We start from the raw sequence: 56,298 nt of genomic DNA on the forward strand, positions 1-56,298 counted from the left end.
TTTAATTCGCTTAACTTTCATTCAGTTTTCAAAGGGCAATTGTTTTGCTTGTTTTGCGTTGCTGTCGTTGTGACAGCGACTTTATTATCTTATCACTTTCTGGCGTTTCGTGTCAACAACTTTTTTGAAAAGTTTTTTGTGACCGTTTCGCTTTTCTTAGCGACAAGGAATATCTTACCATCAGGCTTAGCTCTTCGTCAATAACTTTTTTTGAAAAGTTTTTGTGAGCTCTTTTTATTGTTGCTTTCCTGACTGTCGGATATTTAATTTATCATTATCCCCCATATTATGCAAGGGTTTTTGAAGTTTTTTTTAGAATTTCTTAGATTTATATCTTCTTATCTCTTCTTTTGTCGCCATACGCTGATACAACTCTTCAATAATCCTCCTCTTTTCCTCAATACTCTTTCCGATACCCCCTTCTGCTTTTGCTTGCTCCTCTTTCTTCCTTACTCGATGTAATTCTTCTTTTAACAAATCTCTTAACTCCATCTCTTCTATATCTGTAATTAATAAACCAATCATCTGGCGCCTCCTTTTTAGTTATATCTTGTCCGCTTTCTCATATAGATAACCTAAGGAATGCTTTGTACAAGGAGGGGTTGTCAATGGCTCAGTTTTACGTCGTTAATCGTCGGGGAGGGAAAAAGTATTTATTTATCGCAATGGTTGCGTTTTGTACCGCTTGTATTCTTCTAATGGATCGACCATTCTTAGCCGTATTCTCAGGTCAAGATGGTTCAGTTGCATTCTCTAGTGCTGATATTGATGATGAGAAAACAAGTTTGACGTTTAATGTAAGTTGGGGGGAAGCGAATGTTGAACCGATCTTAGATATACTTGAAGATAAAAATGTAGATGCTACGTTCTTCGTGTCTGGTGTCTGGTCGGAGCGCCATTTAGAAACACTTCAGCGAATGATTGATGACGGACATGAGGTCGGGAACTACGGCTACCGATTCAAGCCTTACCCTGACCAAGAAATTGAGGAGATGCGTAGAGATATGTTGCAAGGACACGAAAGCATAAAAGATGCGATTGGTGAAGCACCTGTGTTCTTCCGACCTCCTGCAGGTATTTTTAATCAAGACGTTCTCGATGCAGCTGAAAACCTCGGTTATTCTGTCATTCACTGGGCTACTGACGGGAAAGACTGGCAAAACCCTGGTGTCGATGAAATCTTAGCAAACATCCAAGAAGTACTATCGCCCGGTGACGTTATTATGCTTGATGCATCTGACTCAGCGAAACAAACCGTAGAAGCCTTGCCACTTATTATTGATGAATTGCAAGATGCGAATTACGAATTCGTATCACTTGAAATGTTAATTAGTGGGGCAGAGGCGAGTTACGAAGAAATGTAATTTGTAAGCAGAAGAGCAGTTCACATAAGAACTGCTCTTAAAATTGTTGAAAAGGGCTGCTACGATCGGTCTTATACGAATGTTGCTCGGTGATTGACTGAATAATTTCCAAGTTTCGAGTAACCGATAGCGCTAAGTTCGTTGCACTCGTGCCATGCGAATGCTCTAAGTTCGTCAACATGTATAGGTTCGAGTTAACATTTCGCTCAGATTTAAAAACTAAACGATAATCCCTTGTTACTTTATGCAACCCTTCCGCTTCATAGACAAGCTCATCACTCATGCTTTCAAGGAACGTTGGAATATTCGGTTTGTAACCTGTCGCAAAAACTACAGCCTTTGCATGCACATTCCATTCTTCTTCGGTTTGTCCATGTTTACAATACAAGTTGTAGCCACCTTCGTCCTCTTTTGCTTCTACAATTTCAGTAGAGGACTGAATGGTAACTGGAATATCATTGATTGATGTTCGATGGTACAGTAGCTCATAAATATTATGCAACGTTTTCCCTTCTACGCCATTCCGCAGATTACTTAATGATTCAAGTGTTTTTTGCCGTTGCTCAAATGGCAACTGATGAAAATGATCCACATAGTCTGGTGTGAATTGTTCTTGACCGAGCTTACTTTCTTCTAATTGAAAGAATCCTGGAGAACGTGTATACCAGCTTAACTCGTAGCTGTTTTCTTTTTGTGATTCGAGTAAGTCATAAAAAACTTCTGCCGCGCTTTGCCCCGAACCGACTACAACAATCGAATCATTCTCTTTAACACGATCTGCATGAAACGTATACGAACTTGAATGGATCAATGATTGATCTTTATTATCTTCAATACCAGGAGGTAACATCGGCTCACTGCCCGTCCCGACTATAACGTGTTTACTTGTGACGTAATTTACCGAACCTGTATCCATCGTTACGATTCCACACATGAAATAATCTTCGTGAGGAATGACCTCAATAACCCTTTTGTTAAAATGTAAATTTTCTAATTGATCTACTACCCAACGACAATACGCTTCGTACTCTTTACGAGGAATGTTCCACTCTTTAAAAAAATAAAACGGAAACACACGATTTGTTTCATGAACATAATTCAAAAATGTATACGCGCTCTTCGGATTTGCCAAAGTAATAAGATCGGCAAGAAAAGAAATTTGTAAGTCCGTTCGATCGATCAACATTCCTGGATGCCATCTAAATTCCGGACTCTCATCAAAAAAAGCGACGTTTAAATCGGTCCCCTCTTCACATAAAGCTGCTAAACTTAGGTTGAACGGTCCAATGCCCACACCTAAAACATCATAGTCGATTGTTTTCATTTCAATAACTCCCCTTTTAACGTTCCCTTATCCATACCCGTTTCCCTTAAAAATACGCATAAAAAAACACGAGCGTCTGCTCGTGTCGTACTTATTTCTTTGAACGTTGAATACGATGTAGCGCAATTAATTGATACGTATTCGCAAATAACAATGGCGCAAGATAAATCCAAAGCCATTCGCTATCGTTGACTTGTTGAACCGTTAACGCAGGTACCCACTCAATTGTCGTAATGACAAACATAAAGAACGTTGCTGGAATAAATGCTGTATAATTCGTTTCTTTCATCTTCCAATAGGCAATCAGTAACGCGTATATAAGCAACAATGTCGGCGTTAATAAATAGGCAGTCCAAGGTTCACCATCTGCATAAGCAATATAACGCAAATAGACAAGATCAAAAAATACAAATGCAATTAAAAGAACTTGAACCAAATTCCAAAGCTTTGCGGTTTTAAATAGCGATAACGCAAAGCGATGCAAGATTAAGTAAGCAAAGTAACCCATTTGTGCAACAATGCTAATGGCAGCTCCAATTCCAAGCATCCATATCGTTCCCCAGAAGAAATTCCAGAACCCTTCACCCTGGAAAGCATCCCATCTTAAAGGTATACCGACAATGGCACCGCCAACTGCACCGACTATCATTGTCGTGAAGAATAAAAACACAACTTTTCTAGTATTCACACGATCATCCCTTAGTACAGATTCACACCCTTTTAATTCTAACAAGCCCATTGACAAAAAGCCAGTTCACCTTAAAAGCGTTGCATATTTTGTCACCATTTGCACAAAGTAAGCGAAAAGCAAAAGGGGGATCTGTTGTTGCAGAAGCACTTATCTATACTCATTGTATTTACGATGGCACTTCTTCTCACAGGATGTGCAGCTTATCAAGGCGAAGCACAAGCTGATTATGATGAAACGAAACGAATGGTCGCTGATGTCATTAAAACCGAAGAAGGAAAACAAGCATTGCGAGAGGTTCTTACAGAAGAAGAATTCCAAACTTCACTCGTCATGGAACAGTCGTTCGTCCAAGATACGATCCACGATACCTTGACATCTGAAGAAGGAAAAGCTTTTTGGGGGCAACTCATTGATGATCCTAAGTTTGGCGTTAAAGTGGCCGACAGCATGCAAACGAAAAATGAGGAAGTGTTAAAACGCCTCATGAAAGATCCTGATTACCAAACGATGATGATGGAAGTTATGCACGACCCAGAAATGGAACAAGCAACGCTTGAACTCATGAAAAGCAAAGAATTTAGAGAACAAATCATGACCGTTATTGAAGAATCCATGCAAAACCCACGCTTCCAAGCTTCTTTACAAAAAATCGCAAGTGAAAGCGGGGGTAGCTCTGAATCTGAAGAAGGCAACGATCGTGAGTCAAGCTCAGAAGATGAAAATTCTAATGAAAGTGAAGAAGAGTAAAGCCCTTAGACTTTACTCTTCTTTATTTATTGAGATTCCTTCTTATCAATCACTCGACGAGCAATCTCTCCATAAATTTCGCCAATTGGGTGATCTGCTGCATAAACTGACGGCGCAAAATCATTCTCGTCAATATCTGGTTGACCGAGTGGCACTTGTCCAATAACGTTTGTCTTTAATTCTTCAGCTAGACGTTCACCACCGCCTTGACCAAATACATATTCTTTCTCTCCTGTAGCTTGGCTTTGGAAGTAAGCCATGTTCTCTACAACGCCGAGAATTCGATGGTTACTCTTAATCGCCATTGCGCCAGCACGTGCAGCTACAAAAGCAGCTGTTGCATGTGGTGTTGTTACAATAATTTCATCTGATTCAGGAAGCATCGTGTGAACATCTAAGGCAACGTCACCTGTTCCTGGTGGCAAGTCTAGAATTAGATAATCTAAGTCTCCCCACGTAACTTCTTTAAAGAAGTTCGTAAGCATCTTTCCAAGCATTGGTCCTCTCCAAATAACAGGAGCATTATCCTCTACAAAGAAGCCCATTGAAATGACCTTTACGCCGTAGCGCTCAACAGGATGGATTTTGTCACCTTCAACGGTAGGACGATGTTCAATCCCCATCATATCCGGAACACTAAATCCATAAATATCTGCGTCAACGATTCCGACTTTTTTACCTTCTCGTGCAAGCGATACAGCAAGGTTAACGGATACTGTTGATTTCCCGACGCCACCTTTTCCACTTGCAACGGCAATAAATTTAACTTTGTTATCCGGATCTAGAAGACCGGCACTTTTTGCTTCTTGTTCTGGGTCACGATGTTGTTCAATCTCTTCATCAGTCAATTGCTCAAAACGTAAGCCAACACTGTCCGCTCCTAGCTTCTTAACAATGGCAACGATGTCTTGCTGAACCTTCATCTGACCGCCTGTACCTGTTTGGGCTAAGGCAATTTTCAAACTTACGTTTTCGCCCTTAATCTTTACTTCTCGTATTCCGCCCGTTTCGAGAATACTTTTATTCAAATCCGGATCTTGGATTGGTTTAAGTACTTCAATGATTTCTTTTTCGTTTAACAACCCTGACACCTTCCCTTCAAGTGTATACCGACACTATTGTATCATACCTGAAAGGTTGGTTTTAGTTTCCTGCCTCATTCTCTTCTGCTAATTCTGGAACTTTATACCGTAGCATTCCTTGATAAATACTCGCCGCTACTTTGTCCTGATATTCTTCAGTGCCAAGATCAGCCGCTTCTTGGACGTTCGATAAAAAACCTACTTCAACAAGAACTCCAGGAATTTCAGCACGGTCCACTAAAAATATATTATGAATCGGCAAAGCAGAACGATTCGTATTCTCTAATTGCCGAACCATTTCACCTTGAACACTTTCTGCCATAAGCTTACTTTCTTCAAATGTACGGTTATAGAACGTTTGCGCTCCTCGCCATTTTGAAGATGGCGTTGCATTTAGATGGAGTGAAACGTAGTAATCCGCATTCGACGAGTTAATGATTTCTATTCGTTTTTTCAAATCTTCAGTTTTTCGATTTGAGAAACCTCTCGTACTTTCATTGGCAAGATCAGAGTCACCTTCTCTCGTCATATATACGAGCGCCCCAGAAGCTTGTAAGTAATCCCTTAATTTCAAAGAAATATCGAGTGCTACATCTTTTTCTAACGTACCGCTCTTCGCCACCGAACCTCCATCAACACCACCGTGACCTGCGTCTAAAATAATGACATTTCCACTTAAAGGCATTTCAAGCGTTGATGTATCTTCGTTAGAAAAAAGGGCATACATACTGTAAGCCATCAACCCTGCAAAAAGTATGACTAACACCCAAGCAAACTTCATTCGTTTTTTCATGTTCAAACATCCTTTACGAAGGGATAGTTCAATGTATGCAAAAGGAGACAGGCATATGCCTATCCCCTAAGCCTTAACTCTCCCCCGATGAAAACCTGTTTGAAAGCCGAGATTCCACCAATACGAAACGTAAAGCGAAGCGCCTTCGAGTACCTTTCTAGAGTCGACGGAATCATCTTGAATCCAGTCAGAGATAAACAAGTTTAGCTCTGTAATTCTTGACTCTAGATGATTAGGGTCTGCTTGTTTTTTCTTTGTTTTCGCTTCACTGATACCAGCTTTTGCAGCATATAAAAACGTTTCAATCGCAACATCCATACACACTTCTTCTAAAAAGGATTGGCGAAAACGGAACTTCTCGTTAATTGGGACGAGAAACTGTTCCGAAGCACGAACGAGATCATCCATGCTAAGTGTATGAAGCAACGATTTCTCGATCTCCCATTCCCTAGCTCGCTTTTCTTTTTGAAACGATACAACAGCTCCCATTTGCTCCCCCCTCACTAATTAGTATGAGAAGATCGCTTTAATTCATAACTGGGAATGCCATTAGGAAATGTTTCACGGGAAACATTTGAGCGGTATAATCTATTCTTTACAAGGTCATGATATCAAACCAAAACAATATAAATGAGACAATTAACGCCACAAAAAACGGCGCACTAAACAGCAGCAAACTCTTTCCCCATTTCGTCCTTCAATCCTTCTCTTGATTAGTTTCTAAATTCTCTACATGAACTGGTGAAGGTATTCGATCGAATCACAAACCCTCAAATTATTAGTGCGGCTAAAGCTGTTATGACAGCTAAGTTTTAAAAAAGGCTCATACTTTGCCCAACAAATGAAGCAAAGCCGTAAATGACAACCATACATGTTCCAACAATCATCGCAATCATGAACTGAGCACCCTCCTTGTTTTTTTACTATTCCCTTACTTCCACTAAACAAAGACAGTAAAAATGTGAGGGAAGGCTAGACTCACTTTACTAAACGCAGTAATGGTTCCATTCGTTGTTGCTCCCGAGCCGCGGAATACGTCGCAAAAGGGCAGCCGATGTCGAGCACACGTGTCACGACATTGCTCAATGTATAGTTTGTCGGGTCTAAGTCCTCGGTTAGTTCATGCCAATATAACGGAGTAGAAATGGTTCCTTCTATTTGTAACCTTGGGCTGTATGGAGCTATAAGCGTTTTATCTTTCCCATGCTGCACATAGTCAACGTACAGTTGTTCGTTCCGATTCTTTTTCAGTCGCTCCGTCGTAAAGTTGTCCGGATGAGCCTCAACCAATATGTTTGCAATCCCTTCGGTAATCAGTGCCGTCTCTTCATACGTTACACTTCCTTCTTTGATCGGAATGAATACTTGCAAGCCTTTATTGCCTGATGTTTTCACAAAAGAGATTAAGTCAAGATCATCTAAAATTCGCTTTAGAAGTTGAGCAGCATGAATCGCTAAATAAAAATGGTTTCGATTTGGTGGGTCTAAGTCAAAAACAATCTCATTGGGCTGCTCGCAACAGACCCGCTGGAACGGAACGTGATACTCAATTGAACCATGATTGGCTAGCCAAAGAAGACCTTCTAATCGGTTACAAACAATTTCGTTTGACTCAGTCGTTTCTAATAAATCAAGCGGAGCATAATCCGGAATTTGTTTTTGGAAGAACGTTTCCTTCGCGACCCCATCAGGAGCTCGAATAATCGTCAATACTTTGTCTTTAAGAAATGGCAGCATGTATGGAGAAATACGACGCATATAAATCAACAAATCTTTCTTCGAAAGACGAGGCCAAAGTTCTTTTTGCAAATTCTTGATATGAACACCCGTCGGAAACTGTGCCAAATCAAGTTCTACTTGGGACACTGTACAGTTCTTCACTTGAACGCTCGGTTCGATTCGTTCAAATTCAGGTTCACGCATCTCTCCAGACGCTACACCTAACGTGCGAATCTTCCCGACTACTGCAGGTGGTAAAAGGTATTCCCCGTTTTGTTCTTCACCTTTTTTGTGAAAAAGTTCATGGAGCATCGAAGAGGACTCACTTGGTAAACCGTGCTTACACTTGCCAATCGTAATTAATGAAGAGCCTTGATCCTCATAAGCTTGCACTGCAAAGTAGCCATTGCTCGGATTATACTGTGTTATAATCCCCTGAATGACACGCCAGTTTTTTATCTTTAACCAATCGTGATGTTGCTTTCCTTTTTGATAAACGCTCGCTTTCTTCTTCGCAACCAACCCTTCGCATTGATAATCAAACACAAACTTTTCTATAACAGAAAGCTCGGTAAATGTCTCAACAACACAAAAGCGATCGTCATTAGGGATGCAATTCGTGATTGTTCCAAGCCGTTTCTTACGCTTTTCAAGTGGGAGATCACGTATCTCTACGCCAGCATACCGAGTAAGATCAAACGCCATCAAAGTCGCAGGTCTTAGTTTCGCCCTTTCTTGAATCCGCTCAGCACTTCTCATCCGCCCACGCGTTTGCATGAGGTTAAAGTTTGCTTGATAACGATGATTCAATACGACGAGTTCCCCATCAATTTCAACAGGTAAGTAGTCTTTTACATGTTGAACATTCGACTTGCACCACTCCACCACTTCCGGAAACCGCTCATTCAAATCGTGATTGTTTTTACTAAGCAGTGTAACCGTCTCCTGTGTCCAAACCAGACGGCACCGAAATCCGTCGTACTTGATTTCATACAACCATTCATCTCCTGTTGGAACTGTTTCACTTATAATGGGTTTCATGACATCCATCATCGTTCACCACCTTATGAGTAGGTTGTGTTAATTCCTGCAAATTACTATTCCACTCGTATAAAAAATCTTCCCAAATCCAAACTACTTCTTATAAGGAGGGATGCATCATGCACACGATGTGGAAAGGCACAATTAGCTTTGGACTCGTTAACATCCCTGTAAAAATGCATGCAGCGACTGACAACAAAGATATTCAACTACGTCAGCTACACAAAAAATGCAAAACCCCGATTAAATATAAGAAAGTCTGTCCGAACTGCGAAGAAGAAGTTTCAAATGATGACATCGTAAAAGCCTATGAGTATTCAAAAAACAAATACGTCATTCTCGATGACGAAGAACTTGAGAAATTAAAGAACGATCAAGAAGACAAAGCCGTTGAGATTATTGACTTCGTGCAACTAGATGATATCGATCCCATCTACTTTAGTAAAAGCTACTACTTATCCCCTAATGAAGGAGGATCAAAAGCTTATGCGTTACTAAGAGAGGCGCTTAAAGACACTCAAAAAATCGGCATCGCCAAAATGATGATCCGATCAAAAGAACAACTTGCTGTTATTCGTGTTTATCAAGGCGCTCTCGTTGTCGAAACCATTCACTTCCCTGATGAAGTGCGGTCTACAAAAGACATCCCTAACATCCCTGAACAAAGCGAAGAAATCGGAAAGAAAGAACTCGATACAGCCAAATTACTCATCGAACAACTCACCACAGAATTTGAACCAGAAAAGTATCAAGACGATTACCGAATCAAATTAGAAGCGCTAATTGCAGAAAAGCTATCCGCTGAAGAAGTAACTGTATCAGAAGAAACAACGTCAACACCTGATAACGTCACCGATATTATGGAAGCACTAGAGAAGTCCATTAATCGAGCAAAGAAGAACCAACCAAAACCAAAAACAAAGAAAAAAGCCGCTGCCAAAAAGCCAGCGACTACAAAGACATCAACATCGAAGAAAAAAGCAACATCTTAAAACTGAACACAAAAAAACAGCCAGTAAGGGAAAACCCTTTCTGGCTGTTTCGAATCGGTTGCTTAACGCTTCGAGAATTGTGGTGCACGACGTGCAGCTTTAAGACCGTATTTCTTACGCTCTTTCATTCTTGAGTCACGAGTTAAGAAGCCTTTTTCTTTAAGTGTACTGCGGTATTCTGGGTCAACTTCAAGAAGTGCGCGTGAAAGACCGAGTTGGATCGCTCCCGCTTGACCTGTGAATCCACCACCATGAACATTAACTTTAATGTCATATTGGTTCTCTGTTCCTGTTTCAACAAATGGTGCGCGAACAACCATCTTGAGTGTTTCGTAATCGAAGTACTCATCCATGTCACGCTTGTTGATCGTTACTTTACCGCTGCCCGGTGTGACGAATACACGAGCAGTTGAGTTCTTACGACGGCCTGTACCGTAATATTGCAAAGCTGTCAATTCAAACCCTCCTCTTAATTATCCACGTAGCTCGTAAGCTTCTGGTTTTTGTGCTTCGTGCTTATGCTCTGGTCCTGCGTATACGTGAAGCTTCTTGATCGTTTGACGACCGAGTGCGTTCTTTGGAAGCATTCCGTGTACTGCAAGTTCAATAATTTTCTCTGGCTTGTTTTGACGCATGTCGATCGCGCGGGTTGATTTAATCCCTCCGCGATAGCCACTGTGACGATAGTAAACTTTGTCTGTCCACTTTTTACCTGTAAGTTCGATTTTCTCAGCATTGATGATGATGACATTGTCACCTGTGTCAACGTGTGGAGTGAACTCAGGTTTGTTTTTACCGCGTAGGATTGAAGCAACTTCACTAGCCAAACGTCCGAGAGTTTGACCTGCAGCATCAATCACGTACCATTTACGTTCGATTTCATTTGCTTTAGCCATATAAGTTGTACGCATGGTGGAACCTCCTCGTTCAAGATCATTCATTTATTTATTTAACAATCAGTTTGTTGTTCTCGTTTATTTCATTCTCCGGGGCAGTGGAGTTTGAAATGCCAACTAACATCATATAATAGTTCTAGACCAAAGTCAATTATTATAAGCAAAATTGATAAAGAAAAACCACCTCTTATGAGATGGCTCAAAACCCGCTTCTATAAAGGCTTCACGCTGATTGGTTGACCCTTAAAAACTCGACTTGGGTTTCCTGTAAAGATCTGGTTTAATGTCTTGTCTGTAACACCGGACTGTTGTAAGTCTGGTAAGATCTTTTCGAATAGATGACCTACATGCCACTTTTCTAAAACCTTCATCATGAAATCGCTTTCAGGGAATGGTCTACCCCGCCAATAATTCACGGTATCATGGGAGAGAATGATCTGATCTTCATAGCCCATCGCAAGTAACCCTAAAAGAGTCGCTTTTCTTTCCTCATCACGAGGTGTACCTACTAGACCTTCCAAGCCAAAACGATCAAATCCAATCGTCACACCCCGCTCTAATACTCGCAAATGATCACGAATGTTCGTCGTACCATCCATATGACCGATCACAATCTTTGCAGGATCTGCTCCGTGCGCAACAAGAAGCTCGATTTGCTCATAGCCCATTGTTCCTTCTTGCGTATGCGTCATAATCGGTATGCCGGTTTCCTTTTGAATTCGTGCGGCTTGCCTGAAAAACATCTGTTCATATTCTGTAATCACACTTCGACTGGAACCTACCTTAATAACTCCTGGCTTGATACCAGTCCCAGCGATGCCATCTGTGACTTCCTTATAGAACATCTCGTAAATCTCTTCTTCGGCATTGCTTAATCCCACTCGTGCTTTGAAGTAGGCTGGCGCCCCTTCACCTTCATAATAATAACCACTTGCACAGACGATGTTCATTCCAGTGCGCAGAGAAATTTCTTTAAGCATCTCTGGATCACGCCCACAATCGTTTGGCGTCGGATCCACCACGGTGTTCACCCCAAATTGTTGCAACTTCTCACATACCTCAATACCAACTCGTAATGCTTCTTCACGGTCGTAACGCCCGAGCGTCACGTCACCCTCAAAGCCTGGGTAGCCAAAGATGAAATGTTCATGCATCATCGTCTTACCTAGATCTCCAATTGCCAATCGACCTGTGACCGTTTCTACATGTGAATTCATCACTACTCCCCTTTTCGATTACGACTTTGATTTTTGAAGTTCAGCGTCTTGCAGTTTTCTCCAAAGAATCTTTCCGCTGCCTGAAACGGGCAGTTCTTTTGTAAATTCAATAACTCGAGGGTACTTATAGGCTGCCATCTTTTCCTTCGCCCAATCAATGATCTCTTGCTCGGTCGTTGATTCATAACCGTCATTTAAGATAATGACCGCTTTCACGGTTTCTCCTCGTCTTGCGTCAGGTGTGCTGATGATGCAACATTGTTGCACCGCTGGATGAGCATACATTTTGGACTCTACTTCTGCAGGCCAGACTTTAAATCCCGAAGAATTAATCATCCGCTTTACACGATCGACAATATAGAAGTATCCATCTTCATCGTACGTCACAATGTCACCTGTTCTAAAAAATGTCTTGCCATCAAGTTCGACAAAGACTTGAGCCGTATCTTCTGGCCGATTCCAATACCCTTTAAACACTTGAGGGCCATTCACGAGAAGTTCGCCTTCTTGTCCTGGACCTAATTCTTGTAATGTAAGTGGTTCGACAACTCGACTATCGACATCAAAGCTCGGAATGCCTAGGCATTGTAACTTCGCTTTACCGATCGGATTCGAGTGCGTCGTTGAGATCGTCTCAGTAAGACCATACCCTTCTGCATAACGCAACCCAGTTACTTCAAAGAGCTTCTCACCGACAGCTTTCGGAAGCGCTGCACCGCCTCCATTCACTGCTAACAAACTACTTAAGTTATAATTTGATAAGTTGGGGTTGGCTAAAAAATCAACGACCATCGTCGAGATATTCGTCCAGTTTGTACACTCGTGTTTCTCAATTAACCTCCCAGCAACGTCTCGGTTCCAACGGGTCATCAACACGACTGTTCCCCCTAAATGAATCGGAACGAACATACAATGAACGAGTCCTGTTACGTGGAACAACGGTAGTCCACCTAGTGCCACTGCCTCTGGTGATCCATTGCCCCAATGGCTACCTGACATGACATTCGCTTGTACGGTTTTGTGTGTATGCTTGCAGCCTTTTGGCAATCCCGTCGTTCCCGACGTATAAGGGAGTACGGCCAAATCACCTGATTCACCTTTATATGCAAGAGGCGCTTGATCGTACCTCAGTACTTCTTGCCAAGAAATATGGTTCGAGTCCTTCCCAATCGGTGGTGCCTTTACAACATCAGGCAACTCATACTCGCAAGACTCTGGTAAATACTCAGAATAAGCAGCAAGAATGACGTGCTTTAAAGGCGTCATGTTAAGTAGTGGTTTAATACGCTCAAACAACTCCTGACCGACAAATGCAACGGTCGCCTCACTATCTTCGATCGGAAACTTCACTTCTTCTGTTACCATCATCGGATTAATTGGCACTGCAATCGCCTCTGCACGCAAAATAGCGTGGATCGCAATGACATATTGCGGGCTATTCTGCATGTAAATTAGAACACGATCACCTTTTTTCACACCGAGCTCGTGTTGCAAATAACCCGCTACTCGCTTTTGCTCTTCGTACAGCTGTTGATAGGTAATTTCTTGATCGTAGTAAATAATTGCTCGTTTATTCGGGTAACGCCTCGCACTAATAGCTAGATTATCCAAAAGAGTTGTTTCAGGAATGCTCAAGCGCTTTGGTGTACGTTCTGGCCAGTGATCATAGTGTCTAGTAAACATAAAATGAACCACCTCACCCTAAATTAGATTATAATCTTACGTAAGTAACCAACCACCATCAACGAGTAAATCGCTACCTGTCATATAAGAAGCTTCACTTGAAGCGGCAAAAGCAATGACATTCGCAATTTCATCAGCCGTTCCGACTCGTGAAAGAGCAGTGTTCTTCTCGATTGCTTTAACAAAGCGATCATTCGTTAACCCTGCACTCGTAAGGTCTGTACGAGCAAAACCAGGAGATACACTGTTTACTCGAATTTGATAAGGAGCAAGCTCATAAGCAAGTGCTCTTGAGAAATTCATGACCGCAGCTTTCGCAGCACTATAGTGTGGAATATGCGCACCCGCTTTATGCCCAGATAAGGACGCCACATTGACGATCGCACGATCTTTCTGATCATCATTGTTCTTCATAAGTTGTCCGATGCTCTTCGATACGAGGAACACACTCTTTAAGTTTACATCTTGGGATTTCACCCAATCGTCTTCACTCATTTCAAAGATGTTCGTCTTGTTTGATGATCCACCTGCATTGTTAACGAGCACATCAACTGAACCATATCGCTCTTGCAGAACGGACGTTAACGCTTCAATGTCTTCTGACTTCGTTACATCTGCTCGATGCACTATGGCACGACCCTCACCTACTTCTTCGCGAATGGCATTAGCCACGTTCTCAAGCTTAGACTCTGTACGTCCAACTAGTACGACCGTCCCTCCGTCTCGCGCAATAATCTTAGCTAACGCTTCCCCAATTCCACTTCCTGCTCCCGTTATGACTGCAACTTTATGATCAAATCGTGACACACGGACTCTCTCCCTTCCTTGTGAGCGCTTACAATTTTATATTTATATAAGACTAAATATTCTAATATCTAAATTATATACTACAGTCCTCTACTCCACAACAGAATCAACAAAAAAACAGACTGTTCGACAGCCTGTTTGTTGCTATACATCTTTATAGTATACATCCCATAAATACAGACCGTGACCTGGCGCTGTCTTTCCAGCAAACCTTCGATCCCGCGCATCACGAATCGTAACCATCTCACCTGTATCTCTTTCACCAGTACCAACGGCTAACGCAGTTCCGGTTATAATCCGCACCATGTTATACAAGAACCCATTGCCCCGAAAAACGAACACAACTTGATCGTCCGAGATGCGTTCAACCCTCGCCTCAAAGAGGGTACGAACTTTGTCGACGACATTCGTATTGCTCGCGCAAAAAGAAGAGAAATCAAACGTCCCAACTAAATGATCCAATGCTGATTGCATCGCTCTTTCATCAAGCTGTTTGTAAACGTGGTGAGCATAGTGTCGCGAAAATACATCCCGCTCTTGACCACATCGCACAAAATAACGATATTCCTTTGCGACCGCATCAAAACGCGCGTGAAAACCCGCGGGTACCGGGACAGACTCGATGATTTGAATATCATCTGGTAAGTGGGCACCCAATGCTTTTGACCAGCGATCAGCCGGAATTTGTAAAGGGGAATCAAAGTGAATGATTTGTCCTTTAGCGTGCACACCGGCATCTGTTCGTCCCGATGCCGTGACGTTCACTTGCTGACCTTGATGAATACGCCCCAATGCACTATTGATTTCCCGTTGAACCGTTCGCTTTTCAGGTTGAACTTGCCATCCAGAGAATTCTGTGCCGTCATAAGCGATTTTCACTTTCCATCTTTGCATCATTTCTCACCTCTTACACGTAACGAAGTATACCAAGGGTACACCCGAATAACACTATTAAAACAATGGCAACTGTATCTTTTCCTTGCCATTTGAGAATACGCAGCTTCGTGCGCCCCTCGCCACCTCGATACCCCCGTGCATCCATCGCTGTCGCCATGTCTTCTGCACGTTTGAATGAACGGACGAAAAGTGGAATGATGAATGCTGTCATCGTATTTAACCGCGTTTTTAAAGAACCTTTCGTAAAATCTGCTCCTCGAGCAGACTGCGCTTTAAGAATCCGATCCGCTTCTAACAATAACGTCGGAATCAGTCTTATGCTAATCGCCATCATCAATGCGATTTCGTGCGAAGGTACCCCAAACCGTTTGAACGGTCTCAAGTAAGCTTCAAAACCATCGGTCAAATCGATGGGAGACGTCGTTAATGTTAATAGTGACGCAATGATGACGAGTGCTCCTATACGAATCGCAATAAATAAACCTTGAATAATTCCCCCGCTATAGACAGAAAACCCAAGTACCGTAAAGAGTACCTCTCCTTCATTCGTAAATAACGCATGCAAAATGAATGTAAAAGCTATCAATATGAAAATGGGAAGCATGCCTTTTATGAAAAATCGAAGAGGCACTTTGGATAACAACACGAGCAAACTCACAAATGTAACGAGGATCGCATTTGTCATCACATCATTGGCTAAAAAGACAACAACGGCCATAAGTAGGACCGCTAAAATCTTTGAGCGAGCGTCCAACCGATGAATCGGGGACTCAACAGGAACATATTGACCAATTACGATATTTTGGAGCACACTAATGTCCCCCTTTTTCTGGCCAATTTGTCATCAACTGCTCAGCGAGTTGTTCTGACGATTGGTTCGTTACATCTATCGACCAGTTGGAACGGCGAAGCGCCATCCCAATTCGAACGGCAGGTGGTACTGCTAAGTTCATAGCTGTAAGCGATTCAACTTCTCGGAACACATCGATCGGTTTTCCTTGTAACTTTACGCTGCCTTCATTCATGACAATCACATCATCCGCATAATTCGCTGCATCTTCCATGTCATGGGTAACGAGTACCGTCGTTAATCCGTGTTCCTCATGCCAACTTCTAAACAATTGTAATAACGCTCGGTGACCCGAAGGATCAAGCCCAGCAGCTGGCTCATCTAATATTAGTACCTCAGGTTCTGTTGCGAGCACACCTGCAATGGCTACCCGCCTCATTTGCCCACCACTTAATTGAAATGGAGACTCGTGAAGATAATCTTCGTGTAATCCGACTAAGTTTAAGAGCTCCGGAAGTCGCCTTTTTACCCGCTCTACCGACATTCCATGTTGAATGGGACCGAAGAGGATATCCTCTTCAACCGTTGAACCGAACAATTGGTGTTCTGGGTATTGAAATACCATTCCGACTTTTTTTCGTAGCGGCTTAATTACTTTTCGCTTTACTCCTGGTTGCAAAACCGTAGAGTCTACGGTAACTTGTCCGCTCGTTGGGACAAGAAGACCATTGATATGTTGCATTAACGTCGACTTTCCAGATCCTGTGCTACCAACGACCGCAGTAAAGGAGCCTGAAGAAATGGAGACGTCAACGCCATTAAGTGCTCTCTTCTCAAACGGAGAGCCAAGCATATATGTATACGTTACATCCTCGAATTTGATGTGCACAGTGACTTCACCCACTCGTCTTCATCTAACAAATAGTTCGTTTGAAAGCCGTTCTCTACAAGATGTTTTTGAACTTGTAAGAAGTAAGGCAAATGAAAATCACGTTCAACGAGAAATTCTGGCTTTTGAAAGAACTCCTCTGCCTTAGAATCGTTGATAATTTTCCCATGTTCCATGAAGACGACCCGGTCCGATTCAAGTGCTTCTTCAAGCTCATGAGTAATCATTAAGATCGTAATACCTCGTTCATGCAACTGCTTCATCGTTGCCATCACTTCTTTACGTCCCTTAGGATCAAGCATCGCAGTTGCTTCATCAAAGATCATAATATCGGGTTGTAAAGCAAGCACACCTGCAATAGCAGCTCGTTGCTTTTGTCCACCTGATAAACGATGGGGTTCCGCGAAAAGTAGATCATCGACACCTACACGCTCGCTAGCTGAGGCAATACGCTTAAGCATTTCATCCCGTGCAACTCCAGCATTCTCTAAACCAAAAGCAATGTCATCTCGCACAGTCGCTGCAACAAATTGATGATCCGGATTTTGAAAAACCATACCGGCTTTCTGACGAATATTCCATATTTCACCTTCATCGTCTGTTGATTTACCTGCTACAGTAACCGCTCCTGAAGTAGGAGTTAAGAGAGCATTGATCAACCGAGCTAGCGTTGATTTTCCCGAACCATTCGTCCCTAAAATTGATACCCATTCTCCTTGTTTAATTGTAATGGAGAGATCTTGAATAATCCAATCTTGCTCGTCTGTATATTTGAAAAAGACATTCTTACACTCAATTGTAGACAAACACTAATCCCCCCTTTTGTAATCAATAAAGAAAGTGTATCGATAAAAACGGTGCGAAGCAATCATCAACCCAAAGTAACTAAAAAAAGGCAGCGACGAAGTGGTCCCCGTCCTGCCCCAAAACGAATGTTATACGAGTTCGATGACTGCCATCGGTGCACCGTCACCTTTACGTGGTTCCATCTTAACAATACGAGTGTAACCACCTTGACGATCTTCGTAGCGTGGACCAATTTCGCTGAACAATTTCTGAACTGCGTTTTGGCTATCACTTTCTTCGCTAACGTTCTCATTACGAATGAATGATGCCGCTTGACGACGAGCATGAAGATCTCCGCGTTTACCAAGTGTGATGACTTTCTCTACAATCGGGCGTAAAGCTTTCGCCTTCGATTCAGTCGTAACAATCTTTTCGTTGATAAGCAAATCGGTTGCAAGATCGCGGAAAAGAGCTTTACGAGCAGAGCTGTCACGTCCTAGTTTTGCGTATGCCATAATCGTTTCCCTCCTTCAACTGAGCCTATATCTTCTGTTTAGAAAGAGCTAAGCATTGCCCAATACTTTTACTCATTCTAAACAACGTGGATCCTTAATCTTCGTTACGTAAACCGAGACTAAGTTCACCAAGCTTTTCTTGTACTTCTTCTAGAGACTTACGTCCAAGGTTACGCACTTTCATCATGTCTTCTTCAGACTTCTGAGTGAGCTCTTGAACCGTATTGATGCCAGCACGCTTCAAACAGTTGTATGAGCGAACAGACAAATCGAGTTCTTCGATTGTCATTTCTAGCACTTTCTCTTTTTGGTCTTCCTCTTTTTCCACCATAATCTCCGCATTCTGTGCTTGATCGGTCAAGCCAATGAAGATGTTAAGATGCTCGTTCATAATCTTCGCACCTAGAGAAACGGCTTCTTCAGGACGGATGCTGCCATCTGTCCAAACATCAAGTGTCAATTTATCGTAGTTGGTAATTTGACCAACACGAGTGTTTTCAACTTGATAGTTTACACGAGATACCGGTGTAAAAATCGAATCAATCGGAAGAACTCCGATTGGTAAATCTTCATGATTGTTTCCTTCAGCAGGAACATAGCCACGTCCGCGTTTTGCTGTCATACGCATATGCAACTGTGCACCTTTCGTTAAAGTAGCAATGTGAAGATCCGAATTTAAGATATCTACGTCGCTGTCATGGTTGATGTCACGTGCAGTGACGACACCTTCTCCATTTGCGTCAATTTCAAGCACTTTTTCTTCATCCGAATGAATGTTCAGAGCTAGTTTTTTCAAGTTCAAAATGATCGTTGTGACATCTTCAACAACGCCCTCAATCGTTGAGAACTCGTGAAGAACACTGTCAATTTGAACATTGGTAATCGCAGACCCTGGGAGGGAGGATAATAGGATTCGACGTAAGGAGTTCCCTAATGTCGTACCATAGCCACGTTCCAAAGGCTCCACAACGAATTTGCCATATTTAGCATCCTCGCTGACTTCGATCGTTTCAATGCTTGGCTTTTCGATTTCAATCATATTATTTCCTCCTTAAAAACGTCGGAATCCGAAAAGGCGTGCATCGCACGTCTCTTCGCTTTTTCCTGAAAAGGCAGTGATTAACACTGTACACCATGCTTGTGGTTCCCACATCTAACCATTATAGTCACATTCCGGTTATTTAAACCTCTATGGTGTTAAACTCTCCGACGTTTCGGGGGACGACAACCGTTATGAGGTACCGGCGTCATATCACGGATGACATTAACTTCAAGTCCAGTTGCTTGTAAAGAACGAATTGCTGCTTCACGTCCAGCTCCAGGTCCTTTAACGGCAACCTCAACACTCTTCATACCGTGCTCCATCGCTGATTTCGCAGCGCTTTCTGCAGCCATTTGTGCAGCAAAAGGTGTTGACTTACGAGAACCTTTGAAACCAAGGTTACCCGCGCTTGCCCAAGAAAGTACATTTCCTTGAAGATCCGCGATCGTTACAATCGTGTTGTTAAATGTTGAACGAATGTGCGCAACTCCAGCATCTACTTGCTTACGTTGACGACGTTTGCGAGATGTTGTCTTAGGTTTAGCCATTTTAATTTACCTCCTTATCCATTACTTCTTCTTGTTAGCGATCGTCTTACGAGGACCCTTAACCGTACGTGAGTTGTTCTTCGTTCGTTGTCCACGAGCAGGAAGACCACGACGGTGGCGGATTCCACGATAAGATCCGATCTCAATTAAACGCTTGACGTTAAGTGACTTTTCACGACGAAGGTCACCTTCTACGTTGTAGTTACCTACGACAGTACGAATACGTCCAAGCTCTTCATCAGTAAGATCACGTACACGTGTTTCAGTAGAAACTTCTGCTTCTTCAAGTACTTTCTCAGCAGTAACTTTACCGATACCGTATACATAAGTGAGTGAAATCACAACGCGTTTATCGCGAGGGATATCGACACCAGCTATACGTGCCAAATTCAAGCACCTCCTTGATATTTATCCTTGTTTTTGTTTGTGCTTCGGATTTGAACAGATCACCATAACCGAACCGTTACGGCGGATGACCTTACAGCGTTCACAGATCGGTTTGACGGACGGTCTGACTTTCATCCTGTTTCCCTCCTTCATGATCGGCATCCTTTGGGAGGCCCACGTCTGCTAAACTGTGACGTTTATTTATAACGATACGTAATTCGCCCACGTGATAAGTCATACGGAGATAACTCCACAGTGACTTTATCTCCAGGCAAGATACGAATAAAGTGCATTCGAATTTTACCAGATACGTGCGCGAGGATCTTGTGTCCATTTTCTAACTCGACACGAAACATCGCGTTTGGTAGCGGCTCAATGACTGTGCCTTCTACTTCGATAACATCATCTTTGGCCATGGATTACTCTCCTTCCTTTATTATAACAGGTTTCTCCCTGCAATACTGAATCAACCCGTGACGGATTTTGGCATTGGTCACTGAATCTGTCTGCTCGAGGCTCTTCTTAACCTCAGAAGCGATATACCCCATCTTCCGTAAATGGCGTATGTTCTTCTTCTTTGCAGTCTGAAACCTACGACCATCACCATCTGCGACACGAACAAAGTGAACATCGAGAATCGACACGACAATGTAATGATTGCCAGCATCTTTTCCTTTCAAGGCGCAAACAACCTCACCGAGATGATAAGCTGTTTCGTCCATCATGAACTCCTTTGTTAGGCTAGAGTCAATATCTCATAGCCTGTATCTGTAATAGCAATGGTGTGCTCAAAGTGTGCGCAATTTGCACCATCTGAAGTGACCACGGTCCATTGATCGTCGAGGGTATGAACATAACGTTCTTGCATGTTAATCATCGGTTCTACTGCCAACACCATTCCAGGCTTAAGACGAGGTCCTTTGCCTGGTGGTCCGTAGTGTGGAATTTGCGGCTCTTCATGCAAGTTTTGCCCAACACCGTGTCCCACATACTCTCTGACTACCGAGAACCCATGCTTTTCGACGTATCTTTGAATTGCATGAGAGATATTGGAGAGCCTTTCCTTAGGTTTTGCTTCTGCAAGACCCTCGTACAAGGCATCCCGGGTGACATCCAAAAGTTTTTGGTCTCGTTCATTGATCGTACCTACTGGATACGTCCAAGCAGAGTCACCATGATACCCTTGGTATTTAGCACCAATGTCGATGGAGATAATGTCCCCATCTTTCAAAACACGCTTTCCCGGAATCCCGTGAACGAGTTCTTCATTGACAGAAGTGCATATACTCCCAGTAAACCCATGATACCCTTTAAATGATGGTTCTGCATCACGTGAACGAATGTAAGAATCGGCAATTCTATCCAACTCGGCAGTGGTAATTCCAGGTTGGATATGCTCTTTCAGTACAGCATGTGTTTCAGCAACGATTTGACCAGCAATTCTCATGATGCCAATCTCACGTTCAGTCTTCGTTATAATCATGCACGAAGACCTTTCAAGAGCTTATCGATTTGTTCATAGACAACATGAATGTCTTGATCGCCATCGATGTCCTTAAGGTAGCCCTTATCCGTGTAGAAATCTTTCAATGGTTGTTGCTGTTCAATGTTCACATCAAGACGTTTTTCAACCGTTTCCGGTTTGTCGTCTTCACGTTGAATCAATTCACTGCCGTCCACATCACAAACGCCATCGACTTTCGGTGGGTTGTAGATCACGTGATACGTTCTCCCTGAAGTAGGTGAAACACGACGACCCGCAAGACGCTCAACGAGCTTTTCTTTAGGGACATCAATGTTAAGAACGTAGTCGAGCGACCGGCCAAGGTCAGAAAGAATGTCTTCAAGCGCTTGTGCCTGTACTGGCGTACGTGGAAAGCCGTCAAGAAGAAATCCATCTTTGCAATCGTCTTGAGAAAGACGTTCTTTTACAATACCGATCGTCACATCATCGGGAACCAATTCCCCAGCATCCATAAAACCTTTTGCCTTCACTCCAAGTTCAGTTTGCTCTTTAATAGCAGCGCGGAACATGTCGCCAGTTGAAATATGAGGAATGTTGTATTCACTCTTAATTCGATCAGCTTGTGTTCCTTTCCCTGCACCTGGAAGACCCATTAAAATTAAATCCATACTACCTCTCCTATCCGCTTGTCACTCTACGCTTACTTAATGAAGCCTTTATAGCTTCGTTTAATAAGCTGACCTTCAATTTGCTTCATCGTATCAAGGGCAACGCCCACGACAATAAGAAGCCCTGTTCCTCCAATTTGAATCTGCTGTGGTAATCCAAGCTGATTCGTAAAGAAGATCGGTATAATCGAAACTGTGGCCAAAAATAGAGCGCCGACGAAAGTGAGACGGTACAAGATTCGACGAATCGTAAGTTCCGTAGCTTTACCAGGCCGTACTCCAGGAATATAGCCACCTTGCTTTTTCAAGTTCTCGGCCATCGTTTCAGGATTCACTTGTACAAACGTATAGAAATACGTGAATGCAATAATGAGTCCTACATAAAAGATGAGCCCAATTGGGTTATTATAGTTGAAGTTTTCAACGACCCATTGTGCAGCACTACTAGTGTCGGCAAAGAAGCCAGCAACCGTAGGCGGGAAAATAAACAAAGCCATCGCGAAGATGACCGGAATTACCCCGGCAGAGTTAACTTTTAAAGGTAAGTGGGTAGACTGAGCTCCAGCAGTATTGCCTTGCCCTACAACCCGTTTAGCATACTGAATCGGTACTTTTCGAATCGCTTGTTGTACGAACACAACACCAACGATAATGAGTAAAACGGCTAGCGCCAATAGAAGAATCGTGACGATTCCCATAAACATCTGATCGCCTTGATCTTGAATCTGCGTTGCGTATATCATGTTCACGCCATTTGGTATCCCCGCAGCAATACCTGAGAAAATAAGAATCGAGATTCCATTTCCAACGCCTTGTGCAGTGATTTGCTCACCAAGCCACATCAAGAACGTTGTACCAGCCGTCATAATCAACGCAATCATTAAGTACGTTGTAATACTAGGGTCTGGTATTAATCCAGGAAACTGTGTGTTGAAACCAATAGACATGGCCAATGCTTGGACAAAGGCTAACACAACGGTAAAATATCGTGTAAACTGCGCAAGCTTCCTACGCCCTGCTTCACCCTGCTTCGACCACTCTGTGAATTTCGGAACGACGTCCATCCTAAGAAGTTGAACGACGATCGACGCAGTGATGTATGGAAATACACCCATCGCGAAGATCGAAAAGTTCCCGAGCGCTCCGCCCCCGAACGTATCGAGGAAGCCAAAAGCACTTGCTTCGTCCTGAAACGATAACACATCACTATCTGCCCCTGGTACAGGAATAAAAGTTCCCATACGATAGACGACAAGCATCAACAAGGTGAAAAGAATCTTACGGCGCAGATCAGCGACTCGAAATATATTGGCGAGCGCCTTAAACATTAGACCACCTCTGTTGTACCGCCGGCTCCTTCAATCACCTTAGTTGCAGATGCAGAGAACTTGTTGGCCTTTACGGTAAGTTTTTTATCTAGACTACCGTTACCAAGAACTTTGATCCCATCGTTAGCTTTCTTTACGATTCCTTCTTCAATAAGAAGTTCCGGAGTTACTTCCGTACCTTCAGCAAATTGATTCAGGCTTTCTACATTAACAATGCTGTAAGTTTTACGAGTAGGGTTTGTGAATCCACGTTTAGGCAAACGCTTGTAAATCGGATTCTGACCACCTTCAAAACCACGTCTTACGTTACCGCCAGAACGAGATTTTTGACCGTGCTCACCACGACCCGCTTTGTTTCCACGTTTAGCACTGTATCCGCGACCGACGCGAATGCCAGATTTACGTGAACCCTCAGCTGGTTTTAACTCATGTAGTTTCATCCATGCGCACCTCCTGTCTTATCACCTGTGATTTATTGGTTGATCTCTTTAACGCTCAAAAGGTGGGATACTTTGTTAACCATCCCTCTGATCGCTGGATTGTCTTCTTGAACGACAGTATGATTGACTTTACGAAGTCCAAGCGTCTTTACCGTTACACGTTGGTCTTCAGGACGTCCGATCAAACTACGCTTGAGGGTGATTTCTAGCTTGTTTGCCATGTCATTTCCCTCCTTATCCTAGCAATTCTTCGACGCTTTTACCTCGAAGCTTCGCTACATTTTCTGCTGTTTTAAGAGAAGTTAAACCTTCTAACGTCGCACGAACCATGTTAATCGGGTTGTTAGAACCGTGTGATTTAGAAAGAATATCTCCAACTCCACCTAGCTCGAGTACCGCACGTACAGGACCCCCTGCAATGATTCCAGTACCTTCGCTCGCTGGCTTAAGAAGTACTTTACCTGCGCCAAAACGTCCAATTAATTCGTGAGGAATTGTTGTTCCAACACGTGGCACGCTTACTAAGTTTTTCTTTGCGTCTTCAATCGCTTTACGGATCGCTTCTGGTACTTCGAGAGCTTTACCCATACCAAAGCCTACGTGTCCATTACGGTCTCCGACAACAACGACAGCTGCAAAGCGAAAACGACGACCACCTTTAACAACCTTCGCTACACGATTGATCGCTACTACTTTTTCTTCAAGATCCAGTTTGTTCGGATCGATCATAAATTTTCCCTCCTTCGACCTTTAGAATTTCAGACCTGCTTCACGTGCTGCATCTGCAAGAGCAGCTACACGTCCGTGGTATACATAACCGCCGCGGTCAAAAATGACGTTTTCGTATCCTTTTTCAATGGCACGCTTACCTACAAGTGCTCCGACTTCTGTAGCAGCTGTAACGTTTCCGCCGTGGTCAACGTTCACATCTTTATCAAGCGTAGAAGCAGCAACAATTGTTTCGCCCTTCACATCGTCGATCAATTGAGCGTAGATGTGGTTTGAAGAACGAAATACGTTTAAACGAGGACGCTCAGTTGTACCTTTGATCTTCAAGCGGATGCTTTTTTGACGACGTTGACGTGCAACGTTTTTTGATGTTTTCGCCATGAGAATGTATCCTCCTTTCGTGCCGTTCGATCCATGAGTACGAGTCTTTCCAAAAGAAAGATCAAGTACCATTTACATTTACTTACCAGTTTTACCTTCTTTACGACGCACTTGTTCGCCAGTGTAACGAATCCCTTTACCTTTGTAAGGCTCAGGCTTACGTACTGAACGAATGTCAGAAGCGATCGCTCCAACTTTTTGCTTATCGATTCCACGAACAATTACTTTGTTGTTCGCTGGAACTTCGATTTCAATACCTTCGATTGCATCGAATTCAACTGGGTGAGAGTAACCAACGTTAAGAACGAGTTTGCTACCTGACTTTGAAGCACGGTAACCAACACCGACAAGTTCTAATGACTTTTCGAAACCTTGAGTTACACCTTCAACCATGTTACCGATCAAGCTACGCGTAGTACCGTGAAGTGAACGGTGTTCTTTATGATCAGAAGGACGGCTTGTTGTAAGCACATCATCTTCGATTGTAATTGCGATAGCTGGGTTAAATGTGTATGACAATTCGCCTTTAGGACCTTTAACGTTCACATGACTTCCGTCTAAAGTGATTGTTACATCTTTAGGAATTTCTAAAGGACTTACACCGATACGTGACATTCTGTCGCACCTCCATTCATGTCTAGCTTTTTTTACCAAACGTAAGCGAGTACTTCGCCTCCGACTTTCTTTTGACGAGCTTCTTTGTCAGTCATAACACCGTTAGATGTTGAAATAACTGCAATACCAAGTCCGTTTAATACACGTGGAACTTCATCTGCTTTCGCATAAACACGAAGTCCTGGCTTACTAATACGCTTCAAGCCTGTGATTACACGTTCGTTTTGCTCTCCGTACTTCAAGAAAATGCGAAGAACTCCTTGCTTTTTATCATCAACGAATTCTACGTCGCGTACGAAACCTTCACGTTTAAGAATCTCCGCTACCTCACGTTTAACGTTAGAAGCAGGAAGTTCCAATTTATCGTGGCGCACCGTGTTCGCATTGCGAATTCTTGTTAACATATCTGCAACCGGATCTGTCATTACCATAATGTTGGACCTCCTTCCTTATCTAAGGATCTTACCAGCTGGCTTTTTTCACACCAGGAATCTGGCCTTTATATGCAAGCTCTCGGAAACAAATCCGGCAAAGCTTAAATTTACGAATAACCGAATGTGGTCTTCCACAACGTTCACAACGAGTATATTCACGAACTTTATACTTCTGAGTGCGTTGTTGTTTTGCAACCATTGATTTTTTCGCCAAGAGTATTTCCCTCCTTCGACTTTTGTGACGCTATCCTCGTTACTTTTGGAAAGGCATGCCGACTTCTTTAAGAAGTGCGTGCGATTCTTCATCTGTTTGAGCAGTTGTAACGATAACGATATCCATACCACGTACTTTATCTACTTTGTCGTACTCAATCTCAGGGAAAATTAATTGTTCTTTAACGCCAAGCGTGTAGTTTCCACGTCCGTCAAACGCTTTGTTTGAGACACCGCGGAAGTCACGTACTCGTGGTAAAGAAACGTGAACCAATTTCTCGAGGAAGTCATACATACGCTCGCCGCGTAGTGTAACTTTCGCTCCGATTGGGTTTCCTTCACGAAGTTTGAAACCAGCGATTGATTTCTTAGCTTTTGTAATAACTGGTTTTTGACCAGCGATTTGAGCAAGCTCTTCAACCGCGCTATCAAGTGATTTCGGGTTGTTTACAGCTTCACCGACACCCATGTTGATGACGATTTTCTCGATCTTAGGCACAGCCATGACCGACGAATAGTTAAACTGCTCGTGTAAACGAGGCACGATTTCTTGTTTATAACGATTTCTTAAAGCGTTCATGATCAAAGACCTCCTTTCAGCAGGTGTTACTTATCGATGACTTCACCTGATTTTTTCGCAACGCGTACTTTCTTTCCGTCTTCTACTTTGTATCCAACGCGAGTTGGTTCGCCGCTTTTCGGATCGATAAGCATAACGTTTGAAACGTGAATTGCTGCTTCCTCGTTAAGAATTCCACCTTGTGGGTTTTCTTGTGTAGGCTTCGCATGCTTTTTCACAACGTTGACACCTTCGACGATTACCCGCTCTTTAGCTGGAAGAGACTTCAGGATTACGCCTTCTTTGCCTTTATCTTTACCAGAGATAACTTTGACCTTATCTCCTGCTTTTACGTTCAATTTCGGCTGCGCCATTCATTCGCACCTCCTTGGTTCTAAGTGGCGATATATTATTTAAAGTACTTCTGGTGCTAGAGATACGATCTTCATATATTGCTTGTCGCGAAGTTCACGAGCAACTGGTCCGAAAATACGTGTACCTCTTGGTCCTTTGTCGTCACGGATAATAACTGCTGCGTTCTCATCAAATTTGATGTAAGAACCGTCGTTACGGCGTACTCCACTACGTGAACGTACGATTACCGCGCGAACAACCTCACCTTTTTTAACAACGCCACCTGGTGTTGCATTTTTGACGGTACACACAATTGTATCACCGATGTTTGCAGTCTTGCGTCCAGTACCACCGAGTACTTTAATGCAAAGAACTTCACGAGCACCAGAGTTGTCAGCAACTTTGAGTCTTGATTCTTGTTGGATCATTACGTTTGCCTCCCTTCAATCAAAGAAGTGTGTTAAATGATTACAGACTCTTCAACGATCTTAATGAGGCGGAAGTACTTATCTTTTGAAAGATGACGCGTCTCCATGATACGGACGATATCGCCGACTTTCGCTTCATTGTTCTCGTCATGAGCTTTGTATTTTTTAGAGTAACGTACACGCTTGCCGTATAATTTGTCACGTTTGTACGTTTCAACAACGACAGTGATTGTTTTATCCATTTTGTCTGAAACAACGCGTCCAGTTAACTCTTTACGGTTATTACGTTCAGTCATTACGTTTGCCCCTCCTTTATTATCCACGAGTAATGCCGAGTTCTCTTTCACGAAGAACTGTGTTGGCTCTAGCAATTTCTTTACGTACGTGACGGATGCGGGCAGGATTATCCAACTGTCCAGTGGCTAACTGGAAGCGAAGGTTGAACAATTCCTCTTTTAGAGTCTTTGTTTGTTGTTCGATTTCAGTTGTTGTAAGATCTCTAATCTCTTTAGCTTTCATTTGCCTCACCACCCATATCTTCACGTTTTACGAATTTACATTTGATCGGAAGTTTGTGCGACGCTAGACGCAAAGCTTCACGTGCAACCTCTTCGTTCACACCTGCAATTTCAAACATGATTTTACCTGGCTTTACTACTGCTACCCAGCCTTCAGGAGCACCTTTACCGGAACCCATTCGAACTTCTAGAGGCTTTGCAGTGTAAGGCTTATCAGGGAAGATCTTAATCCATACTTTACCGCCACGTTTCATGTAACGAGTCATCGCGATACGTGCCGATTCAATTTGACGGTTTGTAACCCAAGAAGCTTCGAGAGCTTGAAGGCCATACTCGCCAAAGTTCACTTCAGTCCCGCCTTTTGCACGACCTTTCATGCGGCCGCGGAATTGACGGCGGTATTTCACGCGCTTAGGCATTAACATAATTAGTTGCCTCCTTCCTGTTTGCTCTTACCTTTCGTGGGAAGGACCTCTCCACGGTAGATCCAAATTTTAACACCGATTTTACCAAACGTAGTATCTGCTTCAGCAGTTCCGTAATCGATATCAGCACGTAGTGTGTGAAGTGGAACTGTACCTTCGCTGTAGCTTTCAGAACGAGCCATGTCAGCTCCGCCTAGACGTCCGTTAACTTCTGTACGGATTCCTTTAGCTCCAGAACGCATTGTACGTTGGATAGATTGTTTCATTGCACGACGGAATGAAACACGGTTTTCGAGTTGACGAGCGATATTTTCTGCTACGAGACGAGCATCCATATCTGCTTGCTTAATCTCTGAAATGTTGATGTGTACACGCTTGCCAGTCATATCGTTGAGCTTCTTACGAAGAGCTTCAACTTCTGAACCGCCTTTACCAATAACCATTCCTGGCTTGGCAGTGTGAATGTTAATGTTCACACGACGTGCAGCACGTTCGATTTCAATTTTAGAAAGTGACGCGTCTTTAAGACGCTCTTCTAGGAATTCACGAATCTTTACATCTTCGTGTAAAAGATCAGCGTAGTCCTTTTCTGCATACCATTTAGACTCCCAGTCACGAATGACTCCGATTCGAAGACCGACAGGATTTACTTTTTGACCCACGTTCTATCCCTCCTTCTTCTCAGAAACAATAATAGTGATATGACTTGTGCGCTTGTTAATACGTGAAGCACGTCCTTGTGCTCTTGGACGGAAACGTTTTAAAGTAACGCCCTCATCTACGTAAGCCGCACTAACATATAAGTTTTCTGCGTCGAGTTCGTAATTGTGCTCAGCGTTTGCAATAGCAGAGTTGAGGACTTTCTCAACGATCGGTGATACACCTCTTGGTGTATGACGAAGAATTGAGATCGCTTCTCCAACTTCCTTACCACGGACAAGATCAATAACCATCCGAGCTTTACGAGGAGCAACACGAACTTGTTTAGCAACTGCTTTAGCTTGCATGAGTGAACCTCCTCTCTAATTAACGGCGCTTCGTTTTTTTGTCGTCTTTATCGTGTCCACGATACGTTCTAGTTGGCGCGAATTCACCGAGTTTATGACCGACCATATCCTCTTGGATGTATACCGGCACGTGCTTACGACCATCGTATACAGCGATCGTGTGTCCGACGAATTGCGGGAAAATCGTAGAACGACGAGACCAAGTTTTAATTACTGATTTGCTGTTCTCATCCATCGCTTCTACCTTCTTAAGCAAATGACTGTCAGCAAAAGGTCCTTTTTTAAGGCTGCGTCCCATGCGAAAGCCTCCCTTCAAATGTGTAAAGTGACGATGATAGCGCCCCAGTTAAAGAAGTAGTTCTTACCACCGTCAGGCGCTTATTCGTCTTGTTCTCCGATTACTTACGCTTATGGTTGCGACGGCGAACAATATATTTATCTGAGTCTTTCTTGCCTTTACGAGTCTTGTAACCGATCGCAGGTTGTCCCCAAGGTGAAACTGGAGCCACACGTCCGATTGGTGCACGACCTTCACCACCACCGTGAGGGTGATCAGCTGGGTTCATTGCAGAACCACGAACGACTGGACGTTTGTTCATCCAACGGCTACGTCCTGCTTTACCAATGTTAATGAGCTCGTGCTCAAGGTTTCCAACTTGACCGACTGTCGCACGGCAAGTAGAAAGAATCAAGCGGTTCTCGCCTGAACGTAGACGGATAAGAGTGTACTTACCTTCACGTCCAAGAATTTGAGCTTGCGCACCTGCAGCGCGTACGAGTTGAGCACCAGCACCAGGCTTAAGCTCGATGTTGTGTACGTTCGTACCTACTGGAATATCTTTAAGTTCAAGTGCGTTTCCTACTTTAATATCTGCATCAGAACCAGAGAAGAGTTTATCTCCTACTTTAAGTCCTTTTGGCGCGATGATATAACGCTTTTCACCATCGATGTAGTTAATCAAAGCGATGTTCGCAGAACGGTTCGGATCGTACTCAATAGTTGCTACACGACCTTCGATGTGATCCTTGTTACGCTTGAAATCGATGATACGGTATTTACGCTTATGACCGCCACCTTGATGACGAGTCGTTAAACGACCGTGGTTGTTACGTCCAGCGCGCTTTGATAAAGGAGCGAGCAATGAACGTTCCGGTTGATCCGTTGTAATCTCAGAGAAGTCTTTCCCTGTCATGAAACGACGACCGTTAGTGGTCGGTTTATAACGTTTTACTGCCATTTTGGTTTCCCTCCTTACTTATTTGATCTTAAGCTTCGCCGAAGATTTCGATCTCTTCGCTGTCTGCTGTAAGCGTAACGATCGCTTTTTTCTTCGCTGGCTTAAAGCCTTCGAAACGTCCAAAACGACGATACTTTTGCTTGTATTTAATCGTGTTGACTTTCAAAACATCAACTTCGAAGATTTCTTCGATTGCTTGTTTGATTTGAGTCTTGTTCGCTCTAACGTCAACCTCGAATGTGTACTTCTTATCTTCCATCTGCTCAGTAGAGCGTTCCGTAATGACTGGGCGCTTGATTAAATCGCGTGCATCCATTAGCTCAGCACCTCCTCTACTCTCTCAACAGCTTCCTTCGTGATAATCACTTTGTCGTAGTTGATAACGTCAAGTACGTTTACGCCAGTGGCAGTAATTGTTTTGACGTTAGGCAAGTTGTTAGCAGACTTCTCAACGTTAGCGTTACGCTCTGCTGTAACGACAAGAGTTTTCTCAGCTGAAAGACTGGAAAGAATGTTGATCATATCCTTTGTCTTTGGAGCATCTAAGCTTAATTCATCTAATACGATAAGAGCATCGTTTTGAACTTTATCAGATAGAACTGATTTCAATGCAAGACGACGAACTTTCTTCGGTAACTTGTAGCTGTAGCTGCGTGGTGTTGGTGCGAAAATCACACCACCGCCCTTCCAAATTGGGGAACGGCTTGAACCGTGACGTGCACGACCAGTACCTTTTTGACGCCAAGGCTTCGCTCCTCCGCCTCGTACTTCAGAACGTGTTTTAGCTTTTTGAGTTCCTTGACGAAGAGAAGCTTGTTGCATCACAACAGCGTCGTGAACAACATTTTCGTTCGGTGTAATCCCGAAAACGGCTTCAGCGAGTTCAACGTCGCCTACTTGTGATCCGCTTTGATTAAATACCGTTACTTTCGGCATGATAAGACTCCTCCTTTCCTCAAAACATTAGTTGCCTTTAATAGCACTCTGGATTTTGACGTAGCTCTTTTTAGCTCCTGGTACGTTTCCTTTAATAAGGAGCAAGTTGCGCTCTTCATCCACTTGAACAACTTCAAGGTTCTGAACAGTAATTTGGCCGCCACCCATTTGACCTGGGCCTTCCATGCCTTTGATTACTTTTGCATCTTGCATCGTACCAAGTGAACCTGGACGACGATGGTAACGTGAGCCGTGGCTCATAGGTCCGCGGGCTTGGTTATGGCGCTTAATTGCACCTTGGAAACCTTTACCCTTTGAAGTTCCAGTTACATCGATGATGTCGCCAACTTCAAATGTATTTACGCTGACCGTTTGACCGATTTCATGACTCGCAACATCGATATTGCGGAATTCACGAACGTAGCGCTTGGGCGCCGTGCTAGCTTTATCAGCATGGCCTTTTTCCGGTTTAGTAGAGCGTACAGGTTTCTTGTCGTCAGCTCCTAACTGAACCGCATCGTAACCATCATTTCCTTGTGTTTTCAACTGCATGACAACGTTTGGATCTGCTTGAACGACAGTTACTGGTACTACTTCTCCGTTCTCGCTAAAAATCTGTGTCATGCCGATTTTTCTACCCAAGATTCCTTTGGTCATCAGTCACACCTCCTGTAATAAATTACTTTAATAATTGTTTGTCCAAATAGACATCCTAACTAAAACGTTGATTAGAGTTTGATCTCAATGTCAACGCCAGATGGTAAATCTAAGCGCATAAGAGCGTCCACCGTTTGTGGTGTTGGACTGATAATATCGATAAGACGCTTGTGTGTACGCATCTCAAATTGCTCACGAGAGTCTTTGTACTTATGAGTCGCACGAAGGATCGTGTAGACAGAGCGCTCTGTTGGTAATGGGATCGGTCCGGATACGTTAGCACCTGAACGTTTCGCAGTATCAACAATCTTCTCTGACGACTGATCTAGAATGCGGTGATCATACGCCTTTAATCGAATACGAATTTTCTCTTTTGCCATGTTTAGCCCTCCTTTTTATCGCCTGATTTTCAGACCTACTCCGCAGAAATCCCACACACCCATCATGGCAAAGGGGCCGGGTGTGTCAGCAACCTTCTGCATCATCGCAATGACAACATAAAAACAGGAAATCCCGTGCGGATCTCCAACTTTGTCACACTTTTACTATTATAAAGGCTTTGCGCCTTGAATGCAAGGGGATTACGAAAGGAATTTCTTGCCTTGTTGTATCATTCAACAGACTTTGTTTGGTTTTCAATCACCAATCTTTATTATAACAAAAACAAACCACTAATGGAAGTATTCATTAGTGGTTTGTTTTTATTTCAGGATGGTGTTTCATCATCTTTAAAAATCATGTCAACGAGCTGTTGGAAACCGTCAATTTGATCTGTAATTAAAAAAGCCGGCAAAAGTAAAACTGCTAACACTAACGCAGAACTAGACAACATAACTCTTGTAACCATCTTTTTCATGATCTTCAAGACTGTTCCCTCCCTTTGGGTAAACAACATTATACTCTCACTATTCGAAATAGCAAGAGTAAATGTTTCTAACTTGTGACAGAGGGATTTAATTAAAAAAAGCACCCGCAAATGCGAGTGCTTCCGTAGCATTACTTAGTGATTGTAGAAACAACACCAGAACCTACAGTACGTCCACCTTCACGGATTGAGAAACGAGTACCGTCTTCAATCGCGATTGGAGAGATTAATTCAACTTCCATTTCAGTGTTATCTCCAGGCATAACCATTTCGATGCTTTCTGGAAGATTTACAACACCAGTTACGTCAGTTGTACGGAAGTAGAACTGTGGGCGGTAGTTGTTGAAGAATGGCGTGTGACGGCCACCTTCTTCTTTTGAAAGAACATAAACTTCAGCTTTGAAGTTCGTGTGTGGAGTGATTGTACCAGGCTTAGCTAGTACTTGACCACGAGTGATGTCCTCACGGTCAACACCACGAAGAAGTGCTCCAATGTTGTCACCAGCTTCAGCGTAGTCAAGAAGTTTATGGAACATCTCAACACCTGTTACTGTTGATTTTCTAGACTCTTCAGTGATACCGAGGATTTCGATCTCGTCACCTACGTTAAGAACTCCACGCTCAACACGGCCAGTCGCTACTGTACCACGACCAGTGATTGAGAATACGTCCTCAACAGGCATCATGAAAGGCTTGTCTTTGTCGCGCTCAGGAGTTGGGATGTAAGCATCCACTTCGTTCATAAGCTCAACAATTTTCTCTTCGTAAGAAGCGTCGCCTTCAAGTGCTTTAAGTGCAGAACCAGCAACAACTGGAATGTCGTCTCCTGGGAAGTCGTACTCAGAAAGAAGGTCACGTACTTCCATTTCTACAAGCTCAAGAAGCTCTTCGTCGTCTACCATGTCAACTTTGTTAAGGAAAACAACCATTGAAGGTACACCTACGTTACGAGAAAGTAAGATGTGCTCGCGAGTTTGTGGCATTGGCCCATCAGCCGCAGATACTACAAGAATCGCTCCGTCCATTTGTGCAGCACCAGTGATCATGTTTTTAACATAGTCAGCGTGACCTGGGCAGTCAACGTGTGCATAGTGACGAGTTTCAGTTTCGTACTCAACGTGAGAAGTTGCGATTGTGATTCCACGCTCTTTCTCTTCTGGAGCACCGTCAATTGCGTCATACGCCATTGCAGTACCTTTACCAGATTTTTTATGAAGTACAGTTGTAATTGCAGCAGTTAGTGTTGTTTTACCGTGGTCGACGTGTCCAATTGTACCAATATTGGCATGCGTCTTGGAACGGTCAAATTTTTCTTTAGCCATTTGAGGATATCCTCCCTTAAATTAGTATATTTATAAAGCAAGAAAGGCTTAAGTACACATACTAGAGTACCCTACACCCTTCAAACTATTTAACTTATTGGTGATTACTCACCAGTGTTTTTCTTGATGATTTCTTCAGAGATACTCTTAGGAACTTCTTCATAGTGATCGAAGAACATAGAGTACGTTCCACGTCCTTGCGTGTTTGAACGAAGTGCTGTCGCATACCCGAACATTTCAGCAAGTGGAACGAACGCGCGGATTGTTTGAGCGTTACCGCGTGCTTCCATACCGTCAACACGTCCACGACGTGAAGTGACATCACCCATAACGTCTCCCATGTATTCTTCTGGAACAACAATCTCAACTTTCATGAGTGGCTCTAGAAGAACTGGAGAACATTTCGATTTAGCTTCTTTGAATGCCATTGATGCAGCAATCTTAAACGCCATCTCGTTTGAGTCAACATCATGGTAAGAACCGTCAAAAAGACGAGCTTTAACGTCAATTACAGGATAACCTGCAAGAAGACCATTTTGCAATGATTCTTCAATTCCTTGTTCAACAGACGGAATGTATTCACGTGGAACTACACCACCAACGATGCCGTTCTCAAATTCAAAGCCTGCGCCCTCTTCATTAGGAGAGAACTCAACTTTAACATGACCATACTGTCCACGACCACCAGACTGACGTACGAACTTCCCTTCAACTTCAGCAGCTTGGCGAATTGTCTCACGGTAAGATACCTGAGGAGCACCTACAACTGCTTCAACTTTGAATTCACGCTTCATACGGTCAACGATGATGTCAAGATGGAGCTCACCCATACCGGCGATAACAGTTTGACCTGTTTCTTCGTCAGTATAGGTCTTGAATGTTGGGTCCTCTTCAGCAAGCTTACCGAGGGCAACACCCATTTTGTCTTGATCGGCTTTAGACTTAGGCTCAACAGACAATGAGATTACTGGTTCTGGGAAGTCCATTGATTCAAGAATCACTAGGTTCTTCTCATCACAAAGTGTATCTCCTGTTGTTGTATCTTTAAGACCTACACCTGCAGCGATGTCTCCAGAGTAAACCGTTTTGATTTCCTCACGAGTGTTCGCATGCATTTGAAGGATACGACCGACACGTTCACGCTTGTCTTTAGAAGCGTTCTTAACGTATGAACCAGAATCTAATGTTCCCGAGTACACACGGAAGAATGTCAACTTACCAACGTAAGGGTCTGTCATAACTTTAAATGCAAGAGCAGAGAAAGGACCGTTGTCGTCAGCTTCACGTACAACCTCTTCGTCACTGTCTACTTTGTGTCCTTTGATCGCAGGAACATCAGTAGGAGCTGGAAGGTAGTCAATAACCGCATCGATCATTGGCTGAACACCTTTGTTCTTAAATGCAGAACCACAAAGAACTGGGTAGAATTGTACAGTAAGCGTTGCTTCACGAATTGCAGATTTGAGTTCTTCGTTGCTGATTGTGTCACCATCAAGATAACGCATCATTAACTCTTCATCAAATTCTGCTACCGCTTCAACTAGCTTCTCACGGTATTCATCTGCTAATTCACGGTGATCTTCAGGGATTTCACGAGTTTCCGTGTTTTGCCCTAAATCATCAAGATAATAGTAAGCTTTCATCTCAACAAGGTCGATGATTGCTTCAAAATCATCCTCAGCACCGATTGGTAGCTGAATTGGATGCGCATTTGCATCTAGACGATCATTTAGCGTTCCTACAGAGTATAGGAAGTCTGCACCCATCTTATCCATTTTGTTTACGAATACGATTCGTGGAACGTGATAAGTGGTTGCTTGACGCCAAACTGTTTCTGTTTGTGGCTCAACGCCCGATTGAGCATCTAGAACCGCAACAGCACCGTCAAGTACACGTAGTGAACGCTCTACTTCAACAGTAAAGTCTACGTGTCCTGGTGTATCAATGATGTTAATACGATGATCTTTCCAAGAAGCAGTTGTCGCAGCAGAAGTAATTGTAATTCCACGCTCTTGCTCTTGAGACATCCAGTCCATCTGTGATGCACCTTCGTGTGTTTCACCAATTTTATGAGTACGACCTGTATAGAACAAGATACGTTCTGTGGCAGTCGTTTTACCGGCATCGATGTGAGCCATGATCCCGATATTACGTGTTTTCTCCAAGGAGAATTCTCTAGCCATGGTTTACACTTTCTCCTTTCAGCTAAATTCAGCTGATATTTATTTTTACCAGCGGTAGTGAGCGAACGCTTTGTTCGCTTCAGCCATACGGTGCGTGTCTTCACGTTTCTTAACAGCAGCACCTGTGTTGTTTGAAGCATCAAGAATTTCATTAGCTAGACGCTCTTCCATTGTCTTCTCTCCACGTAGACGAGCATAGCTTACTAACCAACGAAGACCAAGAGTCGTACGACGGTCAGGTTTTACTTCGATTGGAACTTGATAGTTTGCACCACCTACACGGCGAGCTTTAACTTCAAGTACTGGCATGATGTTCTTTAGTGCTTGATCAAAAACTTCAACTGGATCTTGACCACTGCGTTCACGAACGATGTCAAATGAAGCGTAAAGAATGTTTTGCGCTTTACCTTTTTTACCATCAATCATGATGCGGTTAATCAAACGCGTTACCAATTTAGAGTTGTAGATCGGATCGGCAAGCACTTCACGACGAGGTACAGGACCTTTACGAGGCATAACCAACCCTCCTTTCTGTCTCTATAGACGGGTTAAATCCCATTTAAATGTATTACTTCTTAGAACGTTTCGTACCATATTTAGAGCGACCTTGTTTACGGTCTTGGACACCAGCAGTATCCAATGCACCACGAACGATGTGGTAGCGTACACCTGGTAAGTCCTTAACACGACCACCACGGATGAGCACAACGCTGTGCTCTTGTAGGTTGTGTCCGATTCCTGGAATGTAAGCTGTAACTTCAATTCCGTTCGTCAAACGCACACGAGCATATTTACGAAGAGCCGAGTTCGGTTTCTTCGGTGTCATCGTTCCAACACGAGTACAAACCCCTTGTTTATGAGGAGAAGCTAAGTCCGTTTGAACCTTCTTAAAGCTGTTGTAGCCTTTGTTCAAAGCTGGAGCATCAGACTTCTTAGTTTTGCTTTTACGTCCTTTACGAACGAGTTGATTCATAGTTGGCATGATGTTTCCTCCTTCCTTCTATACTTCTCATGCAGCTTGCAAGATGAACCCTTCTAAATCAGCATTTTATAAGACCACTGTTCCAGGTGTTCACGTATGGGCAAAAGTAATGTTCTTACTAGCGGGAAACATGCACCCGCCAGTAAAAACATCGTTACTTTTTTATCGCTACAGCCGCAGCATTGACCTCAATACCACAAGCTTTGCCGAGCTTTCTCATTGATGAAACGGTTGTTAAAGGCGTTCGCTTTCGTTTCGCTATGTCGATGACTTGCTTCGTTACTAAAACATCCGCATCAGCAGCAATGTAAACTTTTTCAACCAGTTCGGCTGATATTGCTTTCACTGTCGCTTTGACACCTACATAACGCTCACTTGCGTCCGCAATTCTATGATACGACATATCTTCACCTCAACACCGGTGAAATACGCGCACTTTGACATCTTAACAAACACATCCTTAAGTGTCAACAGTAATTATATCAATCGTAACCTACTGTCTCTACTTCAGGTGCTGTTTCTTTTTCGCTATCAGGTGTCTCGCCTTTTAGGCTACGGTATCTTTGCATACCTGTACCGGCAGGAACGAGCTTACCGATAATAACATTTTCCTTAAGTCCTAGCAATGCATCTTTACGTCCTTTAATTGCAGCATCTGTAAGGACACGAGTTGTCTCTTGGAATGAAGCTGCCGATAAGAAGGAATCTGTCTCAAGGGATGCTTTCGTAATTCCGAGAATAACAGGTGTTCCAACAGCAGGACGCTTACCTTTACGAAGTACATCGATATTCGCCTTATGGAATGCGTTAACTTCAACGAGCGTTCCTGGTAATACATCTGTATCCCCAGAATCCATAACGCGGATCTTTCTAAGCATTTGACGAACCATAACCTCAACGTGCTTATCTCCGATTTCTACCCCTTGCATACGGTATACTTTCTGCACTTCTTTCAAGAGATACATTTGAACTTCATCGATACCAGTTACTTGAATTAACTCTTTCGGGTCAATTGAACCTTCAGTTAATGCTTCACCAGCTACAACTCTGTCGCCCTCAGCAATACGTACACGAGCCCCATAAGCTGTCGTATAGGAACGAGTTTCGTATTCTCCACGAATAACGATCTCTTTCTTATCTCCAGCATCACGAATCTCTTCCACTGTACCACTAAGTTCAGTAATTAATGCCTGACCTTTCGGGTTACGAGCTTCAAACAACTCTTGAATACGCGGAAGACCTTGAGTAATATCGTCCCCGGCTACACCACCTGTGTGGAATGTACGCATTGTAAGCTGCGTACCCGGCTCACCGATTGATTGGGCAGCGATGATCCCGACTGCTTCCCCAACCTCAACGTCACTACCTGTTGCAAGGTTGCGTCCGTAACACTTATTACATACTCCGTGTGACGTATCACACGTAAATACAGAGCGAATCTTAAGTTCTTCAACACCTGATTCTACAATTGTCTTCGCAAGCTCTTCATGAATTAATTCATTCGGCTTCACGAGTACATCTCCAGTTTCAGGATGCTTTACTGTTTGGAATGAGAAACGTCCAACGAGACGATCATAGAGATTCTCAATCTCTTCTGTTCCATCACGTAATGCTGATACGACAAGTCCACGGTCTGTTCCACAATCATCTTCACGAACGATAACGTCTTGTGCAACGTCAACGAGACGACGTGTAAGATAACCTGAGTCAGCCGTTTTAAGTGCTGTATCGGCAAGTCCTTTACGGGCACCGTGCGTCGAGATAAAGTACTCAAGTACGGTTAAACCTTCACGGAAACTAGACTTGATTGGAAGTTCAATAATACGTCCAGACGGGTTTGCCATCAATCCACGCATACCTGCAAGTTGCGTAAAGTTTGAGGCGTTACCACGTGCTCCGGAATCACTCATCATGAAGATCGGGTTAGACTTATCAAGTGTCTTCATAAGACGTCCTTGAATGTCGTCTTTTGCGTCACTCCAGATTGAGATAATCTTGTCGTAACGTTCTTCTTCAGTAATTAAACCACGACGGAACTGCTTAACGACCTTAGATACTTGCTCTTCTGCAGCATCAAGGATCTCTTGTTTTTCAGCTAAAACAACAATGTCAGCGACACCAACAGTAAGACCTGCTTTCGTTGAATAGAAGAAACCGAGCTCCTTCATGCGGTCAAGCATTCGTGATGTTTCAGTGACTTGGAACTTCTTAAATACTTCTGCGATTACATCACCAAGGAAGCCTTTCTTAAACGGTGACACGATTGGGCGCTCTTGGAATGTTTTCTTTACGTCGGTTCCTTGAGGAACAAAATACTCAAGTGGCGTCGCTTGTTCTAAGTTCTTCGCTGATGGTTCATTAATATAAGGGAACGATTCAGGAAGAATTTCGTTGAACATAAGCTTACCGATACTCGTTAAAAGCAAATGACCTTTCGCTTCTTCAGGGAACGTCGTCTTTTCAATCGCGCTGACTGGAATCGCAATACGGGAGTGTAAGTGCACATAACCGTTTTGGTATGCAGTCAATGCCTCGTCACTATCTTTAAATACCGCACCTTCTCCAACTGCATTTTCACGCTCAAGAGTGAGGTAGTAGTTTCCGAGTACCATATCTTGTGATGGTGTTACTACTGGCTTACCATCTTTCGGGTTCAAGATGTTTTGAGCAGCTAGCATGAGTACACGTGCCTCAGCTTGCGCTTCAGCCGATAGTGGTACGTGGACCGCCATTTGGTCACCATCAAAGTCGGCGTTGTAAGCCGTACATACGAGTGGGTGTAGTTTAATCGCACGTCCTTCTACGAGAGTAGGTTCAAATGCTTGAATCCCTAGTCTATGCAGTGTAGGTGCGCGGTTTAGAAGAACTGGATGCTCTTTAATTACTTCTTCTAATACGTCCCAAACTTCTGGTTGCACACGATCAACTTTACGCTTAGCACTCTTAATGTTGTGTGCTTGCCCTTTAGCGACGAGCTCTTTCATAACAAACGGCTTAAATAGTTCAAGCGCCATCTCTTTCGGGAGACCACACTGATACATTTTAAGGTTTGGACCTACAACAATTACCGAACGACCAGAGTAGTCAACACGTTTACCGAGAAGGTTTTGACGGAAACGTCCTTGCTTACCTTTCAACATGTGAGACAGCGATTTAAGAGGACGGTTACCCGGTCCTGTTACTGGACGTCCACGACGACCATTATCAATCAATGCATCAACAGCTTCTTGAAGCATGCGCTTCTCATTTTGTACGATGATGCTTGGTGCACCAAGGTCAAGGAGACGCTTCAAACGGTTGTTACGGTTAATTACACGACGATACAAATCGTTAAGGTCTGATGTCGCAAAACGACCACCATCTAATTGCACCATCGGGCGAAGTTCAGGCGGAATTACTGGAAGAACATCCAGAATCATCCATGAAGGCTCATTTCCAGAGTTACGGAATGCTTCGATCACTTCAAGACGCTTAATTGCACGCGTACGACGTTGCCCTTGTGCTGTTTCTAATTCTTCTTTTAACATCTTCACTTCTTTATTTAAGTCAAGATCAGATAGAATTTTACGGATCGCTTCAGCACCCATCTGCGCTGTGAAAGAACGACCGTACTTATCGTAGTACGCTCGATATTCTTTTTCAGAAAGCAATTGTTTGTATTCAAGTGGTGTATCACCTGTATCTGTAACCACGTAAGAAGCAAAGTAAATAACTTCTTCTAAGGAGCGCGGTGACATATCCAAGACAAGACCCATACGACTTGGAATTCCTTTAAAATACCAAATGTGTGAAACTGGAGCCGCAAGCTCAATGTGTCCCATTCGCTCACGACGAACCTTCGCACGTGTTACCTCAACACCACAACGATCACATACAACACCTTTGTAGCGAACTCGCTTGTATTTCCCACAATGACATTCCCAATCTTTTTGCGGTCCGAAAATACGCTCACAAAACAAACCGTCTTTTTCTGGTTTAAGAGTACGATAGTTAATCGTCTCAGGCTTTTTAACTTCACCACGAGACCAGCTGCGGATCTTATCCGGTGATGCTAAACCTACTTTCATGTATTCAAAATTATTGACATCGATCAAAGGGTGACCCTCCCTTTCCTGCGCTCTGTTGTCAAAGGGGCTAAATGGCGATAGTAAACATCAAACGTGCAAAAGAAAGATCCAGCTTTGGAACTTTCTTTTGCAACTTCCCTTTAAGCGTTCTCCGTAGATTCTAGCTTAAGGTTCATTCGATCGTTTGATTGTTCTTCTTCGTCGTCCAGCTCTTTCATTTCAATCTCTTCTTCATTGCTTGAAAGCATCTTTACATCCATACCTAAACTTTGAAGCTCTTTTATCAATACTTTAAATGATTCAGGAACTCCTGGTTCTGGTACGTTTTCGCCCTTAACGATGGCCTCATACGTTTTAACACGTCCGACAACATCATCTGATTTCACCGTTAAGATTTCTTGCAACGTATATGCAGCACCGTATGCTTCAAGCGCCCATACCTCCATCTCACCAAAACGCTGACCACCAAATTGAGCTTTACCTCCAAGTGGTTGTTGCGTAACGAGAGAGTAAGGTCCAGTTGAACGAGCGTGTAGCTTATCGTCAACCATGTGTGCAAGTTTAATCATATACATGACACCGACAGATACTCGGTTATCAAAGGCATCTCCTGTACGACCATCGTAGAGAATTGTTTTACCATCTCGAGCCATACCCGCTTCTTCTAACGTCTCCCAAACATCTTCCTCACGCGCACCATCAAATACTGGTGAAGCAACATGAATACCGAGTTGGCGCGCAGCCATTCCTAAGTGCATTTCAAGCACTTGTCCGATATTCATACGCGATGGTACCCCAAGTGGGTTAAGCATGATGTCAATTGGTGTTCCGTCAGGCATATACGGCATATCTTCTTCTGGAAGAATTCGAGAGATAACACCTTTATTACCGTGACGACCGGCCATCTTGTCACCTTCGTTGATCTTACGCTTTTGAACGATATAGACACGAACAAGTTGGTTTACGCCTGGTGGTAATTCATCGCCATCTTCACGGTTAAAGATCTTCACGTCAAGGATGATTCCATCCCCACCGTGCGGAGCACGAAGTGACGTGTCACGTACTTCACGAGCTTTCTCACCGAAGATTGCATGAAGTAAACGCTCTTCTGCTGTTAGTTCTGTCATCCCCTTAGGAGTGACTTTACCAACGAGAATGTCGCCGTCTTTGATCTCAGCCCCGACTCTAATGATTCCTCGCTCATCAAGATTACGAAGTGCATCTTCACCGATGTTTGGTATATCACGAGTGATCTCTTCTGGTCCGAGCTTCGTATCACGTGATTCCGATTCGTATTCTTCAATATGGATCGAAGTAAAGACATCGTCTTTAACGAGTCGTTCACTAAGGATAATGGCATCCTCATAGTTGTAACCATCCCAAGTCATAAACCCTACGAGTACGTTACGTCCAAGGGCCATTTCCCCTTTATCCATAGAAGGACCATCTGCTAGAACTTCACCACGATCAACAACGTCACCTTCAGCAACGATTGGACGTTGGTTATAACTCGTTCCTTGGTTAGAACGGATATATTTAGACATGCGGTACACGTCATCATCTGTTTCAACTTCTTTACCTTCAACGTCAACCAAGCGACGGATTCGAACTTCACGAGCAGTTACTCGCTTAACGACACCACGGTGCCTTGAAACAACTGCTGCTCCGGAGTCTTTAGCAGAAACATATTCAATACCCGTACCAACTACTGGCGCTTCTGGCTCTAGTAACGGAACCGCTTGACGCTGCATGTTCGCTCCCATTAAGGCACGGTTCGAGTCATCATTCTCTAAGAATGGAATCGAAGCCGTTGCGGCAGAAACAACTTGCTTTGGTGATACGTCCATGTAGTCGATGCGATCTTTACTTACGATCGTATTTTCTTCACGGAAACGAGCAATAATGTTATCATCCACGAACGTTCCATCATCTTGTAACTTCGCATTCGCTTGTGCAACGACGTAATTATGCTCTTCATCAGCAGTCAGGTAATCAATTTGTGCAGTTACTCGACCTGTTTCAGGATCAACACGGCGATACGGCGTCTCCATAAAGCCAAACGCATTCACTTTTGCATAACTGGAAAGTGAGTTGATCAAACCAATGTTTGGACCTTCCGGCGTTTCAATTGGACACATACGACCGTAGTGAGAATAGTGAACGTCTCGAACTTCCATTCCTGCACGCTCACGAGTAAGACCACCTGGTCCAAGCGCTGATAAACGACGCTTATGCGTCAACTCAGCTAATGGGTTCGTTTGATCCATAAACTGAGACAACTGTGAACTACCGAAGAACTCTTTAATTGACGCGATCACCGGACGGATGTTGATTAACGCCTGTGGTGTAATTTGACTAGGATCTTGAATTGACATACGTTCACGTACGACACGCTCCATACGGGAAAGACCAATTCGGAATTGGTTCTGTAGTAATTCCCCAACTGAACGAAGACGACGGTTTCCTAAGTGATCAATGTCATCGGTATTTCCAACTCCGTGTAGGAGGTTAAAGAAATAACTGATTGATGCAATAATGTCTTCAGCGGTAATGTTCTTAATGCTCTTATCGATCTCACCATTACTGATTACCTGAATCGTTTGCTCACCTTCAGGATCATTAGGCGCATAAATTTTAATCGATTGAACGGTAATATCTGTATCTTCAACGACACCATCTGCAACAGTGTACGTTTTAAATCCTAGATCATTTTCGAAGTAAGGAAGTAGGCGATCCAACGTACGGCGATCGATCAATGAACCTTCCTCTGCAATCACTTCACCAGTTTCAGGATCTGCTAGTGTTTCAGCCAACACTTGATTAAAGAGACGATCTTTAATGTGAAGTTTCTTATTGATCTTGTAACGACCTACATTTGCAAAGTCATAACGTTTCGGATCAAAGAAACGGGACTCTAATAGACTACGAGCATTATCTACTGTTGGTGGCTCACCAGGACGTAGACGCTCATAGATTTCTAGTAAAGCTTTCTCCGTGTCTTCGGTATTGTCTTTCTCTAATGAGTTACGCAAGTATTCGTTCTCACCAATAAGATCAACAATATCTTGGTCCGCACCAAATCCGAGTGCACGCAACAATACAGTAACAGGAATCTTTCTTGTACGATCGATCCTTACGTATACGATGTCTTTTGCATCGGTTTCTAATTCAAGCCAAGCACCACGGTTCGGAATGACAGTTGCAGTGAAACCTTTCTTGCCATTCTTATCGGTCTTACGGCTATAATATACACTTGGAGAGCGGACGAGCTGGGAAACGATGACACGTTCGGCACCATTAATCACAAATGTACCTGTATCCGTCATTAATGGGAAATCGCCCATGAATACTTCTTGTTCTTTAACTTCTCCTGTTTCTTGATTCATCAAACGAACCTTTACTCTAAGTGGTGCAGAGTACGTGACGTCTCGTTCTTTAGAATCCTCTACAGAATATTTCGGTTCACCTAAGCTGTAATCAATGAATTCCAGCACGAGGTTACCCGTAAAATCTTCAATTGGTGAAATGTCTTGAAACATCTCACGAATTCCTTCGTCAAGAAACCATTGATAGGAAGCTGTTTGAATCTCAATGAGATTAGGAAGGTCTAATACTTCACTAATCCGCGCGTAGCTTCTTCGCTGGCGATGGCGTCCATACTGAATGAGTTGACCTGTCAACGAATTCACCCCTCAAATCCGCGTATTTTTTAACTGAAAATATCCCTTTAGTCCCGGCACGACTGTACCATTCATTGTGAAAATGGGGGATGTAATCAAACACATCAATGTGATTGATGCCGAAGTTCATTTAAGAAACTTCGTGAATGCACAAAAAGGCTCATACTTAATAGGATAAAAATACCAACCTTTTTTTCTCGTATTCACTTATTGTTCCCGTTCATCATAACCTTTATACTTCCTTTTTTAACAACTTTTTTGCTCTAAAAAAGTACGGTTATACGCATTAGATGATATTATCACAAACCGAGTTCAAGGTCAAATATTTTTTCATTTATTTATAGCATCGATAGAGAGAGTAGCCTTTGCTCTTCCCTTCCTCAACGACTTCTTTGAATAACTCTTCTAATTTCTTTTTCGTAGAAGGGGCACCTTGCTTCTTCTGAATAACAACCCAGAGTTCCCCTGAATCAACTAAACGTTTATGAGCTTCTTCAAAAAAATGATGCACAACCTCTTTCCCTGCTCGAATAGGAGGGTTTGTAACAATCGATGCAAATAACTTCTCATCAGGAATCGCCTCGTATCCCGAACCCCGAACAATTGTGACTTGTTTTTCGACGTGATTACGCACTGCATTTTCTGTCGCAAGTTCGACTGCGCGTTCATTCACATCTGTCATCCAGACTTGCCTGCCTGTATCACCCGCGATTGAAATGCCGAGGGGGCCATACCCACAACCAACATCCAAAACCGGTCCATCGACCGCCGGAGCTTGATACGCATTCGCCAAAAACGCACTGCCAAAATCGACGCCGCCTTTAGAGAAAACACCACGATCTGTATAAAATGAATACTCTTTCTCCTTGATCGTCACTCCAACCGTTTGCCGCTCACTACTTACCGTAGGTTTCTTATCATAATAATGCGATGACAAAAGCTTCACCTCTTCTCTTAGAAACTCCTCTTTATTATGAGGTTTAACACAGAAAATACGTTATTTAAAAGAAAAGACTTCCCCACATATAGCAGGGAAGTCTCTTCAATAGAAGTCAAATTACTTGATTTCTACTTGTGCACCAGCTTCTTCAAGTTGGCTCTTCATGTCTTCAGCTTCGTCTTTGCTTACGCCTTCTTTAAGTGTCTCAGGGGCACCGTCAACAAGCGCTTTTGCTTCTTTAAGACCAAGACCTGTGATTCCACGAACAACTTTGATAACGCCGATCTTAGAAGAACCAGCAGAAGTAAGAACTACGTTAAATTCTGTTTGCTCTTCAGCAGCACCTGCGTCTCCTCCACCAGCTACTGCAACTGGAGCTGCAGCTGTTACACCAAACTCGTCCTCGATTGCTTTAACTAGGTCGTTCAACTCAAGAACTGTCATGCTCTTGATTTCTTCAATAATTTGCTCTTTAGCCATTGTATATTCCTCCTTCAGGAATGTTAAAAATTAGGTGCTTACGCACTTTCTTCTTTTTGATCTGCGACTGCCTTAGAAGCCAATGCAAAGTTTCTGATTGGCGCTTGTAGTACGCTGAGAAGCATAGATACAAGTCCTTCGTATGAAGGAAGTTCAGCAATCTTCTTAATGTCTTCAACTGAAGTTACACTACCTTGAATAACACCAGCTTTAATTTCTAAAGCTTCGTTTTCTTTCGCGAACTCGTTTAAGACTTTCGCTGCTGCTACTGCATCTGTTTTGCTCGTAGCAATCGCTGTTGGACCTACAAGTGTTTCGTCAAGCTCTGTAAGGCTTGTCTCAGCTGTCGCGCGACGAGTCAATGTGTTTTTGTACACTTTGAGCTCAACGTCTGCAGCACGGAGTTTGTTACGCAATTCCGTGTCTTGACTCACGCTTAGACCACGATAATCAACAAAAATGATTGACTCACTGTTGTTAAATTTCTCAACGATCTCATCAACAACTGCTTGTTTTTGTTCGAGTACACTGCCCATTGTTCCACCTCCTGAAAAATTTGCCGTTCAGAGGATCAAAAAACTCCCCTGTCCATGAGCACACAGACAGAGGAGATTCCGAATGACACGCAGTGTCATTTTTATAGGATCGATACCTCGGCAGGATTTACGCACAATCGTGCACCTACTGTCTGCGGCAGTATATTTAGCTATTAACCGTTTTTAATTATATAAAACGGTCACCCAAAAGTCAATACGGCAAAATTAGCCAGAGATTCCAGCAGTACTTACTTTAACACCAGGTCCCATAGAAGAAGAAACCGCGATGTTTTTCATGTACGTACCTTTTGCTGCAGAAGGCTTAGCTTTTGCAAGGATATCAACAATTGTCTTGAAGTTTTCGAGCAGTTGCTCTTCTGTAAATGATACTTTTCCAATTGGAACGTGTACATTTCCAGCTTTTTCAACGCGGTATTCAACTTTACCCGCTTTGATTTCATTGACAGCTTGTGTAACATCCATTGTTACAGTACCCGTCTTAGGGTTTGGCATAAGGCCTTTTGGTCCAAGAACACGACCAAGCTTACCAACTTGCGCCATCATGTCTGGTGTCGCAACAACAACGTCAAAGTCCATCCAACCTTGTTGGATTTTGTTAACGAGTTCTTCTTCACCTACGAAGTCCGCGCCAGCTTCTTCAGCTTCTTTAGCCTTTTCACCTTTAGCGAAAACGAGTACACGCTGAGTTTTACCAGTTCCGTTTGGAAGGACAACTGCGCCACGGATTTGTTGGTCCGCTTTACGAGGGTCTACTCCTAGACGTACTGCAACCTCAACTGTTTCATCAAAGTTTGCCGGAGCAATCTTTTTCACAAGCTCAATGGCTTCGCTTGCATTGTATTCTTTATTTACATCGACTTGTTTCTTAGCGTCTGCATATTTCTTACCGTGTTTTTTAGCCATTTCTAACAACTCCTCTTTTTGTGGTTTTAACGGTTTGACCTCCCACGCTTAATCGCTAGAGAAGATTCATTCCTTTTAGAAAGACGACTGCTTCGTAACAACAATCAAGGTTGCAAATGACCCGTTAATAGGCTCATCGCAACCTGTCTTGATCATTTTATAAGGATTAATTATCCTTCAACAGTGATACCCATGCTGCGTGCTGTACCTTCGATCATCTTAACAGCAGCATCAATATCAGCAGCGTTTAAGTCTTCCATCTTCGTTTCAGCGATTCCACGTACTTGTTCAGCAGTTACTGATGCAACCTTCACTTTGTGTGGTTCTCCAGAACCAGACTTAACGCCAGCTGCTTCTTTAAGAAGAATTGCTGCTGGTGGAGTCTTTGTCACAAACGTAAATGAACGGTCTTCATAAACAGTAATCTCTACAGGAATGATAGTTCCTGTTTGCTCCTGTGTACGTGCGTTGAACTCTTTACAGAAGCCCATGATATTTACACCAGCCTGACCAAGGGCAGGACCGACCGGTGGTGCCGGGTTAGCTTTACCTGCAGGAATCTGTAGCTTAACTACGGTTTCAACTTTTCTAGCCACGCGACACACCTCCTTCGTTCGTAATGTGGTGTTTCGGGTTGTTACACCCTCCCACTTATTGACCAACTGTCAGCAAGACAGTTGAAGCAAACATAAAAATCTTATCACTTATACTTGCCTTTTTCAAGTGGAAAATCCAGTTATGAAAGTTTTTCAACTTGATGGAACTCAAGTTCAACAGGAGTCTCTCGTCCAAACATGTTGACATGGACTTTGACTTTTTGCTTCTCGAGACTAATCTCTTCCACTGTACCTGTAAAGTCTGTAAATGGTCCTTCTTTAACTTTCACCGACTCTTTAATTTCAAGATCTACTTCAGCTTTCGGTGCTTCAACACCCATTTGACGTAGAATCGAGTCAACTTCATCTGGCAAAAGCGCTGTCGGTTTCGAGCCAGCACCTGAAGAGCCAACAAAGCCTGTTACTCCTGGTGTGTTTCGAACGACATACCATGAGTCATCGGTCATGACCATTTCTACAAGCACGTACCCAGGGAACGTCTTACGATTTACCGTTTTTGTCTTTCCGTTCTTCGTTTCTGTTTCTTCTTCCACAGGAACGAGCACACGGAAAATCTTATCGAGCATTTCCATTGACTCGACACGCTTCTCTAGGTTTGCTTTAACTCTGTTTTCATACCCAGAATACGTATGAACAACATACCAATTCTTCTCCATAGGTAGTCAGCCTTTCAGGCTGCCGCCCTCCTCTCTATACAACAAAAATACGCTTATAGGAACAGCCTAACAAGTTCCGAGAAAGCAAAATCAACGATGGCAAAGAAGATTGACATGAAAATTACCGTTACGAGGACAATCTTCGTATATTTAAAAAGCTCACTCGGCGTCGGCCAAGTTACTTGTTTCATTTGTTTGCCGACTTCTTTTAGAAATTGCACTGGATTGGTCACTTGCAGGACACCCCCCGAAAATATGAAAACGTAGTTTCAAGCGTATCAATATTTCTGAACATAAAAAAACAACCGTATTGACGGCGTTTTGAGTGGATTGCTTTCTTCTATCATTATAGCCAAAAATCTCAATCTACTATACAGTCGCAGAATATCATAGAACGAAACAACTGTCAATGAAGGCACAAGGCCACATGACCTTGCACCATAGTTAAATCTCAAAACCAATAGAAGATTCTGCTATTTTAAATTGTAAAAATATTAAGTGTGTACGTATCTTTTCTCAACGTAACGTTCGAGCTTACGTTTCACTCGTTGTAATGCGTTATCAATTGATTTCACGTGACGATTCAAGTCAATCGAAATCTCTTGGTACGATTGTCCTTCCAAATATAACCTTAATACCTGTTGCTCAAGTTCACTTAGCACTTCGCTAATCTTCAATTCAATGTCTGTTAGTTCTTCTTGATTAATGAGCATCTCTTCGGGGTTACTAATTAACGAACTGCAAACCACATCCATTAATGTACGATCTGACTCTTCATCATACATCGGCTTGTCCAATGAAACATATGAATTCAACGGGATGTGTTTCTGACGAGTGGCTGTCTTTATAGCCGTTATAATCTGACGTGTAATACAAAGTTCTGCAAATGCCCGGAACGATGAAAGCTTGTCCCCGTTAAAATCTCGAATGGCTTTGTAGAGGCCGATCATTCCTTCTTGAACAATGTCTTCATGATCTGCACCGATTAAGAAATATGACCTTGCTTTCGCACGTACGAAATTCTTGTACTTGTTGATTAATTGTTCCAAAGCAGTGGAGTTCCCGTAACGAACAGCTTCTACGAGTCTTTCATCTTCGCTGATTACATCCTTGTTCTCTGATCTAACAACCGTCTGATTGTTTTCTAAGACGTATGCGCTCATGACAATCCCTCGCCCTCGACTTCGGTGTGTGTGAACTAAGTATATAGCAGTCCAGGACGAGAATCAATAAGTCAATGACCTTTTCGACGCCATTTGTCAAAGAATTCAGCAACTTCATCACTAAGCGCAATGTTCCCTTTTTTTGAGGTTGACTCGACATCTTTTACGGCTTGTCCAATCGTACGTTCGACATCTTCAACTTGAAGTCGCAACTCTCTTGCTGAGGTACGTAACGCACCGTTAGCAAAGATGACCCGCTGCTCTACGTGATCTGACGTTGCGACATAGATTTGCGTGTTCACGTTCTTCAATTGTTTTGCTAGCCGTTCAATCCGTTCATCAGCTGTTTCTTTTTGCCTCGTATAGATGACTTCAACTCGGTAGAGGTGATCTTTCGCACCGATTCCTTTTACAAGGTGTGCGTCAAACACTATGATGACATTGCGCCCAGTGATGGCTTGGTATTCAGCCATCTTTTCAATGAGCGCATCTCTTGCATCAATCAACGATTGTTTTTTGAGTTTAACGAGTTCCGGCCAATCTCCAATAATATTATAGCCGTCAACAATCACATACTCTTTCATCATCACCGCACCCCTACGAGCGCTTTCTTTGAACTTCATACATAAAAAGACTTCCAGCAACCGCTGCATTGAGCGAGGTAACTTGTCCCATTAGAGGGATGCTATACAAAAAATCACACGATTCTTTCACGAGACGACTCATTCCCTTGCCTTCACTACCAATAATTAGACCGAGTGGCATGGAAGCATCCAATTGCTTAAAATCTCCGTCGCCTTTTGCATCACTACCAATCATCCATAATCCACGTTCTTTAAGCTCAGCAATCGTTCTAGCCATATTCGTTACTTTGACGACGGGTACGTGAGCAATTGCTCCCGCTGAAGCTTTCGCCACAGTAGACGTAAGCCCGCTCGCTCCACGCTTTGGAATGATCACTCCATCTGCACCTGCTGCATCTGCCGATCGAAGAATAGACCCTAAGTTTTGTGGATCTTCAATGCCATCAAGCAAAATAAAAAAAGGCGCGGTGCCTTTCGCTTCTGCACGTTGGAATAACGTTTCCATATCGGAATAGTTGTGCGCTGCAATGGAAGCGATAATGCCTTGATGGTTTTTATGACCGACAAGTGTATCAACTTTTTGTTTAGGAACAAAATTGACGACGATGTTTTGCTCTTTAGCCTTTTGAGTAATCTCATGAATGGACGCCTTTTTGACTCCTTCAGCTACCCAAACCTTTTGCACTGATTGTGAAGATCGCAACGCTTCAGTAACCGCGTTTCGTCCAGCCAACCATTCATCTTGTTGTTCTTTCATCATGATTCCTCCTCATCAGTCCTAGCAATCGCCTCGTTCATCAATTGTTCCAATCGGGTCTTGTCACACGCAAGGTGCACATAACCAATCAACGCTTCAAAGCCTGTACTATATCGGTACGTTTGAACGTCTGTGTTCTTCGGCAAACTTCCCGATTTCGCATTACGCCCTCTGCGGACAATCGCTTCTTCTTCTTCGGTTAATTGCTCATTTTCTAACCAGTAATGAAGCGCACTCGCTTGTGCTTTTGCACTGACATATGACGTTGCGGCTTTGTGCAGTTCATTTGGTTTTGCCATTCCCTTGTGTACTAGAAAAGAGCGTACATGCAGCTCATAAACTGCATCGCCGATGTACGCTAATGTTAATCCGTTTAACTGTTTATACTGTGAAGATTGCATCGTTTAAACCCTCTTCCATCTCGTCCCTTGAGCCGTATCTTCCAACAGAATGCCACGCTCTTTTAAATCATCACGAATTCGGTCTGACTCTTGGAAATTACGCTCACTTCTTGCTTGAATCCTTTGTTCAATTAACGTCTCAATCTCATCATCAAGAAGTTCCGCTTCTGGTACAAACGATACGCCAAGTACTGTGCCCCACTCTTTTAGTGTTGTCACCATTAATTCTAATACACGTTTAGAAGTGTTTGGTTCTTGTAGATAGCGATTTCCTTCTCGAACAAACTCAAAAACATTCGTAATTGCATTCGCAGTATGGAAATCATCATCCATATCATCAATAAAACGCTTTTTAAATTGCTCAATGCGATTTTCCATCACATCTGATTCACCTAAGTCAGCCGTTTCTTTGATTCGATGTTGAACGTTTTCAGCAAACGTGTGGATTCTTACTAGACCCGACTTCGCTGATTCAAGTAACTCATTGTTAAAGTTTAAGGGATGGCGATAATGCGCTTGTAAAATGAAGAATCGAATGACACTAGGGTCATACGCTTTAATCAGGTCATTTACTAACACAAAATTACCGAGTGACTTCGACATTTTTTCGTTATCAATTTGAATGTAACCGTTGTGTAACCAATAGTTCGCCATCTTCTTTTCATTAAGGGCTTCTGATTGAGCCACTTCATTTTCATGGTGTGGAAACGCAAGGTCTTGACCACCCGCATGGATGTCAATTGTGTCACCGAGGTATTTCTTAACCATTGCTGAACACTCAATATGCCAACCCGGTCTTCCCGAGCTCCACGGCGCTTCCCAATTCACTTCCCCATCCTTTGCCTTTTTCCACAATGCAAAGTCTAACGGATCACGCTTTTGTTCTCCTACATCAATACGTGCACCTGAACGAAGGTCATCGATCGATTGACCTGACAACTGCCCGTATGAAGGGAACGCTTTTGTATGGAAGTAAACGTCTCCATCCGCTTCATAGCCATAGCCTTTATCAACTAACGCTTGAATAAACTCAATAATCTCAGGCATCGACTCCGTTACACGCGGGTGTTCATCGGCTTCTTTCACACCGAGCGCTTTCGTATCCTCATGAAATTTCTCAATAAAACGTTCCGCTAGCTTAAAAGCATCTTCTCCATTTTCTTTAGCAGCTTTAATAATTTTATCATCAACATCTGTAAAGTTTGATACGTATTCCACTTCGTACCCTTTATATTGTAAATACCTGCGCACCATATCAAATACGACGACAGGACGTGCGTTTCCAATGTGAATGTAATTGTATACCGTAGGTCCACATACATACATTTTCACTCGCCCTTCTTCTAAAGGACGAAACTCTTCTTTACTACGAGTTAACGTATTGTACATATGAATAGCCATCGGCTTCACTCTCCTTTATGCTCTTGCTTCAACTCTTTTAACTCTCGGCGCAATCGTTCAACCTCTTTTTCGAGTAATCGAAAACGCTCGTTCTCAGGATCGGGTAATTGATGGTGATCCAAGCTATCGCTCACACGCACTCCGTCTTGGACAACAACACGTCCTGGAATCCCGACTACCGTACTGTTTTGAGGTACTTCATTTAAAACGACTGCCCCAGCTCCAATGTTAGAATTGCGACCAATTGTCATCGATCCTAACACTTTTGCGCCAGATGCAAACAAAACATGATCTTCCACTGTAGGATGTCGTTTTCCTTTTTCTTTCCCTGTTCCACCAAGAGTTACTCCTTGGTAAATCGTTACATCATTTCCAATTTCACACGTTTCCCCAATCACCACACCCATGCCGTGATCAATAAACACACGCTGACCAATTTGTGCGCCCGGATGTATTTCAATTCCTGTAAAAAAGCGACTAATTTGAGATAAGACTCTTGCAAACAAAAAGAGTTTCTTTCCCCAAAACCAATGCGCAATCCGATGAAGCCAAATCGCATGAACCCCAGAATACGTTAGAATGACTTCGAATCGACTTCTTGCTGCAGGATCTCTCGTAAACACAACATCAATGTCGTTTTTGAATGTCCGCCACATGGCCTCCCCCTCATTCTTTCCAATCGTTTATGTTTATTCCTATTCCATTAAAAACACGGTCATTTTTTTCTTAGCTTACCCTAATCGGTTACGTACTAAGCTCTACTGTAACAAACATTGCTTTATCTGACGAAAGAAATGATTCCAAAATAAAACGCCCCTGTGCTAAGGCACAGAGACGCATTCCACGTGGTTCCACTCTGTTGAGGCACGTCTTTCTATACCCCACTCATTCGTTAATAACGGCTCTTCACCGCTTTTGCCTACTTTGATGTTCCCTTTCAGCAAAAGACTCCGAGGTGCATTTCAGCAAGGTGACCATTCAGCCTTTCCCACCAACCGGCTGTCTCTGGAAATCGCCGCTCTTGCCTACTTTCCTCATCTACATGTTTTACATATGTTATTGTTGTGCTGCTTTTTGAACTCTCTTTAAGACCGTTTCTTTTCCAATCAGTTCAATTGCTTTTGGCAATTCTGGACCATGTGTTTGACCACTAACAGCGACACGGATTGGCATAAACAATTGCTTGCCTTTGTAGCCTGTTTCCTTTTGAACGGCTTTAATCGATTTTTTAATTGCATCTGCTTCAAATACGTCCAGCGACTCGACTTGTGTTGCAAAAGCATTCATAACTGCTGGTACATGCTCAGAAGCAATGACTTCTTTCGCTTCTCCATCATAGTCTACGTCTTCTTTGAAAAAGAGTTCCGTTAACTCTACAATTTCTGCAGCATAGTGCATTTGCTCTTGATACATGCTCACTAGCTCAGTGACCCACTTGTGGTCGTCATCAGACAACGTCTCTGAAATTTTACCTGCTTTTTGCAAGTACGGAATACAAAGCTCCGTAACACGCTCTAAGCTTGCTGCTTTCATGTATTGATTTCCTACCCATGCAAGCTTCGCTTCATCGAACACAGCAGGTGCTTTTGATACACGGTCTAAGCTAAACTGCTCTTTTAATTCGTCGAGAGTGAAGATCTCTTCTTCACCTACTGGAGACCAACCAAGTAACGCTAAGAAGTTCACAAGCGCTTCTGGTAAGTACCCGTAATCTTGATATTGTTCAACAAACTGCATAATTGACTCGTCACGTTTGCTCATCTTCTGACGATCTGGATTTAAAATAAGTGGTGCATGTGCGAAGGTCGGTTGATTCATTCCTAGTGCGTTAAAGACCATGACTTGTCTCGGCGTATTGGACAAGTGCTCTTCGCCACGAATGACATGGGAGATCTTCATTAAATGATCATCAATTGCAACCGCAAAGTTGTACGTTGGAACACCGTCTGTTCTTGCAATAACAAAGTCACCAATTCCATTCGCTTCAAAAGTTACTTGTCCACGGATTGCGTCATCAATGACAATCGTTTCACCTTCAGGCACTTTAAAACGTACAACAGGCTCAATACCCTTCGCCTCGTATTCCGCACGCTGCTCTTTCGTTAAGTTACGATCACGACCGCTATACTTCGGCA

At 43.1% G+C, this 56,298-nt stretch carries 72 protein-coding genes and 2 other annotated features (1 of these 74 only partly in view); of the genes, 3 read left to right on the forward strand and 69 right to left on the reverse strand.

Annotated features, from left to right (window positions below):
• Positions 1–312: 312 nt before the first annotated feature.
• Complete coding sequence (locus JOD17_RS18140; protein ID WP_204699439.1) at positions 313–525, reverse strand: hypothetical protein; 213 nt, start codon at positions 523–525, stop codon at positions 313–315.
• 83 nt (positions 526–608) lie between these two features.
• Here JOD17_RS18140 and JOD17_RS18145 point away from each other — a divergent pair, with 83 nt between their 5' ends.
• Entirely contained in the window at positions 609–1,364 is a 756-nt protein-coding gene (locus JOD17_RS18145; protein WP_204699440.1) for a polysaccharide deacetylase family protein, read from the forward strand.
• Between the two features lie 37 nt (positions 1,365–1,401).
• On the opposite strand, the gene JOD17_RS18150 is transcribed toward JOD17_RS18145, so the two are convergent.
• Positions 1,402–2,688: a lysine N(6)-hydroxylase/L-ornithine N(5)-oxygenase family protein gene (locus tag JOD17_RS18150; protein WP_204699441.1), complete on the reverse strand. Its 1,287-nt coding sequence runs from the start codon at positions 2,686–2,688 to the stop codon at positions 1,402–1,404.
• Positions 2,689–2,779: 91 nt separating this feature from the next.
• Positions 2,780–3,376 (reverse strand): KinB-signaling pathway activation protein, encoded by a 597-nt coding sequence (locus tag JOD17_RS18155; RefSeq protein WP_042420130.1) that lies wholly within the window; start codon positions 3,374–3,376, stop codon positions 2,780–2,782.
• Between the two features lie 138 nt (positions 3,377–3,514).
• On the opposite strand from JOD17_RS18155, the gene gerD reads away from it, so the two are divergent.
• Positions 3,515–4,126 (forward strand): spore germination lipoprotein GerD, encoded by a 612-nt coding sequence (gene gerD, locus JOD17_RS18160; RefSeq protein WP_204699442.1) that lies wholly within the window; start codon positions 3,515–3,517, stop codon positions 4,124–4,126.
• 26 nt (positions 4,127–4,152) lie between these two features.
• On the opposite strand, the gene JOD17_RS18165 is transcribed toward gerD, so the two are convergent.
• The 4 genes from JOD17_RS18165 to ligD form a co-directional block, all read right to left on the reverse strand.
• Positions 4,153–5,208 carry an Mrp/NBP35 family ATP-binding protein gene (locus JOD17_RS18165; protein ID WP_204699443.1) on the reverse strand — a complete coding sequence of 352 codons (1,056 nt, stop codon included), beginning with the start codon at positions 5,206–5,208 and terminating at the stop codon, positions 4,153–4,155.
• A gap of 61 nt (positions 5,209–5,269) precedes the next feature.
• Positions 5,270–6,001, reverse strand: a complete 732-nt coding sequence (gene cwlD, locus JOD17_RS18170) for an N-acetylmuramoyl-L-alanine amidase CwlD (protein ID WP_204699444.1) — start codon at positions 5,999–6,001, stop codon at positions 5,270–5,272.
• Positions 6,002–6,067: 66 nt separating this feature from the next.
• The gene (locus JOD17_RS18175; protein ID WP_204699445.1) at positions 6,068–6,490 is read right to left on the reverse strand and encodes a DUF2521 family protein; all 423 of its coding nucleotides are present in this window, start codon (positions 6,488–6,490) and stop codon (positions 6,068–6,070) included.
• A 489-nt stretch (positions 6,491–6,979) separates the two neighbouring features.
• Entirely contained in the window at positions 6,980–8,773 is a 1,794-nt protein-coding gene (ligD, locus tag JOD17_RS18180; RefSeq protein WP_239575714.1) for a DNA ligase D, read from the reverse strand.
• 107 nt (positions 8,774–8,880) lie between these two features.
• Between ligD and ku the strand changes: the two genes are divergently transcribed.
• Positions 8,881–9,753 (forward strand): non-homologous end joining protein Ku, encoded by an 873-nt coding sequence (gene ku / locus JOD17_RS18185; protein ID WP_204699446.1) that lies wholly within the window; start codon positions 8,881–8,883, stop codon positions 9,751–9,753.
• 62 nt (positions 9,754–9,815) lie between these two features.
• Here ku and rpsI read toward each other — a convergent pair whose 3' ends face one another.
• The 62 genes from rpsI to gltX all read right to left on the reverse strand — a co-directional run.
• Positions 9,816–10,208 (reverse strand): 30S ribosomal protein S9, encoded by a 393-nt coding sequence (gene rpsI / locus JOD17_RS18190; protein ID WP_169967233.1) that lies wholly within the window; start codon positions 10,206–10,208, stop codon positions 9,816–9,818.
• A gap of 18 nt (positions 10,209–10,226) precedes the next feature.
• Positions 10,227–10,664 (reverse strand): 50S ribosomal protein L13, encoded by a 438-nt coding sequence (gene rplM / locus JOD17_RS18195; protein ID WP_204699447.1) that lies wholly within the window; start codon positions 10,662–10,664, stop codon positions 10,227–10,229.
• A 197-nt stretch (positions 10,665–10,861) separates the two neighbouring features.
• Positions 10,862–11,866, reverse strand: a complete 1,005-nt coding sequence (locus tag JOD17_RS18200) for a phosphotriesterase family protein (protein WP_204699448.1) — start codon at positions 11,864–11,866, stop codon at positions 10,862–10,864.
• An 18-nt stretch (positions 11,867–11,884) separates the two neighbouring features.
• Positions 11,885–13,549 carry a long-chain fatty acid--CoA ligase gene (locus JOD17_RS18205; RefSeq protein WP_204699449.1) on the reverse strand — a complete coding sequence of 555 codons (1,665 nt, stop codon included), beginning with the start codon at positions 13,547–13,549 and terminating at the stop codon, positions 11,885–11,887.
• A 36-nt stretch (positions 13,550–13,585) separates the two neighbouring features.
• On the reverse strand, positions 13,586–14,356 hold the full coding sequence (locus JOD17_RS18210; protein WP_204699450.1) for a glucose 1-dehydrogenase: 771 nt from the start codon (positions 14,354–14,356) through the stop codon (positions 13,586–13,588).
• A gap of 144 nt (positions 14,357–14,500) precedes the next feature.
• The gene (gene truA, locus JOD17_RS18215) at positions 14,501–15,250 is read right to left on the reverse strand and encodes a tRNA pseudouridine(38-40) synthase TruA (RefSeq protein WP_204699478.1); all 750 of its coding nucleotides are present in this window, start codon (positions 15,248–15,250) and stop codon (positions 14,501–14,503) included.
• Between the two features lie 13 nt (positions 15,251–15,263).
• Positions 15,264–16,064, reverse strand: a complete 801-nt coding sequence (locus JOD17_RS18220) for a CbiQ family ECF transporter T component (protein ID WP_204699451.1) — start codon at positions 16,062–16,064, stop codon at positions 15,264–15,266.
• Position 16,065: 1 nt separating this feature from the next.
• Positions 16,066–16,932 (reverse strand): energy-coupling factor transporter ATPase, encoded by an 867-nt coding sequence (locus JOD17_RS18225; RefSeq protein WP_204699452.1) that lies wholly within the window; start codon positions 16,930–16,932, stop codon positions 16,066–16,068.
• Positions 16,908–17,738, reverse strand: coding sequence for an energy-coupling factor transporter ATPase (locus tag JOD17_RS18230; RefSeq protein ID WP_204699453.1), 831 nt, complete (start codon positions 17,736–17,738; stop codon positions 16,908–16,910). The genes JOD17_RS18225 and JOD17_RS18230 overlap by 25 nt, the downstream gene beginning before the upstream one ends.
• A gap of 129 nt (positions 17,739–17,867) precedes the next feature.
• Positions 17,868–18,233 (reverse strand): 50S ribosomal protein L17, encoded by a 366-nt coding sequence (gene rplQ / locus JOD17_RS18235; protein WP_042360801.1) that lies wholly within the window; start codon positions 18,231–18,233, stop codon positions 17,868–17,870.
• A gap of 94 nt (positions 18,234–18,327) precedes the next feature.
• Positions 18,328–19,272, reverse strand: coding sequence for a DNA-directed RNA polymerase subunit alpha (locus JOD17_RS18240; protein ID WP_042419931.1), 945 nt, complete (start codon positions 19,270–19,272; stop codon positions 18,328–18,330).
• A 158-nt stretch (positions 19,273–19,430) separates the two neighbouring features.
• On the reverse strand, positions 19,431–19,823 hold the full coding sequence (gene rpsK, locus JOD17_RS18245; protein WP_042360800.1) for a 30S ribosomal protein S11: 393 nt from the start codon (positions 19,821–19,823) through the stop codon (positions 19,431–19,433).
• A 21-nt stretch (positions 19,824–19,844) separates the two neighbouring features.
• On the reverse strand, positions 19,845–20,210 hold the full coding sequence (gene rpsM / locus JOD17_RS18250; RefSeq protein WP_042360799.1) for a 30S ribosomal protein S13: 366 nt from the start codon (positions 20,208–20,210) through the stop codon (positions 19,845–19,847).
• Between the two features lie 21 nt (positions 20,211–20,231).
• On the reverse strand, positions 20,232–20,345 hold the full coding sequence (gene rpmJ / locus JOD17_RS18255; protein ID WP_081831858.1) for a 50S ribosomal protein L36: 114 nt from the start codon (positions 20,343–20,345) through the stop codon (positions 20,232–20,234).
• A 62-nt stretch (positions 20,346–20,407) separates the two neighbouring features.
• Complete coding sequence (gene infA / locus JOD17_RS18260; RefSeq protein ID WP_042360798.1) at positions 20,408–20,626, reverse strand: translation initiation factor IF-1; 219 nt, start codon at positions 20,624–20,626, stop codon at positions 20,408–20,410.
• 3 nt (positions 20,627–20,629) lie between these two features.
• Complete coding sequence (locus JOD17_RS18265) at positions 20,630–20,932, reverse strand: KOW domain-containing RNA-binding protein (RefSeq protein ID WP_204699454.1); 303 nt, start codon at positions 20,930–20,932, stop codon at positions 20,630–20,632.
• Between the two features lie 14 nt (positions 20,933–20,946).
• Complete coding sequence (gene map, locus JOD17_RS18270; RefSeq protein ID WP_042360796.1) at positions 20,947–21,693, reverse strand: type I methionyl aminopeptidase; 747 nt, start codon at positions 21,691–21,693, stop codon at positions 20,947–20,949.
• Complete coding sequence (locus JOD17_RS18275; protein WP_204699455.1) at positions 21,690–22,343, reverse strand: adenylate kinase; 654 nt, start codon at positions 22,341–22,343, stop codon at positions 21,690–21,692. Before JOD17_RS18275 ends, map begins: the two co-directional genes overlap by 4 nt.
• 32 nt (positions 22,344–22,375) lie before the next feature.
• Complete coding sequence (gene secY, locus JOD17_RS18280) at positions 22,376–23,671, reverse strand: preprotein translocase subunit SecY (RefSeq protein WP_204699456.1); 1,296 nt, start codon at positions 23,669–23,671, stop codon at positions 22,376–22,378.
• Positions 23,671–24,111, reverse strand: coding sequence for a 50S ribosomal protein L15 (gene rplO / locus JOD17_RS18285; protein WP_042360794.1), 441 nt, complete (start codon positions 24,109–24,111; stop codon positions 23,671–23,673). Before rplO ends, secY begins: the two co-directional genes overlap by 1 nt.
• A gap of 32 nt (positions 24,112–24,143) precedes the next feature.
• On the reverse strand, positions 24,144–24,332 hold the full coding sequence (gene rpmD / locus JOD17_RS18290; RefSeq protein ID WP_042360793.1) for a 50S ribosomal protein L30: 189 nt from the start codon (positions 24,330–24,332) through the stop codon (positions 24,144–24,146).
• A gap of 13 nt (positions 24,333–24,345) precedes the next feature.
• Positions 24,346–24,840, reverse strand: a complete 495-nt coding sequence (rpsE, locus tag JOD17_RS18295; protein ID WP_042360792.1) for a 30S ribosomal protein S5 — start codon at positions 24,838–24,840, stop codon at positions 24,346–24,348.
• Between the two features lie 21 nt (positions 24,841–24,861).
• Positions 24,862–25,221 (reverse strand): 50S ribosomal protein L18, encoded by a 360-nt coding sequence (rplR, locus tag JOD17_RS18300; RefSeq protein ID WP_042419929.1) that lies wholly within the window; start codon positions 25,219–25,221, stop codon positions 24,862–24,864.
• Positions 25,222–25,299: 78 nt separating this feature from the next.
• Positions 25,300–25,836, reverse strand: a complete 537-nt coding sequence (gene rplF / locus JOD17_RS18305) for a 50S ribosomal protein L6 (RefSeq protein ID WP_204699457.1) — start codon at positions 25,834–25,836, stop codon at positions 25,300–25,302.
• Positions 25,837–25,868: 32 nt separating this feature from the next.
• Positions 25,869–26,267, reverse strand: coding sequence for a 30S ribosomal protein S8 (gene rpsH / locus JOD17_RS18310; RefSeq protein ID WP_042360790.1), 399 nt, complete (start codon positions 26,265–26,267; stop codon positions 25,869–25,871).
• Between the two features lie 31 nt (positions 26,268–26,298).
• A complete protein-coding gene (locus tag JOD17_RS18315) occupies positions 26,299–26,484 on the reverse strand; it encodes a type Z 30S ribosomal protein S14 (RefSeq protein WP_042419926.1) in 186 nt (61 codons plus the stop codon).
• A 39-nt stretch (positions 26,485–26,523) separates the two neighbouring features.
• Entirely contained in the window at positions 26,524–27,063 is a 540-nt protein-coding gene (gene rplE / locus JOD17_RS18320; RefSeq protein WP_204699458.1) for a 50S ribosomal protein L5, read from the reverse strand.
• A 26-nt stretch (positions 27,064–27,089) separates the two neighbouring features.
• A complete protein-coding gene (gene rplX, locus JOD17_RS18325; RefSeq protein WP_042420094.1) occupies positions 27,090–27,401 on the reverse strand; it encodes a 50S ribosomal protein L24 in 312 nt (103 codons plus the stop codon).
• 54 nt (positions 27,402–27,455) lie between these two features.
• Positions 27,456–27,824 (reverse strand): 50S ribosomal protein L14, encoded by a 369-nt coding sequence (rplN, locus tag JOD17_RS18330; protein ID WP_042360787.1) that lies wholly within the window; start codon positions 27,822–27,824, stop codon positions 27,456–27,458.
• Between the two features lie 32 nt (positions 27,825–27,856).
• Positions 27,857–28,120 carry a 30S ribosomal protein S17 gene (gene rpsQ / locus JOD17_RS18335; protein WP_042360786.1) on the reverse strand — a complete coding sequence of 88 codons (264 nt, stop codon included), beginning with the start codon at positions 28,118–28,120 and terminating at the stop codon, positions 27,857–27,859.
• Between the two features lie 19 nt (positions 28,121–28,139).
• Positions 28,140–28,343, reverse strand: coding sequence for a 50S ribosomal protein L29 (gene rpmC, locus JOD17_RS18340; protein ID WP_042360785.1), 204 nt, complete (start codon positions 28,341–28,343; stop codon positions 28,140–28,142).
• The gene (gene rplP, locus JOD17_RS18345; RefSeq protein ID WP_042360784.1) at positions 28,333–28,767 is read right to left on the reverse strand and encodes a 50S ribosomal protein L16; all 435 of its coding nucleotides are present in this window, start codon (positions 28,765–28,767) and stop codon (positions 28,333–28,335) included. The genes rpmC and rplP overlap by 11 nt, the downstream gene beginning before the upstream one ends.
• Positions 28,768–28,769: 2 nt before the next feature.
• A complete protein-coding gene (gene rpsC, locus JOD17_RS18350; RefSeq protein ID WP_042360783.1) occupies positions 28,770–29,429 on the reverse strand; it encodes a 30S ribosomal protein S3 in 660 nt (219 codons plus the stop codon).
• 3 nt (positions 29,430–29,432) lie between these two features.
• Positions 29,433–29,774 carry a 50S ribosomal protein L22 gene (rplV, locus tag JOD17_RS18355; RefSeq protein ID WP_042360782.1) on the reverse strand — a complete coding sequence of 114 codons (342 nt, stop codon included), beginning with the start codon at positions 29,772–29,774 and terminating at the stop codon, positions 29,433–29,435.
• A 19-nt stretch (positions 29,775–29,793) separates the two neighbouring features.
• Positions 29,794–30,072 (reverse strand): 30S ribosomal protein S19, encoded by a 279-nt coding sequence (rpsS, locus tag JOD17_RS18360; RefSeq protein ID WP_042419920.1) that lies wholly within the window; start codon positions 30,070–30,072, stop codon positions 29,794–29,796.
• 100 nt (positions 30,073–30,172) lie between these two features.
• Positions 30,173–31,012 (reverse strand): 50S ribosomal protein L2, encoded by an 840-nt coding sequence (gene rplB / locus JOD17_RS18365; protein ID WP_042419917.1) that lies wholly within the window; start codon positions 31,010–31,012, stop codon positions 30,173–30,175.
• Positions 31,013–31,040: 28 nt separating this feature from the next.
• The gene (rplW, locus tag JOD17_RS18370; protein WP_042419914.1) at positions 31,041–31,328 is read right to left on the reverse strand and encodes a 50S ribosomal protein L23; all 288 of its coding nucleotides are present in this window, start codon (positions 31,326–31,328) and stop codon (positions 31,041–31,043) included.
• Entirely contained in the window at positions 31,328–31,948 is a 621-nt protein-coding gene (gene rplD / locus JOD17_RS18375; protein WP_042360780.1) for a 50S ribosomal protein L4, read from the reverse strand. The genes rplW and rplD overlap by 1 nt, the downstream gene beginning before the upstream one ends.
• Positions 31,949–31,975: 27 nt before the next feature.
• Entirely contained in the window at positions 31,976–32,605 is a 630-nt protein-coding gene (gene rplC / locus JOD17_RS18380; protein ID WP_042360779.1) for a 50S ribosomal protein L3, read from the reverse strand.
• A 71-nt stretch (positions 32,606–32,676) separates the two neighbouring features.
• Positions 32,677–32,985 (reverse strand): 30S ribosomal protein S10, encoded by a 309-nt coding sequence (gene rpsJ / locus JOD17_RS18385; RefSeq protein ID WP_042360778.1) that lies wholly within the window; start codon positions 32,983–32,985, stop codon positions 32,677–32,679.
• A gap of 326 nt (positions 32,986–33,311) precedes the next feature.
• Positions 33,312–33,470, reverse strand: a complete 159-nt coding sequence (locus JOD17_RS18390) for a hypothetical protein (RefSeq protein ID WP_193745157.1) — start codon at positions 33,468–33,470, stop codon at positions 33,312–33,314.
• Positions 33,471–33,601: 131 nt separating this feature from the next.
• On the reverse strand, positions 33,602–34,792 hold the full coding sequence (gene tuf / locus JOD17_RS18395; protein WP_204699459.1) for an elongation factor Tu: 1,191 nt from the start codon (positions 34,790–34,792) through the stop codon (positions 33,602–33,604).
• A 104-nt stretch (positions 34,793–34,896) separates the two neighbouring features.
• Positions 34,897–36,975, reverse strand: a complete 2,079-nt coding sequence (fusA, locus tag JOD17_RS18400; RefSeq protein ID WP_042419910.1) for an elongation factor G — start codon at positions 36,973–36,975, stop codon at positions 34,897–34,899.
• Positions 36,976–37,020: 45 nt separating this feature from the next.
• Entirely contained in the window at positions 37,021–37,491 is a 471-nt protein-coding gene (gene rpsG, locus JOD17_RS18405; RefSeq protein ID WP_042419908.1) for a 30S ribosomal protein S7, read from the reverse strand.
• Between the two features lie 52 nt (positions 37,492–37,543).
• Entirely contained in the window at positions 37,544–37,957 is a 414-nt protein-coding gene (gene rpsL / locus JOD17_RS18410; RefSeq protein WP_042360776.1) for a 30S ribosomal protein S12, read from the reverse strand.
• Positions 37,958–38,111: 154 nt separating this feature from the next.
• Positions 38,112–38,360 carry a ribosomal L7Ae/L30e/S12e/Gadd45 family protein gene (locus JOD17_RS18415; protein ID WP_204699460.1) on the reverse strand — a complete coding sequence of 83 codons (249 nt, stop codon included), beginning with the start codon at positions 38,358–38,360 and terminating at the stop codon, positions 38,112–38,114.
• 79 nt (positions 38,361–38,439) lie between these two features.
• Positions 38,440–42,051, reverse strand: a complete 3,612-nt coding sequence (gene rpoC / locus JOD17_RS18420; protein ID WP_204699461.1) for a DNA-directed RNA polymerase subunit beta' — start codon at positions 42,049–42,051, stop codon at positions 38,440–38,442.
• Between the two features lie 113 nt (positions 42,052–42,164).
• A complete protein-coding gene (gene rpoB, locus JOD17_RS18425; protein ID WP_204699462.1) occupies positions 42,165–45,704 on the reverse strand; it encodes a DNA-directed RNA polymerase subunit beta in 3,540 nt (1,179 codons plus the stop codon).
• Positions 45,705–46,038: 334 nt separating this feature from the next.
• Positions 46,039–46,641, reverse strand: coding sequence for a class I SAM-dependent methyltransferase (locus tag JOD17_RS18430; RefSeq protein ID WP_204699463.1), 603 nt, complete (start codon positions 46,639–46,641; stop codon positions 46,039–46,041).
• A 120-nt stretch (positions 46,642–46,761) separates the two neighbouring features.
• Positions 46,762–47,124, reverse strand: a complete 363-nt coding sequence (gene rplL / locus JOD17_RS18435; protein ID WP_042360774.1) for a 50S ribosomal protein L7/L12 — start codon at positions 47,122–47,124, stop codon at positions 46,762–46,764.
• 38 nt (positions 47,125–47,162) lie between these two features.
• A complete protein-coding gene (gene rplJ / locus JOD17_RS18440) occupies positions 47,163–47,660 on the reverse strand; it encodes a 50S ribosomal protein L10 (protein WP_204699464.1) in 498 nt (165 codons plus the stop codon).
• A 28-nt stretch (positions 47,661–47,688) separates the two neighbouring features.
• Positions 47,689–47,836, reverse strand: a sequence feature (ribosomal protein L10 leader region).
• A 49-nt stretch (positions 47,837–47,885) separates the two neighbouring features.
• Positions 47,886–48,584 (reverse strand): 50S ribosomal protein L1, encoded by a 699-nt coding sequence (gene rplA / locus JOD17_RS18445; RefSeq protein ID WP_204699465.1) that lies wholly within the window; start codon positions 48,582–48,584, stop codon positions 47,886–47,888.
• Between the two features lie 170 nt (positions 48,585–48,754).
• Entirely contained in the window at positions 48,755–49,180 is a 426-nt protein-coding gene (gene rplK, locus JOD17_RS18450) for a 50S ribosomal protein L11 (protein WP_042419892.1), read from the reverse strand.
• 140 nt (positions 49,181–49,320) lie between these two features.
• Positions 49,321–49,857, reverse strand: coding sequence for a transcription termination/antitermination protein NusG (gene nusG / locus JOD17_RS18455; RefSeq protein WP_042360771.1), 537 nt, complete (start codon positions 49,855–49,857; stop codon positions 49,321–49,323).
• A 53-nt stretch (positions 49,858–49,910) separates the two neighbouring features.
• The gene (secE, locus tag JOD17_RS18460) at positions 49,911–50,090 is read right to left on the reverse strand and encodes a preprotein translocase subunit SecE (RefSeq protein ID WP_042360770.1); all 180 of its coding nucleotides are present in this window, start codon (positions 50,088–50,090) and stop codon (positions 49,911–49,913) included.
• A gap of 261 nt (positions 50,091–50,351) precedes the next feature.
• Positions 50,352–51,020: an RNA polymerase sporulation sigma factor SigH gene (sigH, locus tag JOD17_RS18465; RefSeq protein WP_042360769.1), complete on the reverse strand. Its 669-nt coding sequence runs from the start codon at positions 51,018–51,020 to the stop codon at positions 50,352–50,354.
• 71 nt (positions 51,021–51,091) lie between these two features.
• Positions 51,092–51,604 carry an NYN domain-containing protein gene (locus JOD17_RS18470; protein WP_042420091.1) on the reverse strand — a complete coding sequence of 171 codons (513 nt, stop codon included), beginning with the start codon at positions 51,602–51,604 and terminating at the stop codon, positions 51,092–51,094.
• A gap of 13 nt (positions 51,605–51,617) precedes the next feature.
• Positions 51,618–52,361 (reverse strand): 23S rRNA (guanosine(2251)-2'-O)-methyltransferase RlmB, encoded by a 744-nt coding sequence (rlmB, locus tag JOD17_RS18475; RefSeq protein WP_204699466.1) that lies wholly within the window; start codon positions 52,359–52,361, stop codon positions 51,618–51,620.
• A complete protein-coding gene (locus tag JOD17_RS18480; RefSeq protein ID WP_204699467.1) occupies positions 52,361–52,762 on the reverse strand; it encodes a Mini-ribonuclease 3 in 402 nt (133 codons plus the stop codon). The genes rlmB and JOD17_RS18480 overlap by 1 nt, the downstream gene beginning before the upstream one ends.
• A 3-nt stretch (positions 52,763–52,765) precedes the next feature.
• Positions 52,766–54,163, reverse strand: coding sequence for a cysteine--tRNA ligase (gene cysS / locus JOD17_RS18485; protein ID WP_204699468.1), 1,398 nt, complete (start codon positions 54,161–54,163; stop codon positions 52,766–52,768).
• A 5-nt stretch (positions 54,164–54,168) separates the two neighbouring features.
• On the reverse strand, positions 54,169–54,819 hold the full coding sequence (gene cysE / locus JOD17_RS18490) for a serine O-acetyltransferase (RefSeq protein WP_042360767.1): 651 nt from the start codon (positions 54,817–54,819) through the stop codon (positions 54,169–54,171).
• A gap of 171 nt (positions 54,820–54,990) precedes the next feature.
• Positions 54,991–55,213 (reverse strand) — a binding site (T-box leader).
• Between the two features lie 6 nt (positions 55,214–55,219).
• A protein-coding gene (gene gltX / locus JOD17_RS18495) for a glutamate--tRNA ligase (protein WP_204699469.1) crosses the window boundary here: on the reverse strand, positions 55,220–56,298 show its 3' portion. The gene runs 382 nt beyond the window's last position; only the last 1,079 of its 1,461 coding nucleotides appear in the window; its start codon lies off the right edge, out of view; it ends in the stop codon at positions 55,220–55,222.

The organism is Geomicrobium sediminis (genome assembly GCF_016908595.1).
In the GTDB taxonomy this organism is placed as follows: Bacteria; Bacillota; Bacilli; order Bacillales; family Marinococcaceae; genus Geomicrobium_A; species Geomicrobium_A sediminis.

What these genes read in the sequence shown, in the direction of transcription:
- JOD17_RS18140 (WP_204699439.1), bottom strand. Translation starts at nt 525, where the DNA reads ATGATTGGTTTATTAATTACAGATATAGAAGAGATGGAGTTAAGAGAT.
- JOD17_RS18145 (WP_204699440.1), top strand. Translation starts at nt 609, where the DNA reads ATGGCTCAGTTTTACGTCGTTAATCGTCGGGGAGGGAAAAAGTATTTA.
- JOD17_RS18150 (WP_204699441.1), bottom strand. Translation starts at nt 2,688, where the DNA reads ATGAAAACAATCGACTATGATGTTTTAGGTGTGGGCATTGGACCGTTC.
- cwlD (WP_204699444.1), bottom strand. Translation starts at nt 6,001, where the DNA reads ATGAAAAAACGAATGAAGTTTGCTTGGGTGTTAGTCATACTTTTTGCA.
- JOD17_RS18175 (WP_204699445.1), bottom strand. Translation starts at nt 6,490, where the DNA reads ATGGGAGCTGTTGTATCGTTTCAAAAAGAAAAGCGAGCTAGGGAATGG.
- ligD (WP_239575714.1), bottom strand. Translation starts at nt 8,773, where the DNA reads ATGATGGATGTCATGAAACCCATTATAAGTGAAACAGTTCCAACAGGA.
- ku (WP_204699446.1), top strand. Translation starts at nt 8,881, where the DNA reads ATGCACACGATGTGGAAAGGCACAATTAGCTTTGGACTCGTTAACATC.
- rplM (WP_204699447.1), bottom strand. Translation starts at nt 10,664, where the DNA reads ATGCGTACAACTTATATGGCTAAAGCAAATGAAATCGAACGTAAATGG.
- JOD17_RS18200 (WP_204699448.1), bottom strand. Translation starts at nt 11,866, where the DNA reads ATGAATTCACATGTAGAAACGGTCACAGGTCGATTGGCAATTGGAGAT.
- JOD17_RS18205 (WP_204699449.1), bottom strand. Translation starts at nt 13,549, where the DNA reads ATGTTTACTAGACACTATGATCACTGGCCAGAACGTACACCAAAGCGC.
- truA (WP_204699478.1), bottom strand. Translation starts at nt 15,250, where the DNA reads ATGCAAAGATGGAAAGTGAAAATCGCTTATGACGGCACAGAATTCTCT.
- rplQ (WP_042360801.1), bottom strand. Translation starts at nt 18,233, where the DNA reads ATGGCATACGCAAAACTAGGACGTGACAGCTCTGCTCGTAAAGCTCTT.
- JOD17_RS18240 (WP_042419931.1), bottom strand. Translation starts at nt 19,272, where the DNA reads ATGATTGAAATCGAAAAGCCAAGCATTGAAACGATCGAAGTCAGCGAG.
- rpsK (WP_042360800.1), bottom strand. Translation starts at nt 19,823, where the DNA reads ATGGCTAAACCTAAGACAACATCTCGCAAACGTCGTCAACGTAAGCAA.
- rpmJ (WP_081831858.1), bottom strand. Translation starts at nt 20,345, where the DNA reads ATGAAAGTCAGACCGTCCGTCAAACCGATCTGTGAACGCTGTAAGGTC.
- infA (WP_042360798.1), bottom strand. Translation starts at nt 20,626, where the DNA reads ATGGCCAAAGATGATGTTATCGAAGTAGAAGGCACAGTCATTGAGCCG.
- JOD17_RS18265 (WP_204699454.1), bottom strand. Translation starts at nt 20,932, where the DNA reads ATGGACGAAACAGCTTATCATCTCGGTGAGGTTGTTTGCGCCTTGAAA.
- map (WP_042360796.1), bottom strand. Translation starts at nt 21,693, where the DNA reads ATGATTATAACGAAGACTGAACGTGAGATTGGCATCATGAGAATTGCT.
- JOD17_RS18275 (WP_204699455.1), bottom strand. Translation starts at nt 22,343, where the DNA reads ATGGATTTAATTTTAATGGGTCTTCCAGGTGCAGGGAAAGGAACACAA.
- secY (WP_204699456.1), bottom strand. Translation starts at nt 23,671, where the DNA reads ATGTTTAAGGCGCTCGCCAATATATTTCGAGTCGCTGATCTGCGCCGT.
- rplO (WP_042360794.1), bottom strand. Translation starts at nt 24,111, where the DNA reads ATGAAACTACATGAGTTAAAACCAGCTGAGGGTTCACGTAAATCTGGC.
- rpmD (WP_042360793.1), bottom strand. Translation starts at nt 24,332, where the DNA reads ATGGCAAACAAGCTAGAAATCACCCTCAAGCGTAGTTTGATCGGACGT.
- rpsE (WP_042360792.1), bottom strand. Translation starts at nt 24,840, where the DNA reads ATGATCGATCCGAACAAACTGGATCTTGAAGAAAAAGTAGTAGCGATC.
- rplR (WP_042419929.1), bottom strand. Translation starts at nt 25,221, where the DNA reads ATGGCGAAAACATCAAAAAACGTTGCACGTCAACGTCGTCAAAAAAGC.
- rplF (WP_204699457.1), bottom strand. Translation starts at nt 25,836, where the DNA reads ATGTCACGTATCGGTGTAAGTCCTTTAGAAATTCCTAAAGATGTAACA.
- rpsH (WP_042360790.1), bottom strand. Translation starts at nt 26,267, where the DNA reads ATGGTAATGACAGATCCGGTTGCAGATATGTTAACAAGAATTCGCAAT.
- rplE (WP_204699458.1), bottom strand. Translation starts at nt 27,063, where the DNA reads ATGAACGCTTTAAGAAATCGTTATAAACAAGAAATCGTGCCTCGTTTA.
- rplN (WP_042360787.1), bottom strand. Translation starts at nt 27,824, where the DNA reads ATGATCCAACAAGAATCAAGACTCAAAGTTGCTGACAACTCTGGTGCT.
- rpsQ (WP_042360786.1), bottom strand. Translation starts at nt 28,120, where the DNA reads ATGACTGAACGTAATAACCGTAAAGAGTTAACTGGACGCGTTGTTTCA.
- rpmC (WP_042360785.1), bottom strand. Translation starts at nt 28,343, where the DNA reads ATGAAAGCTAAAGAGATTAGAGATCTTACAACAACTGAAATCGAACAA.
- rplP (WP_042360784.1), bottom strand. Translation starts at nt 28,767, where the DNA reads ATGTTAATGCCTAAGCGCGTGAAATACCGCCGTCAATTCCGCGGCCGC.
- rplV (WP_042360782.1), bottom strand. Translation starts at nt 29,774, where the DNA reads ATGCAAGCTAAAGCAGTTGCTAAACAAGTTCGTGTTGCTCCTCGTAAA.
- rpsS (WP_042419920.1), bottom strand. Translation starts at nt 30,072, where the DNA reads ATGGGACGCAGCCTTAAAAAAGGACCTTTTGCTGACAGTCATTTGCTT.
- rplB (WP_042419917.1), bottom strand. Translation starts at nt 31,012, where the DNA reads ATGGCAGTAAAACGTTATAAACCGACCACTAACGGTCGTCGTTTCATG.
- rplW (WP_042419914.1), bottom strand. Translation starts at nt 31,328, where the DNA reads ATGGATGCACGCGATTTAATCAAGCGCCCAGTCATTACGGAACGCTCT.
- rplD (WP_042360780.1), bottom strand. Translation starts at nt 31,948, where the DNA reads ATGCCGAAAGTAACGGTATTTAATCAAAGCGGATCACAAGTAGGCGAC.
- rplC (WP_042360779.1), bottom strand. Translation starts at nt 32,605, where the DNA reads ATGACCAAAGGAATCTTGGGTAGAAAAATCGGCATGACACAGATTTTT.
- rpsJ (WP_042360778.1), bottom strand. Translation starts at nt 32,985, where the DNA reads ATGGCAAAAGAGAAAATTCGTATTCGATTAAAGGCGTATGATCACCGC.
- tuf (WP_204699459.1), bottom strand. Translation starts at nt 34,792, where the DNA reads ATGGCTAAAGAAAAATTTGACCGTTCCAAGACGCATGCCAATATTGGT.
- fusA (WP_042419910.1), bottom strand. Translation starts at nt 36,975, where the DNA reads ATGGCTAGAGAATTCTCCTTGGAGAAAACACGTAATATCGGGATCATG.
- rpsG (WP_042419908.1), bottom strand. Translation starts at nt 37,491, where the DNA reads ATGCCTCGTAAAGGTCCTGTACCTCGTCGTGAAGTGCTTGCCGATCCG.
- rpsL (WP_042360776.1), bottom strand. Translation starts at nt 37,957, where the DNA reads ATGCCAACTATGAATCAACTCGTTCGTAAAGGACGTAAAAGCAAAACT.
- JOD17_RS18415 (WP_204699460.1), bottom strand. Translation starts at nt 38,360, where the DNA reads ATGTCGTATCATAGAATTGCGGACGCAAGTGAGCGTTATGTAGGTGTC.
- rplL (WP_042360774.1), bottom strand. Translation starts at nt 47,124, where the DNA reads ATGGCTAAAGAGCAAATTATTGAAGAAATCAAGAGCATGACAGTTCTT.
- rplJ (WP_204699464.1), bottom strand. Translation starts at nt 47,660, where the DNA reads ATGGGCAGTGTACTCGAACAAAAACAAGCAGTTGTTGATGAGATCGTT.
- rplA (WP_204699465.1), bottom strand. Translation starts at nt 48,584, where the DNA reads ATGGCTAAAAAACACGGTAAGAAATATGCAGACGCTAAGAAACAAGTC.
- nusG (WP_042360771.1), bottom strand. Translation starts at nt 49,857, where the DNA reads ATGGAGAAGAATTGGTATGTTGTTCATACGTATTCTGGGTATGAAAAC.
- sigH (WP_042360769.1), bottom strand. Translation starts at nt 51,020, where the DNA reads ATGAGCGCATACGTCTTAGAAAACAATCAGACGGTTGTTAGATCAGAG.
- JOD17_RS18470 (WP_042420091.1), bottom strand. Translation starts at nt 51,604, where the DNA reads ATGAAAGAGTATGTGATTGTTGACGGCTATAATATTATTGGAGATTGG.
- rlmB (WP_204699466.1), bottom strand. Translation starts at nt 52,361, where the DNA reads ATGAAAGAACAACAAGATGAATGGTTGGCTGGACGAAACGCGGTTACT.
- JOD17_RS18480 (WP_204699467.1), bottom strand. Translation starts at nt 52,762, where the DNA reads ATGCAATCTTCACAGTATAAACAGTTAAACGGATTAACATTAGCGTAC.
- cysS (WP_204699468.1), bottom strand. Translation starts at nt 54,163, where the DNA reads ATGGCTATTCATATGTACAATACGTTAACTCGTAGTAAAGAAGAGTTT.
- cysE (WP_042360767.1), bottom strand. Translation starts at nt 54,819, where the DNA reads ATGTGGCGGACATTCAAAAACGACATTGATGTTGTGTTTACGAGAGAT.